Source organism: Sphingomonas cynarae (assembly GCF_039537815.1).
GTDB lineage: Bacteria > Pseudomonadota > Alphaproteobacteria > Sphingomonadales > Sphingomonadaceae > Sphingomonas > Sphingomonas cynarae.
In genome coordinates, this window is the sequence record NZ_BAABBF010000003.1 from 282,750 (window position 1) to 339,643 (window position 56,894).

At 65.5% G+C, this 56,894-nt stretch carries 52 protein-coding genes and 1 pseudogene (2 of these 53 cut by a window edge); 22 read left to right on the forward strand and 31 right to left on the reverse strand.

Annotated elements, in window-relative coordinates:
- Positions 1-1,431, forward strand: partial view of a phytoene desaturase gene (locus tag ABD719_RS07975; RefSeq protein WP_344692823.1) — the 3' portion only. It extends 45 nt beyond the left edge of the window; the window shows 1,431 of its 1,476 coding nt (coding positions 46-1,476); its start codon lies beyond the left edge, outside the window; the stop codon is at positions 1,429-1,431.
- A gap of 11 nt (positions 1,432-1,442) precedes the next feature.
- Positions 1,443-2,012 carry a septal ring lytic transglycosylase RlpA family protein gene (locus ABD719_RS07980; protein ID WP_425567131.1) on the forward strand — a complete coding sequence of 190 codons (570 nt, stop codon included), beginning with the start codon at positions 1,443-1,445 and terminating at the stop codon, positions 2,010-2,012.
- On the opposite strand, the gene ABD719_RS07985 is transcribed toward ABD719_RS07980, so the two are convergent.
- The 5 genes from ABD719_RS07985 to ABD719_RS08005 form a co-directional block, all read right to left on the reverse strand.
- The gene (locus ABD719_RS07985; RefSeq protein ID WP_344692824.1) at positions 2,001-2,231 is read right to left on the reverse strand and encodes an antitoxin Xre/MbcA/ParS toxin-binding domain-containing protein; all 231 of its coding nucleotides are present in this window, start codon (positions 2,229-2,231) and stop codon (positions 2,001-2,003) included. The two genes, ABD719_RS07980 and ABD719_RS07985, sit on opposite strands and share 12 nt — an antisense overlap.
- Before the next feature lie 295 nt (positions 2,232-2,526).
- Positions 2,527-4,374, reverse strand: coding sequence for a methyl-accepting chemotaxis protein (locus ABD719_RS07990; protein ID WP_344692825.1), 1,848 nt, complete (start codon positions 4,372-4,374; stop codon positions 2,527-2,529).
- A 44-nt stretch (positions 4,375-4,418) separates the two neighbouring features.
- Positions 4,419-4,841 (reverse strand): flagellar protein FlgN, encoded by a 423-nt coding sequence (locus ABD719_RS07995; RefSeq protein ID WP_344692826.1) that lies wholly within the window; start codon positions 4,839-4,841, stop codon positions 4,419-4,421.
- Positions 4,831-5,154: a rod-binding protein gene (locus ABD719_RS08000; protein ID WP_344692827.1), complete on the reverse strand. Its 324-nt coding sequence runs from the start codon at positions 5,152-5,154 to the stop codon at positions 4,831-4,833. The genes ABD719_RS07995 and ABD719_RS08000 overlap by 11 nt, the downstream gene beginning before the upstream one ends.
- Complete coding sequence (locus ABD719_RS08005; RefSeq protein ID WP_344693086.1) at positions 5,151-6,227, reverse strand: flagellar basal body P-ring protein FlgI; 1,077 nt, start codon at positions 6,225-6,227, stop codon at positions 5,151-5,153. The genes ABD719_RS08000 and ABD719_RS08005 overlap by 4 nt, the downstream gene beginning before the upstream one ends.
- Before the next feature lie 137 nt (positions 6,228-6,364).
- Between ABD719_RS08005 and ABD719_RS08010 the strand changes: the two genes are divergently transcribed.
- Positions 6,365-6,730, forward strand: a complete 366-nt coding sequence (locus tag ABD719_RS08010; protein WP_344692828.1) for a flagellar assembly protein FliX — start codon at positions 6,365-6,367, stop codon at positions 6,728-6,730.
- Between the two features lie 16 nt (positions 6,731-6,746).
- On the opposite strand, the gene ABD719_RS08015 is transcribed toward ABD719_RS08010, so the two are convergent.
- The 6 genes from ABD719_RS08015 to flgC all read right to left on the reverse strand — a co-directional run bounded on the left by ABD719_RS08015 (position 6,747) and on the right by flgC (position 12,145).
- Complete coding sequence (locus ABD719_RS08015) at positions 6,747-9,116, reverse strand: glycoside hydrolase family 31 protein (protein ID WP_344692829.1); 2,370 nt, start codon at positions 9,114-9,116, stop codon at positions 6,747-6,749.
- A gap of 152 nt (positions 9,117-9,268) precedes the next feature.
- Positions 9,269-10,339, reverse strand: coding sequence for a flagellar biosynthesis protein FlhB (flhB, locus tag ABD719_RS08020; RefSeq protein ID WP_344692830.1), 1,071 nt, complete (start codon positions 10,337-10,339; stop codon positions 9,269-9,271).
- Positions 10,340-10,342: 3 nt separating this feature from the next.
- Complete coding sequence (locus tag ABD719_RS08025) at positions 10,343-11,113, reverse strand: flagellar biosynthetic protein FliR (protein WP_192124137.1); 771 nt, start codon at positions 11,111-11,113, stop codon at positions 10,343-10,345.
- Positions 11,114-11,126: 13 nt separating this feature from the next.
- Positions 11,127-11,390: a flagellar biosynthesis protein FliQ gene (fliQ, locus tag ABD719_RS08030; RefSeq protein WP_192124139.1), complete on the reverse strand. Its 264-nt coding sequence runs from the start codon at positions 11,388-11,390 to the stop codon at positions 11,127-11,129.
- On the reverse strand, positions 11,390-11,725 hold the full coding sequence (gene fliE / locus ABD719_RS08035; protein WP_344692831.1) for a flagellar hook-basal body complex protein FliE: 336 nt from the start codon (positions 11,723-11,725) through the stop codon (positions 11,390-11,392). Before fliE ends, fliQ begins: the two co-directional genes overlap by 1 nt.
- A gap of 12 nt (positions 11,726-11,737) precedes the next feature.
- The gene (flgC, locus tag ABD719_RS08040) at positions 11,738-12,145 is read right to left on the reverse strand and encodes a flagellar basal body rod protein FlgC (RefSeq protein WP_344692832.1); all 408 of its coding nucleotides are present in this window, start codon (positions 12,143-12,145) and stop codon (positions 11,738-11,740) included.
- 116 nt (positions 12,146-12,261) lie between these two features.
- Here flgC and ABD719_RS08045 point away from each other — a divergent pair, with 116 nt between their 5' ends.
- From ABD719_RS08045 to rplL, 5 genes are all read left to right on the forward strand, one after another.
- Positions 12,262-12,507, forward strand: coding sequence for a FliM/FliN family flagellar motor switch protein (locus tag ABD719_RS08045; RefSeq protein ID WP_192124149.1), 246 nt, complete (start codon positions 12,262-12,264; stop codon positions 12,505-12,507).
- Entirely contained in the window at positions 12,507-12,851 is a 345-nt protein-coding gene (locus ABD719_RS08050) for a flagellar biosynthetic protein FliO (protein WP_344692833.1), read from the forward strand. Before ABD719_RS08045 ends, ABD719_RS08050 begins: the two co-directional genes overlap by 1 nt.
- Positions 12,844-13,617 (forward strand): flagellar type III secretion system pore protein FliP, encoded by a 774-nt coding sequence (fliP, locus tag ABD719_RS08055; protein ID WP_344692834.1) that lies wholly within the window; start codon positions 12,844-12,846, stop codon positions 13,615-13,617. Before ABD719_RS08050 ends, fliP begins: the two co-directional genes overlap by 8 nt.
- Before the next feature lie 270 nt (positions 13,618-13,887).
- Positions 13,888-14,403, forward strand: a complete 516-nt coding sequence (gene rplJ, locus ABD719_RS08060; protein ID WP_192124157.1) for a 50S ribosomal protein L10 — start codon at positions 13,888-13,890, stop codon at positions 14,401-14,403.
- Positions 14,404-14,466: 63 nt separating this feature from the next.
- Positions 14,467-14,841, forward strand: coding sequence for a 50S ribosomal protein L7/L12 (rplL, locus tag ABD719_RS08065; RefSeq protein ID WP_192124159.1), 375 nt, complete (start codon positions 14,467-14,469; stop codon positions 14,839-14,841).
- Positions 14,842-15,164: 323 nt separating this feature from the next.
- Here the strand turns inward: rplL and ABD719_RS08070 are convergent, their stop codons facing one another.
- Positions 15,165-16,094 carry a glycosyltransferase family 2 protein gene (locus ABD719_RS08070; RefSeq protein WP_344692835.1) on the reverse strand — a complete coding sequence of 310 codons (930 nt, stop codon included), beginning with the start codon at positions 16,092-16,094 and terminating at the stop codon, positions 15,165-15,167.
- Positions 16,095-16,279: 185 nt separating this feature from the next.
- Here ABD719_RS08070 and rfbC (ABD719_RS08075) point away from each other — a divergent pair, with 185 nt between their 5' ends.
- The 7 genes from rfbC (ABD719_RS08075) to rfbA all read left to right on the forward strand — a co-directional run bounded on the left by rfbC (ABD719_RS08075) (position 16,280) and on the right by rfbA (position 29,252).
- Positions 16,280-16,846: a dTDP-4-dehydrorhamnose 3,5-epimerase gene (gene rfbC, locus ABD719_RS08075; RefSeq protein WP_344692836.1), complete on the forward strand. Its 567-nt coding sequence runs from the start codon at positions 16,280-16,282 to the stop codon at positions 16,844-16,846.
- 264 nt (positions 16,847-17,110) lie between these two features.
- A complete protein-coding gene (gene rpoB / locus ABD719_RS08080) occupies positions 17,111-21,292 on the forward strand; it encodes a DNA-directed RNA polymerase subunit beta (RefSeq protein ID WP_344692837.1) in 4,182 nt (1,393 codons plus the stop codon).
- 76 nt (positions 21,293-21,368) lie between these two features.
- The gene (gene rpoC / locus ABD719_RS08085) at positions 21,369-25,655 is read left to right on the forward strand and encodes a DNA-directed RNA polymerase subunit beta' (protein WP_344692838.1); all 4,287 of its coding nucleotides are present in this window, start codon (positions 21,369-21,371) and stop codon (positions 25,653-25,655) included.
- A gap of 189 nt (positions 25,656-25,844) precedes the next feature.
- Positions 25,845-26,411 (forward strand): dTDP-4-dehydrorhamnose 3,5-epimerase, encoded by a 567-nt coding sequence (rfbC, locus tag ABD719_RS08090; RefSeq protein WP_344692839.1) that lies wholly within the window; start codon positions 25,845-25,847, stop codon positions 26,409-26,411.
- 9 nt (positions 26,412-26,420) lie between these two features.
- On the forward strand, positions 26,421-27,476 hold the full coding sequence (gene rfbB / locus ABD719_RS08095; protein WP_344692840.1) for a dTDP-glucose 4,6-dehydratase: 1,056 nt from the start codon (positions 26,421-26,423) through the stop codon (positions 27,474-27,476).
- On the forward strand, positions 27,445-28,389 hold the full coding sequence (gene rfbD / locus ABD719_RS08100; RefSeq protein WP_344692841.1) for a dTDP-4-dehydrorhamnose reductase: 945 nt from the start codon (positions 27,445-27,447) through the stop codon (positions 28,387-28,389). The genes rfbB and rfbD overlap by 32 nt, the downstream gene beginning before the upstream one ends.
- Positions 28,386-29,252 carry a glucose-1-phosphate thymidylyltransferase RfbA gene (gene rfbA / locus ABD719_RS08105; RefSeq protein WP_344692842.1) on the forward strand — a complete coding sequence of 289 codons (867 nt, stop codon included), beginning with the start codon at positions 28,386-28,388 and terminating at the stop codon, positions 29,250-29,252. Before rfbD ends, rfbA begins: the two co-directional genes overlap by 4 nt.
- Positions 29,253-29,329: 77 nt before the next feature.
- Here the strand turns inward: rfbA and ABD719_RS08110 are convergent, their stop codons facing one another.
- From ABD719_RS08110 to ABD719_RS08135, 5 genes and pseudogenes are all read right to left on the reverse strand, one after another.
- Positions 29,330-30,022 carry a hypothetical protein gene (locus ABD719_RS08110; protein WP_344692843.1) on the reverse strand — a complete coding sequence of 231 codons (693 nt, stop codon included), beginning with the start codon at positions 30,020-30,022 and terminating at the stop codon, positions 29,330-29,332.
- Positions 30,023-30,135: 113 nt separating this feature from the next.
- Positions 30,136-30,813 (reverse strand): Npun_F0296 family exosortase-dependent surface protein, encoded by a 678-nt coding sequence (locus tag ABD719_RS08115; protein ID WP_344692844.1) that lies wholly within the window; start codon positions 30,811-30,813, stop codon positions 30,136-30,138.
- Between the two features lie 270 nt (positions 30,814-31,083).
- Positions 31,084-32,567, reverse strand: a pseudogene (locus ABD719_RS18680) (undecaprenyl-phosphate glucose phosphotransferase).
- A 56-nt stretch (positions 32,568-32,623) separates the two neighbouring features.
- Positions 32,624-33,805 (reverse strand): glycosyltransferase family 2 protein, encoded by a 1,182-nt coding sequence (locus ABD719_RS08130; RefSeq protein ID WP_344692846.1) that lies wholly within the window; start codon positions 33,803-33,805, stop codon positions 32,624-32,626.
- Positions 33,802-34,995: a glycosyltransferase family 4 protein gene (locus ABD719_RS08135; protein WP_344692847.1), complete on the reverse strand. Its 1,194-nt coding sequence runs from the start codon at positions 34,993-34,995 to the stop codon at positions 33,802-33,804. Before ABD719_RS08135 ends, ABD719_RS08130 begins: the two co-directional genes overlap by 4 nt.
- Positions 34,996-35,176: 181 nt before the next feature.
- On the opposite strand from ABD719_RS08135, the gene ABD719_RS08140 reads away from it, so the two are divergent.
- The gene (locus ABD719_RS08140) at positions 35,177-35,686 is read left to right on the forward strand and encodes a serine O-acetyltransferase (RefSeq protein WP_344692848.1); all 510 of its coding nucleotides are present in this window, start codon (positions 35,177-35,179) and stop codon (positions 35,684-35,686) included.
- On the opposite strand, the gene ABD719_RS08145 is transcribed toward ABD719_RS08140, so the two are convergent.
- Genes ABD719_RS08145 through ABD719_RS08160 form a run of 4 tightly spaced genes read right to left on the reverse strand, consistent with a single transcriptional unit; the run spans position 35,687 to position 39,484 of the window.
- Positions 35,687-36,856 (reverse strand): glycosyltransferase, encoded by a 1,170-nt coding sequence (locus tag ABD719_RS08145; protein ID WP_344692849.1) that lies wholly within the window; start codon positions 36,854-36,856, stop codon positions 35,687-35,689.
- Positions 36,853-37,392, reverse strand: coding sequence for a serine O-acetyltransferase (locus tag ABD719_RS08150; protein ID WP_344692850.1), 540 nt, complete (start codon positions 37,390-37,392; stop codon positions 36,853-36,855). Before ABD719_RS08150 ends, ABD719_RS08145 begins: the two co-directional genes overlap by 4 nt.
- Positions 37,389-38,390, reverse strand: coding sequence for a glycosyltransferase family 2 protein (locus tag ABD719_RS08155; protein WP_344692851.1), 1,002 nt, complete (start codon positions 38,388-38,390; stop codon positions 37,389-37,391). Before ABD719_RS08155 ends, ABD719_RS08150 begins: the two co-directional genes overlap by 4 nt.
- The gene (locus ABD719_RS08160) at positions 38,387-39,484 is read right to left on the reverse strand and encodes a glycosyltransferase family 2 protein (RefSeq protein WP_344692852.1); all 1,098 of its coding nucleotides are present in this window, start codon (positions 39,482-39,484) and stop codon (positions 38,387-38,389) included. Before ABD719_RS08160 ends, ABD719_RS08155 begins: the two co-directional genes overlap by 4 nt.
- A gap of 216 nt (positions 39,485-39,700) precedes the next feature.
- Here ABD719_RS08160 and ABD719_RS08165 point away from each other — a divergent pair, with 216 nt between their 5' ends.
- On the forward strand, positions 39,701-40,786 hold the full coding sequence (locus ABD719_RS08165) for an acyltransferase family protein (protein ID WP_344692853.1): 1,086 nt from the start codon (positions 39,701-39,703) through the stop codon (positions 40,784-40,786).
- 67 nt (positions 40,787-40,853) lie between these two features.
- Here the strand turns inward: ABD719_RS08165 and ABD719_RS08170 are convergent, their stop codons facing one another.
- A complete protein-coding gene (locus tag ABD719_RS08170) occupies positions 40,854-42,197 on the reverse strand; it encodes a hypothetical protein (RefSeq protein WP_344692854.1) in 1,344 nt (447 codons plus the stop codon).
- A gap of 121 nt (positions 42,198-42,318) precedes the next feature.
- On the opposite strand from ABD719_RS08170, the gene ABD719_RS08175 reads away from it, so the two are divergent.
- On the forward strand, positions 42,319-42,564 hold the full coding sequence (locus tag ABD719_RS08175; protein ID WP_344692855.1) for a hypothetical protein: 246 nt from the start codon (positions 42,319-42,321) through the stop codon (positions 42,562-42,564).
- Between the two features lie 422 nt (positions 42,565-42,986).
- Here the strand turns inward: ABD719_RS08175 and ABD719_RS08180 are convergent, their stop codons facing one another.
- Entirely contained in the window at positions 42,987-44,330 is a 1,344-nt protein-coding gene (locus ABD719_RS08180; protein WP_344692854.1) for a hypothetical protein, read from the reverse strand.
- A 223-nt stretch (positions 44,331-44,553) separates the two neighbouring features.
- Here ABD719_RS08180 and ABD719_RS08185 point away from each other — a divergent pair, with 223 nt between their 5' ends.
- A complete protein-coding gene (locus tag ABD719_RS08185; RefSeq protein WP_344692856.1) occupies positions 44,554-44,826 on the forward strand; it encodes a hypothetical protein in 273 nt (90 codons plus the stop codon).
- 164 nt (positions 44,827-44,990) lie between these two features.
- The gene (locus tag ABD719_RS08190) at positions 44,991-45,545 is read left to right on the forward strand and encodes a hypothetical protein (protein WP_344692857.1); all 555 of its coding nucleotides are present in this window, start codon (positions 44,991-44,993) and stop codon (positions 45,543-45,545) included.
- A 117-nt stretch (positions 45,546-45,662) separates the two neighbouring features.
- On the opposite strand, the gene ABD719_RS08195 is transcribed toward ABD719_RS08190, so the two are convergent.
- Genes ABD719_RS08195 through ABD719_RS08225 form a run of 7 tightly spaced genes read right to left on the reverse strand, consistent with a single transcriptional unit; the run spans position 45,663 to position 53,512 of the window.
- Entirely contained in the window at positions 45,663-47,012 is a 1,350-nt protein-coding gene (locus ABD719_RS08195) for an oligosaccharide flippase family protein (RefSeq protein ID WP_344692858.1), read from the reverse strand.
- A 54-nt stretch (positions 47,013-47,066) separates the two neighbouring features.
- The gene (locus tag ABD719_RS08200) at positions 47,067-48,329 is read right to left on the reverse strand and encodes a glycosyltransferase family 4 protein (RefSeq protein ID WP_344692859.1); all 1,263 of its coding nucleotides are present in this window, start codon (positions 48,327-48,329) and stop codon (positions 47,067-47,069) included.
- Complete coding sequence (locus ABD719_RS08205; RefSeq protein ID WP_344692860.1) at positions 48,329-49,294, reverse strand: hypothetical protein; 966 nt, start codon at positions 49,292-49,294, stop codon at positions 48,329-48,331. The genes ABD719_RS08200 and ABD719_RS08205 overlap by 1 nt, the downstream gene beginning before the upstream one ends.
- A gap of 19 nt (positions 49,295-49,313) precedes the next feature.
- The gene (locus tag ABD719_RS08210; RefSeq protein ID WP_344692861.1) at positions 49,314-50,087 is read right to left on the reverse strand and encodes a CpsD/CapB family tyrosine-protein kinase; all 774 of its coding nucleotides are present in this window, start codon (positions 50,085-50,087) and stop codon (positions 49,314-49,316) included.
- Positions 50,088-50,106: 19 nt separating this feature from the next.
- A complete protein-coding gene (locus ABD719_RS08215) occupies positions 50,107-51,567 on the reverse strand; it encodes a GumC family protein (protein ID WP_344692862.1) in 1,461 nt (486 codons plus the stop codon).
- Positions 51,567-52,901 (reverse strand): hypothetical protein, encoded by a 1,335-nt coding sequence (locus ABD719_RS08220; RefSeq protein WP_344692863.1) that lies wholly within the window; start codon positions 52,899-52,901, stop codon positions 51,567-51,569. Before ABD719_RS08220 ends, ABD719_RS08215 begins: the two co-directional genes overlap by 1 nt.
- Complete coding sequence (locus tag ABD719_RS08225; RefSeq protein ID WP_344692864.1) at positions 52,901-53,512, reverse strand: polysaccharide biosynthesis/export family protein; 612 nt, start codon at positions 53,510-53,512, stop codon at positions 52,901-52,903. Before ABD719_RS08225 ends, ABD719_RS08220 begins: the two co-directional genes overlap by 1 nt.
- Before the next feature lie 187 nt (positions 53,513-53,699).
- Here ABD719_RS08225 and ABD719_RS08230 point away from each other — a divergent pair, with 187 nt between their 5' ends.
- Both ABD719_RS08230 and ABD719_RS08235 read left to right on the forward strand, forming a co-directional pair.
- Positions 53,700-55,319 carry a tetratricopeptide repeat protein gene (locus tag ABD719_RS08230; protein WP_344692865.1) on the forward strand — a complete coding sequence of 540 codons (1,620 nt, stop codon included), beginning with the start codon at positions 53,700-53,702 and terminating at the stop codon, positions 55,317-55,319.
- The gene (locus ABD719_RS08235; RefSeq protein ID WP_344692866.1) at positions 55,319-56,101 is read left to right on the forward strand and encodes a WecB/TagA/CpsF family glycosyltransferase; all 783 of its coding nucleotides are present in this window, start codon (positions 55,319-55,321) and stop codon (positions 56,099-56,101) included. The genes ABD719_RS08230 and ABD719_RS08235 overlap by 1 nt, the downstream gene beginning before the upstream one ends.
- Before the next feature lie 22 nt (positions 56,102-56,123).
- Here the strand turns inward: ABD719_RS08235 and ABD719_RS08240 are convergent, their stop codons facing one another.
- Positions 56,124-56,894: the 3' portion of an EpsD family peptidyl-prolyl cis-trans isomerase gene (locus ABD719_RS08240; protein WP_344692867.1), read on the reverse strand. Its footprint extends 75 nt past the window's final position; only the last 771 of its 846 coding nucleotides appear in the window; the start codon falls outside the window, past its right edge — the gene reads right to left on this strand; the stop codon is at positions 56,124-56,126.

Below are 56,894 nucleotides of genomic sequence, written 5' to 3' on the forward strand. Positions count from 1 at the left end.
CTGGCGATCCGGCTGCAATCGGCGGGGATCGACACCACCATCGTCGAGGCGCGGGACAAGCCCGGCGGCCGTGCCTATTACTGGGAACGTGACGGCTTCACCTTCGATGCCGGCCCCACCGTCATCACCGACCCCGCCTGTCTGGAGGAACTCTGGGCGCTGACGGGGCGTGAGATGCGCGACGACATCGTGCTCGATCCGGTCCTGCCCTTCTACCGGTTGAACTGGGCGGACGGGACCAATTTCGACTATACCAACGACGATCAGCTGCTGCGGTCGGAGATCGAGAAGCTGCATCCGGGCGATTGGGAGGGATATCAGAAGTTCCTCGCCTATTCCGCCGGGGTCTTCCACGAGGGATATGAAAAACTCGGCCATGTCGCGTTCCTCGACTTCGCGTCGATGATCAAGGCGGCGCCCGCGCTGGCGAAATATCAGGCGTGGCGCTCGGTCTATTCGATCGTGTCGAGCTTCGTGAAGTCGGAGAAGCTGCGCGAGGCGCTGTCGTTCCATACGCTGCTGGTCGGCGGCAACCCGATGACGACCAGCGCGATCTATGCGCTGATCCACAAGCTGGAACGCGATGGCGGCGTCTGGTTCGCGCGCGGCGGCACCAACCGGCTGATCGCGGGCATGGTCACGCATTTCGAGCGGATCGGCGGCACCCTGCGGCTGGGCGATCCCGTCGCGCAGATCGAGACGCTGGGCGACCGCGCCACCGGTGTGGTGACCGAAAGCGGCTGGCGCAGCGATGCGGATGCGATCGCGGCGAACAGCGACATCATGCACACCTATCGCGACCTGCTGTCCACCTCGCGCTCCGCGCGGCGGACCACGACGCGGCTGGCGAAGAAGAGCTATTCGCCTTCGCTGTTCGTCGTACATTTCGGGATCAAGGGAACGTGGCCGGGCATCCCGCACCACATGATCCTGTTCGGCCCACGCTATAAGGGGCTGCTGGCCGACATCTACGATCATGGCGTGCTGTCGGAGGATTTCTCGCTCTACCTCCACCACCCGACCGTCACCGATCCATCGCTGGCGCCGGAGGGGCATTCGACCTTCTATGCGCTCGCCCCCGTGCCACACATGGGCAAGTTCCCGGTCGACTGGACGGAGATCGCGCCGATCCTGGAAAAGCGCATCCTCGACGAGGTCGGCCGCCGGCTGATCCCCGACATCCACGACCGGATCGTGACGAAATTCAGCTATGCGCCCAACGATTTCGCACAGGACCTGAATGCGCATCTCGGCAGCGCGTTCAGCCTCGAACCGGTACTGACGCAGAGCGCGTATTTCCGCGTTCACAACCGCGACGATGCCATCCCCAACCTGTATTTCGTCGGGGCGGGTACGCATCCGGGCGCAGGCATTCCCGGGGTCGTCGGCAGTGCCAAGGCGACCGCGCGGTTGATGCTGGACGCACGCTGACGGGGCGGCGAATGCGGGCGATAACGACAGGTATCGCGGCGGCGCTGCTCCTCATGGGGTGTGGCACGACGCGGTACCGGCCCGTCAGCGACCTGCCGGTCAGGATCGGGCCTCCCTATACGGTACGCGGCGTCACCTATGCCCCCGCCGCGCAACCCGGTTACGACATGGTCGGTCAGGCCGGCTGGTACGGCAACGAATCGGGTAACCGTACCGCCAATGGCGAACGGTTTCGGCCCAAAGGAATCAGCGCCGCCCACCCGACGCTGCCGCTGCCCACCTATGTCGAGGTGACCGCGCTCGATACCGGCCGGACGATCCTGTTGCGGGTCAATGATCGTGGCCCGTTCGCACGCGGCCGCATCATCGACCTGTCACGCGGCGCGGCACAGTTGCTTGGGGTACGGGTGCAGGGACATGCCGCAGTCCGTGTCCGTCAGGTCGATCCGCCGGAGCGCGACCGCGAACGTCTGCGACGGGGAAAGTCCGCCGCAGACCGCCCCGATACCGCCCCGGCCACGCTGGCGGCCTTGCGGGCGCGGCTGGCGGCGGCATCGCGACAGGCGGTATCAGACCGGTAGCGTCGCCAGTACGTCGCGCACGGTCCGCAAACCGTCGTCGCTGGCGATCGCGATGTCGAGCGGCCGTCCACCGAGATCGTCGCGATGGGTATTCAGGAATGTCATCACCGCGTCGCGATCCTGAAAGACCGACCATGCCGCTCCGGCAATCACCCCCTGACGGGCGGCTTCCTCGCGCGGCATCGCCGGCTTGAAACGGCTGAACCGTTTGCCGGCCATCGGCTTGCCGGTGGCAGGTGCCGCCGGGTCCGGCGCGACCGAGTCAGGCGCATCGAGGTCAATCGGCGCTGGCGATGTGGAAGATGATGAAGACGTACCGAATTCCCCGGTCCGTAAGCGAGAGCGCATATCGTCCCCCAGCCGCCGGCGCCTACGATCAAGTTGCCGTCGATCCATGACATATAGGCCAAATCGGTCCGAATGTAACCCGGCACGACCCATCCGCAATCAGGGATCGCCGATGGGCCGTGTCGTCACGCTGACAGGGGTAGCGCCATCCGGTCGGCGCGGACGATCAGAACTCCTTCCAGTCGTCCCCGCCCCCGGCCATTGCCGGAACCGGCGCGGCCGGCAGGGCGCGGACTGGTGATGTATAGCCCGTTGTCCGTATCGGCGGCGCCGAGCGCCGCACAGGGGCAGCACGGCCGACCTTGAACCGGCCGGCCTGATCGGCAAGCTGCCCGACCTCGCCCGCCAGATTGCGCGCGGCGGCGGAGGTTTCCTCGACCATCGCGGCGTTCTGCTGGGTCGACTGGTCCATCGTCCCGATCGCCGCCGATATCTGGGTGATCGCCGCCGACTGCGCCTGGTTGTCCGCCGCCATCGTCGCCAGCAGTTCGTGGACCTGCGCCACGTCGCCCGAGATGTTGGCGAGCGCGCCGTCGACCTTCGTCACCGCCTCGACCGCGGTGACGATGTCGGTCTGCGTCACCGTCAACTGGTCGCGTGCCCGCTTGGCTTCCTCCTCGGCACGCATCGCGAGGGCGGAGACGAGATCGGCCACCACCGCGAAACCACGTCCGGCATCGCCTGCCCGGCCCGCCTCGACTGCGGCGTTCATTGCCAGCACGCGGGTCTGGAACGCGATCTTGTCGAGCCCCTCGATCACCGAGTCGATGCCCTTGGCGCTGTCCGACACCCGGCCCATCGCCTGCACCGCCTCGTCGGCTACCGCACGGCCGCCACCGACCGTGGCGATCGCCTGATCGGCGCGTTCCACCGTCCGGGTCGCTGCCACCGCCGACGCGCGCAAGCGGCCGTCCATCTGCGTCACCGACGCAGCAGTCTCCTCCAGCGAGGCGGCGTTGCTTTCAGTACGCCGTGCGAGGTCTTCGGACGCCTGCGCGATCTCGCCCGAGCCGGTACGGATCGCGGTCGCGCTCTCCGACACCGACCCGATCAGGTCGCGCAGCTTGGCCAGCGCCTCGTTGAAGTTCGATTTCAGCGCGGCATAGGCCGGGGGGAAGTCTGCTTCGATCGATACGGTCAGGTCACCCTTCGACAGGTCCGACAACTGGGTCGATACCGTGTCGACGACCATTTTCTGCTCGGCATCGGTGCGGGCCTTCGCCTGATCCGCCGCAGCCTTGGCCAGGCCATTTTCGCGGAACACCTCCACCGCCTGCGCCATCGCGCCGATCTCGTCACCGCGCCGCGTACCGGACACCTCGACCGTATAGTCGCCCCGCGCCATCATCTTCATGGTGTCGGTCAGCGCGCCGATGGGCCGGCCGATCGCCCGCGTCAGCAGGACGCAGAGCGCGATGACGGCGAACAGCAGCAGTATCCCGCCGACCATCATCGCCCGGTTGCTGGCGGCGAAGGCGGCATCCTGCGTCAGCCTGGAGGCGGCAAGCACCTCGATCTGCTTGGCGCGAAGATCACGCAACGGCTGCAGGACCGGGGCAAGCACCTGAATCTTTCTATTGGTGCGGATGATCGCCATGGCCTGCTCGTTGCGGCCTTCGCGCGCCATCGCCATCAGCCGCGTCGCCCATAGCGGCTGCCAGGCGATCAGCTTTTCGCGCGTCGCCTTCACCAGCGCGCGGTCGGCCGGATCGACGATCACTGCGTTCAGCTTGGTCAGTGCCTCGGTCATCTGACCCTGGGTTTCGGTATAGACTCCCGCATAATAGTCGTCGCTGCTGATGACGTAACCACGCACCTGTGCGTTCATCCGCTGTGCCGCCATCTCGAAAGCGACCGTCTGCGAATAGATTTCCTGTGCGCGCGCCGATGCATCGGTTTCGCGCCGGACGGTGGACGCCGTACTCCACACCGCTGCCAGCATCGCCGCCACGATGGCGATGTTGATCGCGAAAGCGGCGACCAGTTTTCGGGATATGGACAGGGATGTAAGCATCAGGATTCCACTTGATTGGCAATAATCGGCCCGATCGGGCGCGATCAATACTGGCTGTTGACGGAGATCGGCGCGGCCTGTTCGCTCATCCGCAGGGTGCCGCGCACGCCGTAGACGGTGCTACGCGCGCCGGTCAGCCGCTGCGCCTCGGCAGCGATCGCACCCATCAGGTCGTCGCACAGCCGCAACCGGCGATCGAGCAGGTTGGCGTTGATCGTCAGGCGTCGCATCAGCAGATCGATCAGCTCGCGCACCTTGTCCTGATCCTCGGGGGCGAGGGTCGCCAACCAGTCGGGCTGCTCACGGGCAAGGCGGGCGCTCTCCGCCTCCACCTGCCCCGCCAGCCGCGCCTTGGCGGCAACGATGCCGGGCAGATCGGGATGGTTGACGGGCATCGTCAGCCGGTCATTTTCTTCGTCCACAAGCTTGGCGAGCGAGCCGATCGCGTCGACCAGATCAATCCACATGGCTTGCGCCTCCCTGCAACCGAACGATTTCCTGCATGACGATCGGGGCAAGGCCGATGCCGCCCCCTTTCGCGATCGTGGTGCCGAGCTGTTCGGCCAGCACGCCGCGAAACATTTCCTCGCCGTGCCCACCGCCGAAGGTGTCGGACACCTCGGCGGTATCCATCATCATCTTGGTGATCTGACCGACGAACACCGCTTCGAACGCCTGCGCGGTTTCGGCGGCGGTCTTGCCCCTGGGGCGCGGTGGGGCGGCCGGGGCGGCGGCGGCGGTAGCCGTCGCCGGGGTGGGTGGGGCGGCAATGTCCATCATTGTACCTCGATCGCGGCCTGAAGCGCGCCTGCGCTCTTCACGGCCTGGAGAATGGTGATCAGGTCGCGCGGCGACACGCCCAGCGTGTTCAGGCCGCTGACCAGCGATTTCAGCGAAGCGCCACCGCCGACGATCGCCAGCGACGCGCCGGCCCCGTCGTCCACCGCGACGCGGGTGCGCGGCAGCACCACCGTCTGCCCGTCGGACAGCGGCGCGGGCTGCGAGGCGACCGGGTTTTCCGACACGCTGATCGTCAGCCCCCCCTGCGCGATCGCGACCGGGCTGATCCGCACGTCCGCGCTCATCACCACGGTGCCGGAAGCTTCGTTGATGACGATGCGGGCGGGCTGGTCCACCTCGACGCTCAGATTCTCGATCTCGCCCATCAGGTCGACCACGTCGCCGCGGAACGCGCCCTTGGGCGCGATCTCGACCGTGCCGGGGTCCAGCACCGCCGCCGACCCGGCGAAGCGGGTGTTGATCGCCGCGGCGATGCTGCGCGCGGTGGCGAAATCGGGGTTCTTCAGCGCCAGCTTCAGGCTGGTCGACGAGCGGAGGGCGAACGGCACCTCGCGTTCGATGATTGCGCCGCCGGCGATCCGCGCGGAGGTGGACACGCCGCGCGTCACGCTGGCTCCCGCCCCGCGCGCGGCGAAGCCGGCGATCGCCACCGGCCCCTGCGCCACCGCGTAGATCTCGCCATCCAGCGCCCGCAGCGACGACACGAGCAACGTGCCGCCCTGCAGGCTGGTCGAATCGCCCAGTGCCGATACCTGCACATCGATCGACGAGCCGCGCCGCGCGAACGCCGGCATCGTCGCGGTGACCGACACGGCGGCGACGTTCGCCGGCTTCATCTTGGCATCGCGGACGTTGACGCCCATCCGCTCCAGCATCGCCTGCAACGATTCCTCGGTGAAGGGCGAATTGTTGGTGCGGTCCCCCGTACCGGGCAGCCCGACGACCAGACCATAGCCAACCAGTTGATTGGGGCGGACGTTCTCGACATCGACGATGTCCTTGACGCGGGTCGACGCCGCGCCCGGCGTCGCGGCGAGCAGCGCGGCGGCCATGGCGGCGATACATGCCCTGAGGGGAAGCCTTTGCATGATCAGTCTTATAGGATAGGCTTGATGCCTACCGGCGACAGGAGGGCGAAATACGGATCGACAATGTCGCGGCCGTCCTGCGGCAGGCGCTCATCACCGCCATGACGGCCAGGCCCACGGGTGGCTTTCGGGCGGAGGCGGAGCCCGTGCACGCCACGCCGCCCCCCGCGGTCGTACCGATCGCGCCGCCCACCACCTCGGTCGCGATGCTGGTCGCGATGGCGGCGAACGACCCGGTGGTGGAACAGCGCCGCAAGCTGGCCGCGGAGGCCGATCGCGGCCTGTCGTTGCTGGAACGCCTGCAGCGCGATCTGGCCACGGGCGAACCGACGCCCGAACGGCTGGAGGAAATGGCCGCCTGGGTCGAAGGCTTTACCCCGCCCGACGACCCCGCCCTCGGCCCGGTCGCCCGCGAGATCGAGCTACGCGTCCGCGTGGAACTGGCGAAGCACGACCTGCGGGCGTGACCGCGCCCCTATCCTTTCATCCACCATCCAGCGGAACCGAGATCGCCCGACCGTCATAACGGATCGCCTTGCCGGTGCCTTCGGCCAGCCCGATGCCGTTGCCGACGGTGACCTGAACGATGTGGAAGAGACGCGACGTCGGCATCCCCGGATAGCGCCCCTGCCGCGAGCCGATCGTCAGCAGGCCCGTCCTGTCGTTCAGCGTCAGTTCGATCGTGGCGCGCTCGCCCCGACGCCAGCCCTGCCCGTCACCGGCGTCGTCGTAGAGGCTGAAGCGACCATCGGCACCGCGATAGACGCGCAGCTCGATCGGCAGGTCGACCGACTGCCGGGCATATTGCACCTGCTGACCCAGCGGCAGGATCGTCCCCGCCGTGATATGCAGCGGAATCTGCCCGATCGGGGCGGCGACCGCCTGACGGGTGCCGCCTGCGCGGCGCTCCCCGGTCCAGAAATCATACCATTCCGTCCCTTCGGGCAGATACACCTGCCGGGCCGTCGCGCCCTGCTCGACCACCGGGCTGACCATGATCGACCGGCCGAACATGTACTGGTCACGCAGGTCGCGGGCGCGTTCGTCGCGCGGGAAGACCATGCCCGCCGGATACATGAACGATGCGCCGCGATCGGTGACCTGCCATGACTGCGCATAGAGGAACGGCAGCAACCGGTAGCGCAGCGCCACCGCGTCGAGCAGCGGACCTCGTGCCGCGGCCGGAAAGCTGTAGATTTCCTTGCCCTGCCCGGTGCCGTGGATACGGAACATCGGATTGAACACCGCAAACTGCAGCCAGCGGGTGAACAGTTCATGATAGCTGGCGTCTCCGGGACTGCCGCCGAAGAACCCGCCGATGTCGGCCGACCAATAGGGGATGCCGCTCATGGAAAAGTTGACGCCCGCCGGAATCTGCGCGCGAAACACGTCCCATCGCCCGGCGACGTCGCCTGACCAGATGATCGCGGCGTTGCGCTGTTGCCCGGCCCAGGCGGAGCGGGTCAGGATGATCGGGCGCTTGGCGGCATAGTCCGCCGTCATCCCGTCATGGACGGCCGTGGTATGAAGCAGCGGATACGCGTTGTAGACGATCACGCCCGGCCCCGCCGCCGTCGTCACGTCGCGCATTTCACCCCAGCGGCCGCCCAGTTCCGCCTCGCTGCCATCGAGCCAGTAGCCGTCGAAACCCAACCGGCCGAGCCGTTCGGAGACGTACCGCCAATATGAGGCCCGCGCCGGTGCGGAAAAGGCATCGTACCAACGCCCCTCACCGGCCGGATAGACGTTCGGATAGACCTTGGGGTACAGCCCGCCCGCCGCTTCAAGCGCCGTCGTCGTGTCCAGCCCCAGGTCGAACCGCGGCCAGATCGACACGATGCTGTGCAGATTCTGCCGATGCAGCGTGTCGAGCATCCCCTTGGGATCGGGAAAGCGTATCGGGTCCATCCGGTGGCTGCCCCACTCACCGGGCTTCCAATATTGCCAGTCCTGCACGACCGCATCGAGCGGGATGTTCATCGCGCGATAGCGTGCCGCCACGCCGAGCAATTCGCCTTGCGAGGCGTATCGTTCCTTCGACTGCCACAGACCCCAGGTCCAGTGCGCCATCAGCGGGGCCTGCCCCGTCAATCCGCGATAGGCGCCGATCACGTCGTCGACGTCGGGGCCGCCGAACAGAAAATAATCGATGCCGGTGCCCGCCTGCGACCGGAACACGATGCGGTCCGTCGCCTGCGGTATCGCGACGGCGACATCGGTCACCGCCGGGTTGTTCCAGAACAGTCCATATCCCGCGCTCGACACCAGTACCGGCACACCGACATCGGTGTTGGCCTGTTGCAGACGGACGGTGGTGCCGCGATAGTCGAGCGACCCCGCCTGATGCTGGCCCAAACCATAGATCGCATGTCCGCCGCCGATCTCGAACCGCTGCTGCACCGCGCCGTCGGGATCGGCTACGTCGCCGAAGCGGCGGGTACCCGGATCACCCTCCCCGATCAGCGGCTTGCCGTCTGCCCCAATCAGCGCGACCCGGCCATCCGCCCTGGCCACGGCCATGCGCATCGCCCGCGTCGCGATGACGAAACGATCGGCCTCCTGGGTCATCGTCCATGCCACCCGTGCCGGCGCGCCGATCACGGCGGGGCCACCACCGTTATCGGCCATGTCCTTTCTCGATACCCTGATCCTGATCGCGCGGTCGCCCCAGATCGTGACCCGCATCATGGCTCCGGGCAGGCGGAACCGTAGGCCGCTGGCATCTTTCGCCTGCACAACGACGCCACCCGATCGAGTCTGCATTGCCTTGGTTTCCCAAGGAGCTTGTACCGCCGCCGTGGACGGGACCGGCATAAGCCCCACCGCTGCAAGACCGATCCAGACTCGGTTCATTCCTCTTCCCCCGTCGCGCAGATTGTTAACGTCTGCCTGGGCGGCACGATATCTCGGACGGTCAGGTGAATGATAGGGTTAGATGTTCCGGACGATCGATTGTCCGGTGATGCCGTTTCCGCGTCGTGCGCGGCCGGGGCTTCGGGTCCGGACTACCTCGCCGCTCGCCGCTTGCCGGCAAGCTTCATCACATAGCTGATGACCTCCGCCACCGCAGCATAATGATCCGGCGGGATCGGGCGGTCGATCTCGACCATCGGGTAGAGCGCACGGGCGAGCGGACGGTTCTCGACGACGGGCACGCCGGATTCGATCGCCAGATCGCGGATGCGCAGCGCGACCGCGTCCAGCCCCTTGGCCACCACCACCGGCGCACCCATGCGGCCATGGTCGTATTTCAATGCGATGGCATAATGGGTCGGGTTGACGATCACGACGCTAGCGTCGGGCACCTTGCTCATCATCCGCTGGCGCGCGCGCTGCATCCCGATCTGGCGGATCTTCGCCTTCACCTTGGGATTGCCATCGCTTTCCTTGTGCTCGTCCTTCACCTCCTGCAACGTCATGCGCATCTTCGCCAGCCAGCTGCGCCGCTGGTAGATCATGTCCGCGCCCGCGATCGCCGCCACCGCGATCGCCACCGATTTGACGAGCATGACGACCAGATGCGCCGCCGCCGCCCCGACATCGCTGGGGGCCGCGCCCACCAGCGTATCGAGCGCGGTGGCGTGCGGCCACAGCACCCATACCGCCACCGCGGCGACGATCGAGAACTTGCCCACCGTCTTGGTCAGTTCGATCAGCGCCTTCACGCTGAACAGCCGCTTCATCCCCGATACCGGCGACAGCTTGCTCCATTTCGGCGCCACCCGCGACCACGAGATCAGCATCGGCCCCTGGATCGCGCCGCCGAGCAGCGCGCAGGCGATCAATACCCCGAACAGCGGTGCGAAGATCGTCGCGAGTTGCTGGACGATCCCGGTGATGAGTTGCTGCGCGCCATCGTCGCCGAACCGGAAATCCTCCGCCCGGCCCCACAGCCGCACCAGCATCGCGCCCAGCCGGGCGAAGGCATGGACCCCCACCCCGCCCAGCACCACCAGCATCCCCGCGAAGACGGTGACGTGCTTGACCTCGGCCGAACTCGGGACGTCGCCCTTCTTGCGCGCGTCCTCGATCCGTTTGGCGGTAGGATCGTGGGTCTTCTGGTCCTTGTCCGACATGGTTCAGCCCCAGACCGACTGGATCCAGCTCGCCATCGATCCGGCGAACGCGGTCATCATCGCGCCGGACAGGGTGGCGAACAGCGCCAGCCCGAAGACGAGGTTGAGCGGCTGGGCGACGAAGAACACCTGGATCGCGGGCGCCAGCCGCGCCGACAGGCCGAGCGCGGTGTTGAAGACGATGCCGTAGACGATCATCGGCGCGGCAAGGCTTACCGCGAGCGCCAGCGAACGGCCGGCGGTCGCAAGGATCAGCTGCGTGAAATCACCGATCGCGGGCAGCCCCCCGACCGGAAAAGTGGTGTAGGACCGCACGATCGCGGCGATCCACAAATGATGGACCAGCAGCGCCATGCACATCACCGAGGCCGCGACGCTGAGGAACTTGGACAGGGCCGCCGCCTGCCCGCCCTGCTGCGCATCGGCGAGGAGGGCGGAGGTCATGCCGATCTGGAGGGAGATGATCGACCCCGCGGTCGCCATCGCCAGGAAGAAGATGCGCACCAGCATGCCCAGGCCCAGCCCGGTCAGCAGTTCGATCATCAGGATGCCGGGCAACGCCTGCACGTCGCGCGCCGCGGGCATCACCGCGGGGGACAGCAGTCCCCACAGCCCGATCGTCATCCCGAACGCGATCATCATGCGGATGCGCCCCGGAATCGCATCCTCGGAGAACACCGGCAGCACCATCAGCACCGCCCCCACCCGCGCGAACAGCAGCAGGAACGCGGTCGCCTCCACCGGCAGGGCATCGAGGACGGAAACGGGTGGCATGCCAGTTTCGACCTCAGCCGTTCACGATATGGTCGGAGACGACGCGGGTGAAATCGGACAGCGCATGACCGATCATCGGCAGGGTCAGCAGCATCACCACCCCCATCGCCACCAGTTTCGGCAGAAAGGTCAGCGTCTGTTCCTGCACCTGCGTCAGCGCCTGGAACAGGCTGATCGCCATGCCGACGACCAGGGCGGTCAGCAGCAGCGGCCCGCACACCGTCAGCACCACGACCAGCGTCGCGCGCGCGATTTCGATCGTCGATTCCGGCGACATCAGATCTGCATCCGCATGATGTCGGAATAGGCGGCCACCATCCGGTCGCGCACCGCGACCACCGTGTCCAGCGCGGTTTCGGCCGCCCCCATCGCGGTGACGACGTCGATCAGGTCGCCCTTGCCCGCTACCTGCTTGGCGCTCGCCGCCTCGGCGGCGCGCATCGAGGTGGCGGCATTGCCGACCATCGATTCGACCATGTTGCCGAACCCGCCCGCCGCGCCGGCGCCGCCGGTGCCTCCCGATGCCGGCTTGCCGACCTCGATTACACCGGTCTTGCCGACACCCAGTGCGCGGCCATAGGCGGCGGCGGCGTCCAATGCTCCGATAGACATGATGATGGCTCCTTATTTCAGCAGGTCGATGGTGCGCATCGTCAGCGACTTGGCCGCCTCGATCGCGTTGAGATTGGCTTCGTAGGATCGCTGCGCCGCCTTCATGTCGGCGGCCTCGACCATGGTATTGACGTTGGGCTTCAGCACATATCCCTGCGCGTCTGCCGCCGGGCTGCCCGGCTGATAGGTGCGCTGGAACGCGGTCTTGTCGCCGTCGATCGACTGCACCTTGACCGTCTCCGCCCCCGATGCGCGATCGAGATCGGCACGGAAGCTGGCGACGCGACGGCGATAGGGTTGCCCCCCCGCGGTCGGTGCGGTGGAATCGGCATTGGCAAGGTTTTCCGCGATGATCCGCATCCGCAGCGACTGCGCCCGCAGACCCGATGCCGACACCTTCACCGCCGTGGACAGGTCCATGTGAAATCTCCCGGACGCCCCGATCGGCGCCACCCTCCATTGATAGGCAAGTTTTTCCGCCCACGGTCGGGACCCGGCAATTCTTTCCTATGATGGAGGCACACCAAGGAGCTTCCATGTCCGTTCTCGACGACATCACCATCGACCTGTCGGTCGTCCTGGGATCGACCCATGTTCCCATCCGCCAGATCCTGCGGATGGGGCGCGGCGCGATGATCCCGCTCGACTGCGGCCACGACGATCCGTCGCTGGTCTATGTGAACGGCAAGCTCGTCGCCAAGGGCAAGGTACTGGTCAACGAGGACCAGATGTCGGTCGAGGTGACCGAGGTGGTGCGCGGCCCGATGCAGGGGGGGCGTTGATGGAACTCGTATCGCTGATGCGGACGATGGGATCGCTCGCCATGGTGCTGGGTCTGCTGGGCGCCGCCCTGTGGATCGTGCGCCGTTACGACATCCAGCTGCCCGGCCGTGCTGCGCTGATCCCCGGCCGCTCGACCAAGCGGGTCGAACTGATCGAACGCATCCAGCTCGACCAGAAGCGGTCGGTCGTGCTGATCCGCCGCGACGACCGCGAGCATCTGTTCGTCCTTCACCCCGACCGCGCCACCGTGCTGGAAAGCCGCATCCTGCGCTTCGAAGAGCAGGTCGCGATGAAGGAACTGGTGCTGTGCCCCTCGCTCGACGGGGAATGGTATAATGGTTGATGTCGCCCGGCCTGCGCGGCGGCTGAAGCGGGCGCGCCGCCCCGCCCTGATCGGCGCCCTGACCATCGCCCTGATCTGCGTGCCCACCGCCGCCTTCGCGCAGAGCGCCTCCGTCTCGTTCGGCGAGGGCACGCTGTCCGCCCGCGCGATCCAGCTCATCATGATGCTGACGGTCCTGAGCCTGGCGCCCGGCATCCTGATGACGGTCACCTCGTTCACGCGCATCGTCGTCGCGCTGTCGCTGCTGCGTACCGGGCTCGGCGCGCAGGGGGTGCCGCCCAACCCCGTCATCATCAGCCTGGCGCTGTTCCTGTCGCTGTTCGTGATGTCGCCGACCTTCGAGAAGGCGTGGAAGGACGGCGTGCAGCCCTATACCGCGGGCAAGATCGTCGAGGCGCAGGCGTTCGAACGCACCGCCGAGCCGTTCCGCCAGTTCATGCTCAGCCAGGTGCGCGACGACGATCTCGGCCTGTTCAACCGGCTGGCCAACAAGCCGCCCGCGCCCCGCGCCGATACCGGTCTCGCCACGCTGATGCCCGCGTTCATGATCTCGGAACTGCGCCGCTCGTTCGAGATCGGTTTCCTGCTGCTGCTACCCTTCCTCGTCATCGACCTGGCGGTGGCGGCGGTGTTGATGGCGATGGGCATGATGATGCTGCCGCCGCCGACGATCTCGCTGCCGTGCAAGATCATCTTCTTCGTGCTGGTCGACGGCTGGGCGCTGGTGGCGGGGTCGCTGGTCCGAAGTTTCGGCACGGGCGCCTGACCCCGCTTCACTAAAAAGTTGATTCCTGCGGGGCATCCTGTATTGGCACCCCCGCATCCGCCGGGCCCTGGCCCGTCACGGATTCCGTCCGAGACAGCAGGTGCCGTGGATTTGCCACGGCTTAATCTCCTGCCGAGACGGGGTAGAGATTTGCCTGCCGTATTCCATGCGGCCGGTCCCCCTTCCCCATCGCTGGACACACCGGAGGGCCTCCGCCCCCCGGCATAACCGGATGCGTCGCTCGCGGCGCGTCCAAACGTGGAGAATGGCATGGATCGTGCTCAAAAGGCCGCGGCCGTCGCCGAACTGAACCGTACCTTCAACGAGGTGGGCGTGGTGGTTGTCACCCGCAATCTCGGCATGACCGTCGCACAGTCGACGGTCCTGCGTAACAGGATGCGGGACGCCGGCGCGACCTACAAGGTCTCGAAGAACAAGCTTGCCAGGATCGCGCTCGACGGGACCGACTATGGATCGATCAGCGACATGCTGACCGGCCCGGTCGCTCTCGCCTCCTCGACCGACCCGGTCGCCGCAGCGAAGATTGCGGTCGAATTCGCGAAGACGAACGACAAGTTCGAAATCGTGGGCGGCGCGATGGGCTCGACGCCCCTCGACGTCGCGGGTGTGCAGGCGCTCGCAACGCTGCCGTCGCTGGACGAACTGCGTGCCAAGATCGTCGGCCTCATCGTGGCACCCGCCACGAAGATCGCCACGATCACGCAGGCTCCGGCAGCGCAGATCGCGCGCGTGCTGTCCGCCTATGCGGAGAAGGAGGCAGCGTAAGCTGCCCGAGCATTCCTGGTTTTACGACACTTTGGGCGATGATCGCCCGCATGGAGAATACACATGGCCGACCTGAACGCGCTCGTTGAGAGCCTGAGCGAACTGACCGTCCTGGAAGCAGCCGAGCTGTCGAAGCTGCTTGAAGAAAAGTGGGGCGTTTCCGCTGCTGCAGCGGTTGCGGCACCGGCCGCTGGCGGCGGCGCCGCTGCTCCGGCTGCTGAAGAGCAGACCGAGTTCGACGTGATCCTGACCGGCGACGGTGGCAAGAAGATCAACGTCATCAAGGAAGTCCGTGCGATCACCGCGCTCGGCCTGACCGAAGCCAAGGCGCTGGTCGAAGGCGCACCGAAGGCCGTCAAGGAAGGCGTGTCGAAGGACGAGGCCGCCAAGATCAAGGCGCAGCTGGAAGCAGCCGGCGCGACCGTCGAGGTCAAGTAAGCCACAACGGAGAGACCGGCCGGCAAAACCGTCCCGTCTCTCCGCAAGGCCGGCACGGTTTCACCGTGTTCGACGTCTTGGGATTTACGCCCAGGACGGGCTCGCGACTAAAAAGGGCGGCTTCCTCCAAGGAGTCGCCCTTTTCGTTATGTGAAGATCGCCTCGAACAAAGCCATGCCGCAATCCCGCTGCTGACGAGATGGCCCTGCGCGGTCGGGACTTGGCCAAAGTGGTACCCGCTTCTGCCGTAACGGACTGATATGAAGCATCGGCTCCAAGCACTGCCGCATCCGTCATTGCCCGGCTCTTCCCGACGCAGCCGATCAGTCGACAGCGTGGAATGCCCGCCGCATACGCCGAACGCGCTCCTTGATCCGCCAACTCCGTGATGCCCACGCCGCCTCGACCCACATGGCGTCGCGTAACGCCCGCGTGACGATGTCCGATCGGCCGTCAGCCGTAGCGATCTGCTCTGCCAGCGCGGCCATTTCATCCGCGCGCGCTTCCAGCGTCAGATGCTGCCGCACCCGTGATTCCAGTTTCGCGGCCTGGATGGAGAAGCGTGTCGCAACCCGAATATCTGGCAAAGCCAAGAACTTGCGCCACATATACTGGTCCGAATAAACACCAGTCGGCGCTGGGCTCCAGCCTATTGGAAGCCGGTCGTACGTCATACGCCGATATCCGGCGCAAGACGGACCAAAGAAGTTTCCCCGCTTCGTCATGATCGCCTTGCGCATCTTTGCCGATGCCAGGTTTCCGTGCAGCAGCATCGGCCGTCCATCGAGTGTGATCTCGCATTGCGGCAGATTGCCGAAATCGGCCTCGGCCAGCAGCAGACGAAGCTCGGCCAGATGGCGGGGAAACCATAGATCGTCATCGGCGATCTGCGCGACGTAGATTCCCCTTGCCTCGCCCAATACGACATGCCGGTGCGCTTCGCCGTTGCGTTCGCCCTTGGGGAACGGCCGGACCCTTATCCGCGGGTCCTCCGCCGCCAGCGCTCTGGCTGCCGCCAGCGTTTCCGGCGGTGCGCCATCCAGAATGATGAACAACTCCCAGTCCGCAACCGTCTGGTTTTGAACGGATCGCACCGCATGGGGTAACAGCGCTGGCGGCCGGATAATCGGCAACATGATGGTGAATAAAGGCATCGGCTTTTCCGCTTGGGTGGTAATTTGGACGACGTCATCACCGTTATACAGGTTGTCCGCTCCGGCTTCGCCATCAGATGCAATAATTGGTGGTGGCATCGACCTGCCATCATTTACCGGCAGCCGCCCCGGAACATGGTCGATTACGGCTGGATCACCGCATCGGCCCGGGTTACGCATTGATCGGACAGTCGCCTTGATCCGCTATGCAGTCGGTCGATCACGGCACCGACGTAACTGATCATCATCGATCTGGTTACCCGTCTATTGCTCGGAAACGCCCTATGCAATTCGAACGCCTCGCCATTGCAGACATCATCCTCGTCAAGCCGACACGGCATCCAGACCGCCGGGGATATTTTTCGGAATCCTTCCGACTGGACAAGTTTCAGCAGATAGTCGGCAAGGCCGTCACCTTTGTTCAGGAAAACCATCTCTACTCACCAGCTCCGAACACCATCCGGGGTTTCCATTATCAGGCGGCCCCCCGCCCCCAAGGTAAGCTGTTGAAGGTGATGCGGGGATCGATCCTTGATTTTGCGCTCGATATCCGCCGCGGGTCGAGCACCTATGGGCAATATGCACAGGCCATGCTTTCCGTGGAGAATGGTCATCAGCTATGGATGCCGGCCGGCTTCGCCCACGCCTATATGACGCTCGAGCCGGAAACCCATGTCCTGAACAAGCTGACCGATATCTACCATCCTGAAACGGAGGGAATTATCGCCTGGGACGATCCCGATGTGGCGGCACCATGGCCCGACATGGGCGTCACGCCGATCACATCGGACAATGACATGCATGGAACCGCTTTGCGCGACTTCGTATCGCCCTTCGTGATGGCGAACTAGTCGCCCCCCCGGACCGGGCATAACATTGGCCAGATCGCCCTGTCATTCACATGGGGCGTTTGACACCATTCTCCACCGCGCCTATATCGCCGTCTTCACCACAGCTTCCGGGAAATGACATGCCGTCGCGCAGCGTGTCGATCGAATGGGAAACTGCCGGTTTCAGGACGCCGATCAGCCGACGCAGGGTTTGCGATCGGCTTTTTCGCGTCCGGTTTTTGCGCCCGTAATTCTGGCTGACCCAATCTGGTAGGGGCACTATTCATGGCGACCAAGGCGATCGACGGCGGCACGGCCCGGCGCGACAACAGGGGCGGCACCGCCAAGCGGCGCATCCGCAAGGTGTTCGGCAACATCCACGAAGTCGTGCAGATGCCGAACCTGATCGAGGTGCAGCGCGAAAGCTACGAGCAGTTCCTGCGCTCCGACAAGTCCACCGGTCACGTTTCCGGGCTGGAGAAGACGCTGCGGTCGGTATTCCCGATCCAGGACTTCGCCGGCACCGCCTATCTCGACTTCGACGATTACGTTCTCGAACCGCCGAAGTTCGACGTCGAGGAATGCCGCCAGCGGGGCATCACCTATGCCGCGCCGATGCGCGTCACGCTGCGCCTGACCGCGTTCGAGGTCGATCCGGATACCGAAGCCAAGTCGGTGATCGATATCAAGGAGCAGGACGTCTACATGGGCGACATGCCCCTGATGACGGAGAACGGCACCTTCTTCATCAACGGCACCGAGCGCGTGATCGTGTCGCAGATGCACCGGTCGCCGGGCGTGCTGTTCGACCACGATCGCGGCAAGACCCACGCGTCGGGCAAGTATCTGTTCGCCGCGCGCGTCATCCCGTATCGCGGTTCGTGGCTCGACTTCGAGTTCGATGCCAAGGACATCGTCAACGTCCGCATCGACCGGAAGCGCAAGCTGCCGGTGACGGCGCTGCTGTACGCGCTGGGCATGACCAGCGAGGACATCCTCAACGAATTCTACAACCGCGTCACCTATGTGCGCGGTCAGGGCGGCTGGATCATCCCGTTCGCGGCCGAGAACTGGCGCGGCGTGAAGCCGCTGTTCGACATCGTCGACGCCTCGTCGGGCGAGGTGGTGTTCGCCGCGCAGCAGAAGATCAGCCCCCGCGCCGCCAACAAGGCGGCCAAGGACGGCCTGACCGAACTGCTGATCCCGACCGAGGAAATCTACGGCCGCTATTCCGCCTATGACCTCATCAACGAGGCGACGGGCGAAATCTATGTCGAGGCGGGCGACGAGATCGGTGCCGACAACCTGGAGGCGCTGGACAAGGCCGGGATCGAGCGGATCGAACTGCTCGACATCGACCATGTCTCGACCGGCCCGTGGATCCGCAACACGCTGAAGGCCGACAAGGCCGAGGAGCGCGAGCAGGCGCTGTCCGACATCTATCGCGTGATGCGCCCCGGCGAGCCGCCGACGCTGGAGACGGCGGAGTCGCTGTTCAGCGGCCTGTTCTTCGATCCCGACCGCTACGACCTGTCGGCGGTGGGCCGCGTCAAGCTGAACATGCGCCTCGACCTCGATGCCGAGGACACCGTCACGACGCTGCGGACCGAGGATATCCTCGCCGTCGTCAAGACGCTGGTCGGCCTGAAGGACGGCAAGGGCGAGATCGACGACATCGACAATCTCGGCAACCGCCGCGTCCGGTCGGTGGGTGAGCTGCTGGAGAACCAGTACCGCGTCGGCCTGCTCCGCATGGAGCGCGCCGTGAAGGAGCGGATGTCGTCGGTGGACGTGTCCACCGTGATGCCGAACGACCTCATCAACGCCAAGCCGGCGGTGGCCGCGGTACGTGAATTCTTCGGCTCGTCGCAGCTGTCGCAGTTCATGGATCAGACCAACCCGCTGTCCGAAGTGACGCACAAGCGTCGCGTCTCGGCGCTCGGGCCGGGCGGTCTGACGCGCGAGCGCGCGGGCTTCGAAGTCCGCGACGTTCACCCGACGCATTATGGCCGCATCTGCCCGATCGAAACGCCGGAAGGCCCGAACATCGGCCTCATCAACTCGCTGGCGTCGTTCAGCCGGGTGAACAAGTACGGCTTCATCGAGACGCCGTACCGCAAGGTCGTCGACCACAAGGTGACCAACGACGTCGTCTACCTGTCGGCGATGGAGGAGGCCAAGCACACGATCGCGCAGGCATCCGCCGAACTGACCGACGACAACGGCTTCGCCGAGGAACTGGTTTCGTCGCGTCAGGCTGGCGAATTCCTGATGGCGCTGCCCGACAACGTCACGTTGATGGACGTCAGCCCGAAGCAGCTGGTGTCGGTCGCCGCGTCGCTGATTCCGTTCCTGGAAAACGATGACGCCAACCGCGCCCTGATGGGCTCGAACATGCAGCGTCAGGCGGTGCCGCTGGTCCGTGCCGAGGCGCCGTTCGTCGGCACCGGCATGGAAGAGACGGTGGCGCGCGATTCGGGCGCCGCGATCTCGGCGAAGCGTGCCGGCGTGGTCGACCAGGTCGACGCCGCCCGCATCGTGATCCGCGCCACCGGCGAGGTCGATTCGGCCAAGTCGGGCGTGGACATCTACACGCTGATGAAGTTCCAGCGCTCGAACCAGTCGACCTGCATCAACCAGCGTCCGCTGGTGAAGGTGGGCGACGTGGTGATGGCCGGCGACGTGATCGCCGACGGCCCGTCGACCGAGTTCGGCGAGCTGGCGCTGGGCCGTAACGCGCTCGTCGCGTTCATGCCCTGGAACGGCTACAACTACGAGGATTCGATCCTCATCTCCGAGCGGATCGTGAAGGACGACGTGTTCACGTCGATCCATATCGACGAGTTCGAGGTGATGGCCCGCGACACCAAGCTGGGGCCGGAGGACATCACCCGCGACATCCCGAACGTTGGCGAGGAAGCGCTGCGCAACCTCGACGAGGCGGGCATCGTGTACATCGGCGCAGAGGTGGAGCCGGGCGACATCCTGGTCGGCAAGATCACGCCGAAGGGCGAAAGCCCGATGACGCCGGAGGAGAAGCTGCTCCGCGCCATCTTCGGCGAGAAGGCGTCGGACGTGCGCGACACCTCGCTGCGCCTGCCGCCGGGTGTTGCCGGCACGATCGTCGACGTCCGCGTCTTCAATCGCCACGGCATCGACAAGGACGAGCGCGCGATGGCGATCGAGCGCGAGGAGATCGAGCGCCTGAAGAAGGATTCGGACGACGAGCGCACGATCCTGAACCGGGCGACGTGGAGCCGCCTGCGCGAGATGCTGCTCGATCAGGTCGCGACCGCGGTGCCCAAGGGCCTGAAGAAGGGCTCGACCATCGACATGGACCTGCTCGACAGCGTCGAGCGCCATGACTGGTGGAAGTTCGCGGTGCAGGACGACAAGGTCCAGGGCGACCTGGAAGCCGTCAAGCAGCAGTATGACGAGGCCGCCAAGCGGATCACGGACAAGTTCCACGATCGCCGCGAGAAGCTGGAGCGGGGCGACGAGCTGCCGCCGGGCGTGCTGAAGATGGTCAAGGTGTTTGTGGCGGTAAAGCGCAAGCTGCAGCCGGGCGACAAGATGGCCGGCCGTCACGGCAACAAGGGCGTCATCAGCCGCATCCTGCCGCAGGAGGACATGCCGTTCCTTGCGGACGGGACGCCGGTCGATCTGGTGCTCAACCCGCTCGGCGTGCCGTCGCGGATGAACGTCGGCCAGATCTTCGAGACGCATCTCGGCTGGGCGGCCCGCAACCTGGGCATGCAGGTCGCGGCACAGCTGGAGGACTGGCGCGAGGCCAATCCCGACGCCAAGCCGGGCGTGATGCCCGATGCGGTCCGCAACCGCCTGATCGAGGTGTATGGCGAGCATTATGCCGACGACATCGCCGCGCGCGAGCCGGAGGAAGTCGCCGAACTGGTGCATAACATCCGCACCGGCATCCCGATGGGCACGCCCGTGTTCGATGGCGCGGTCGAGGCCGACGTCACCGATATGCTGGCGCTGGCGGGTCTCGACTCGTCCGGGCAGTCGGAACTGTTCGACGGACGTACCGGCGACATGTTCGACCGCAAGGTCACGGTGGGCATCATCTACATGCTGAAGCTCCACCACCTTGTCGACGACAAGATCCACGCCCGGTCGATCGGCCCCTACTCGCTCGTCACCCAGCAGCCGCTGGGCGGCAAGGCGCAGTTCGGCGGTCAGCGGTTCGGCGAGATGGAGGTCTGGGCACTTCAGGCTTACGGTGCGGCGTATACCCTGCAGGAAATGCTGACGGTGAAGTCGGACGACGTGGTCGGCCGCACCAAGGTCTACGAGGCGATCGTCAAGGGTGATGACACGTTCGAGGCCGGCATTCCGGAGAGCTTCAATGTGCTCGTCAAGGAAATGCGCTCGCTGGGCCTGAACGTCGACCTGAAGACCAGCGAACCCGGCGTCGATTCCGACGGCATCGCCATCGCGGCGGAGTGACGGATCGAGGGAGCCCGGCCCCCGCGGCCGGGCTCCACCGCCGCCTGACAAGTTTCGCCCCTAGAGGGAAGAGAACATGAACGAACTGACCAACTTCGCGAACCCGATCGCCAAGCCCGAAACCTTCGACCAGATCCAGATCGGCATCGCTTCGCCCGACAAGATCCGGTCATGGTCGTTCGGCGAGATCAAAAAGCCCGAAACCATCAACTATCGCACGTTCAAGCCCGAGCGTGACGGCCTGTTTTGCGCGCGCATCTTCGGTCCGATCAAGGATTACGAGTGCCTGTGCGGCAAGTACAAGCGCATGAAGTACAAGGGCATCGTCTGCGAGAAGTGCGGTGTCGAAGTCACGGTGTCGAAGGTTCGCCGTGAGCGGATGGGCCATATCGAACTGGCCGCGCCGGTCGCGCACATCTGGTTCCTGAAGTCGCTGCCGTCGCGCATCGGCCTGCTGCTCGACATGCAGTTGAAGCAGCTGGAGCGGGTGCTGTATTTCGAGGCGTATATCGTCATCGAACCCGGCCTGACCCCGCTGGAGAAGTTCTCGCTCCTGACCGAGGACGAGCTGCTCGACGCGCAGGATCAGTATGGCGAGGACGCGTTCTCGGCCGGGATCGGCGCCGAGGCGGTCCGCATCATGCTGGAGTCGCTCGACCTTGAAGGCGAGCGCAAGGAGCTGCTCGAAGAGCTGGCGACGACCAAGTCGGAGCTGAAGCCCAAGAAGATCATCAAGCGCCTGAAGGTCGTCGAATCGTTCATCGATTCGGGCAACCGTCCGGAGTGGATGATCCTTGAGGTCGTGCCGGTCATTCCGCCCGAACTGCGCCCGCTGGTGCCGCTGGACGGCGGCCGCTTCGCGACGTCGGATCTGAACGACCTGTATCGCCGCGTGATCAACCGCAACAACCGCCTGAAGCGGCTGATGGAACTACGCGCGCCGGACATCATCGTCCGCAACGAAAAGCGCATGTTGCAGGAAGCCGTCGACGCGCTGTTCGACAACGGCCGTCGCGGTCGCACGATCACGGGCGCCAACAAGCGTCCGCTGAAGTCGCTGTCAGACATGCTGAAGGGCAAGCAGGGCCGCTTCCGCCAGAACCTTCTCGGCAAGCGCGTCGATTATTCGGGCCGTTCGGTCATCGTGACCGGGCCGGAGCTGAAGCTGCACCAGTGCGGCCTGCCGAAGAAGATGGCGCTCGAACTGTTCAAGCCGTTCATTTACGCGCGCCTCGACGCCAAGGGCTTGAGCATGACGCTCAAGCAGGCGAAGAAGTGGGTCGAGAAGGAGCGCAAGGAAGTCTGGGACATCCTGGACGAGGTGATCCGCGAGCATCCGGTGATGCTGAACCGCGCACCGACGCTCCACCGTCTCGGCATCCAGGCCTTCGAGCCGGTGCTGATCGAGGGCAAGGCGATCCAGCTTCACCCGCTGGTCTGCTCCGCGTTCAACGCCGACTTCGACGGCGACCAGATGGCCGTGCACGTCCCGCTGAGCCTTGAGGCCCAGCTGGAAGCGCGCGTCCTGATGATGTCGACCAACAACATCCTGTCGCCGGCGAACGGCAAGCCGATCATCGTGCCGTCGCAGGACATGGTGCTGGGCCTGTATTACCTGTCGATGATGAAGGAAGGCGAGCCGGGCGAAGGCATGCTGCTCGGCGACATGGCCGAGGTGCATCAGGCGCTCAACGCCCAGGCGGTGACGCTGCACACCAAGATCATCAGCCGCGTTCCGCAGACCGATGAACAGGGCAAGCAGTATCTGAAGCGGTACGAAACGACGCCGGGCCGTATGCTGCTGGGCGAAACCCTGCCGCACAGCCACAAGGTGCCGTTCGAAACCGTCAACCGCCTGCTCACCAAGAAGGACGTGGGCGACGTGATCGACGAGGTCTATCGTCACACCGGGCAGAAGGAGACCGTGCTGTTCGCCGATGCGATCATGGCACTGGGCTTCCGTCACGCATTCCGCGCCGGCATCTCGTTCGGCAAGGACGACATGATCATCGCGCCGGACAAGGACAAGTTGGTCGACGAGACGCGGGATCAGGTGAAGGACTTCGAGCAGCAGTATCAGGACGGCCTGATCACGCAGCAGGAGAAGTACAACAAGGTGATCGACGCCTGGAGCCGTTGCGGCGATCAGGTCGCGAACTCGATGATGAACGAGATCAAGGCCGTCCGTCACTATGAAGACGGTCCCAACAAGGGCCGCGAGAAGGACATCAACTCGATCTACATGATGGCGCACTCCGGCGCGCGTGGTTCGCAGGCGCAGATTAAGCAGCTCGCCGGTATGCGCGGGCTGATGGCCAAGCCGTCGGGCGAGATCATCGAGACGCCGATCATCTCGAACTTCAAGGAGGGCCTGACCGTCCTCGAATACTTCAACTCCACCCACGGCGCGCGCAAGGGCCTCGCGGATACGGCATTGAAGACCGCGAACTCGGGCTACCTCACCCGCCGCCTCGTCGACGTGTCGCAGGATTGCGTCATCATCGAGGAGGATTGCGGCACCGAGCGCGCGCTGGAGATGAAGGCGATCGTGCAGGGCGGCTCGACCATCGCCTCGCTCGGCGAGCGCATCCTCGGCCGCACCACGGCCGAGGACGTGGTCGACCCGAAGACCGGCAAGGTCGTCATCCCGACGGGCACGTTGCTCGACGAGGCGATGATCGTGACGATCGAGGGGATCGGCATCCAGGGGATGAAGATCCGGTCGCCGCTGGTCTGCGAGAGCAAGATCGGCGTCTGCGGCAAGTGCTACGGGCGTGATCTCGCCCGCGGTACGCCGGTCAACATCGGCGAGGCGGTCGGCGTCATCGCGGCACAGTCGATCGGTGAACCGGGCACCCAGCTGACGATGCGGACCTTCCACATCGGTGGTGCGGCGCAGCTGAACGAGCAGTCCAACCTGGAGGCGCCGGTCGACGGCACCGCCCAGTACAAGGACCTGCGCGTCATCATCGACCAGCGTGGTCGTCGCGTGGTGCTCAGCCGTTCGGGCGAGATCGTCATCAGCGACATGGACGGTCGCGAACTGTCGACGCATCGCATCCCGTACGGCGCCTATGTGCTGTTCGACGACGGCCATGTGCTGTCGAAGGGCGATCGCATGGCGGAATGGGACCCGTTCACCATGCCGGTCATCACCGAGAATTCGGGCGTGGTGAAGTATCAGGACCTGATCGAAGGCAAGACGCTGACCGAGCAGACCGACGAAGCGACGGGCATCGCCCAGCGCGTCGTCATCGAGTATCGTACCTCGACCAAGTCGAAGGAGGATCTGCGTCCCCGCCTGACCCTGACGGGATCGGACGAGGGCGAGGCCGCCCGCTACATGCTGGCAGCCGGCGCGACCCTGTCGGTCGACGACAACGCGCAGGTCCATGCCGGCGACGTGCTGGCGCGTGTCAGCCGTGAATCGGCCAAGACCCGCGACATCACCGGTGGTCTGCCGCGCGTCGCCGAGCTGTTCGAGGCGCGCAAGCCGAAGGAGAACGCGATCATCGCCAAGGTTTCCGGCCGGGTCGTGTTCGGCAAGGACTACAAGGCGAAGCGCAAGATCGGCATCCAGCCCGAGGATGGCGGCGACGTCGTCGAGTATCTGGTGCCGAAGTCGAAGGTGATCGACGTTCAGGAAGGCGATTACGTCAAGCGTGGCGACAACCTGATCGGCGGCTCGCCCGATCCGCACGACATTCTCGAAGTGCTCGGCATCGAGCCGCTGGCGGAATATCTCGTGTCGGAAATCCAGGAGGTCTATCGTCTCCAGGGCGTGAAGATCAACGACAAGCACATCGAGACGATCGTCCGCCAGATGCTGCAGAAGGTCGAGATCATCGAATCGGGCGACACCACGCTGCTGGTCGGCGAACAGGTGGACCGCGAGGAGATGGACGCGATCAACGACAAGCTGGAGGCGGGTCAGGCACGCGCCGCCGGCAAGCCGATCCTGCTGGGTATCACCAAGGCGTCGCTGCAGACCCGCAGCTTCATCTCGGCCGCCTCGTTCCAGGAAACTACCCGCGTCCTCACGGAAGCGGCAGTCCAGGGCAAGCAGGACACGCTGATGGGCCTGAAGGAGAACGTGATCGTCGGCCGCCTGATCCCGGCGGGCACGGGTGCGGGCATGAACCGCCTCCGCGTCGCCGCGAACAGCCGCGATGCCGCTCTCCGCGTTCAGCAGCGCGCCCTGTCGGCCGCGATCGTCGCACCCGCCAGCGCGGCCGAACTTCGCGCGGCGGAAACGAAGCGGTCGCGTCGGGACGACACCGGCACCGGCAGCGATCCGCTCGCCGAGGTGGTGGCGTCGGGCGACGGCAGCGATGCCGCCGCGGGCGAATATCTGAACGACTGATCATCTGGCAACGGGTGACGATCGAGCCGCCGTCCGGGCAACCGGGCGGCGGTTTTTTCATGTTTCAGGCGCCATAATATTGGTTTCGATGACGAATCGTCCCGAAACCGACCGGTTCGTCGCTGCACTGCAACATATGCGATGCATCCCCGACTTGTTTATGAGCCCGGTTTAGGGAATGAAGCGACCATGCAATCGGCACTCCCTACCCTCATCGAACCACGCCGTTTCGGCGACGCCCGTGGCTGGTTCACCGAAGTCTATAACGAGGCGACCTTCGCCGAGCGGGGGATCACCTGCCGCTTCGTGCAGGACAATCACTCGTTGTCGGCACCGGTCCACACGCTGCGTGGGCTTCATTTCCAGCGCGAACCGCATGGCCAGGACAAGCTGGTCCGCTGCATTCGTGGCCGGATTTATGACGTCGCGGTCGATATCCGCAAGGGATCGCCGACCTATGGTCAGTATGTCGGGGCGGAACTGACCGCCGAAAACGGACATCAGCTGTTCGTGCCGGTTGGCTTCGCGCACGGTTTCCTGACGCTGGAGCCGGATTGCGAGGTCACCTACAAGGTGTCGTCGCTCTACGCGCCCGATTGCGATGGCGGCGTCCGCTGGGACAGTTGCGGCATCGATTGGCCGATGCCCGCCGGCACCACCCCGGAACTGTCGGCCAAGGACGTGGTCCTGCCGACCCTCGCCGATTTCGACAGCCCCTTCCCCTATGACGGTCGCCCGCTGGCGCCCCTGGCCTGAGGTAACATCATGCGCATCCTGCTCACCGGCGGTGCCGGCTTCATCGGCTCGGCCCTCGTCCGCCAGTTGATCGAACACAGCGAACACGAGGTTCTGAACTTCGACAAGCTTACCTATGCCGGCACGCTGACGACGGTCGAAAAGGTATCGAATTCCAACCGCTATCGCTTCGTGCAGGGCGACATCTGCGATGGTGCCGCGGTGCGTGCCGCGATCGAGGAATTCAAGCCCGAGATCATCACGCACCTGGCCGCCGAGAGCCATGTCGACCGTTCGATCGACGGGCCTGACGCGTTCATCCAGACCAACATCGTCGGCACCTTCCAGATGCTGACCGAAGCGCGCCGTTACTGGCAGACGCTGGAAGGCGCGGCCAAGGACGCGTTCCGTTTCCACCACATCTCCACCGACGAGGTGTTCGGTTCGCTCGGCGAAACCGGCTTCTTCACCGAAGAAACGCCCTACGATCCGCGCTCGCCCTATTCGGCGTCGAAGGCGAGCAGCGACCATCTCGTCTCTGCCTGGGGTCATACGTTCGGCCTGCCGGTGCTCATCACCAACTGCTCGAACAATTACGGGCCGTATCACTTCCCGGAGAAGCTGGTCCCGCTGATGATCGTCAAGGCGCTCGCCGGCGAAACCCTGCCCGTCTACGGCAAGGGCGATCAGGTCCGCGACTGGCTGTTCGTCGAGGATCACGCCCGCGCGCTCCAGACGGTGTTCGAAAAGGGTGCGGTCGGCCGTACCTACAATATCGGCGGCAATAACGAGAAGCAGAACGTGGAGGTGGTGAACACCGTCTGCGCGATCCTCGACCGCCTGCGTCCGCGCGCCGACGGCCAGTCCTATGCGACGCAGATCGGCTATGTCGCCGACCGTCCCGGCCACGACAAGCGCTACGCGATCGACGCGACCCGCATCCGCGAGGAACTGGGCTGGGAGCCGGCCGAGACCTTCGACAGCGGCATCGAGAAGACCGTCGCCTGGTATCTGGCGAACGAGAGCTGGTGGCGCCCGATCGTGGAAAAGAGCGGTGCCGACCAGCGCCGCGGCCTGGCGGCCTGAGCGCGATCGCATGAAGCAGGTACTCGTCACCGGCGGCTCCGGTCAGGTCGGCACCGAACTTGCCCGCCACCGGTGGCCGGAAGGCTGGGAAGCGGTAGCGCTGACCCGCGCCGATCTCGACCTCGGCGATCCCGTTGCGATCGCCGCCAAGGTGGCGGAGCGGCCATGGGCGGCGATCGTCTCGGCGGGTGCCTATACGGCGGTCGACAAGGCGGAAAGCGATGTGGTGACGGCGTGGGCGGTCAATGCGCTCGCCCCCGCCGCGCTGGCTGCCGCGGCGCATGGTGCGGGTATCCCGATCGTCCATGTCTCGACCGATTACGTCTTTCCCGGCGACCGGGACGGCGAATGGGAGGTCGACGATGCCGTCGCGCCGCTGGGCGTCTATGGCGCGTCCAAGCTGGGTGGCGAGTTGGCAGTGCGTACCGCCTGCCCGCGCCACGCGATCGTCCGCACCGCCTGGGTGGTGAGCGCGCACGGCAACAATTTCGTGAAGACGATGTTGCGCGTCGGCGCCGACCGGCCGAGCCTGCGCGTCGTTGCCGACCAGCGCGGCAGCCCGACCAGCGCCGCCGATCTCGCCGCCGCGCTGGCGACGCTGACGGTGCGGCTGGCCGATGATCCGGCGGCGGCGAGCGGCACCTATCATTTCTCGAACGCCGGCCCGACCGACTGGCATGGCTTCGCGGAGGAAATCTTCCGCCAGTCCGCCGCGCGTGGCGGCCCGTCGCCGACGGTCGAGCCGATCACCACTGCTGACTATCCGACGCCTGCGACCAGGCCTGCCAACTCGCTGCTCAGCCACCGCGCGATCGAGCGTGACCACGGCATCCAGCCGCGTGGCTGGCAGACCGCACTGGGCGACATCCTCGACGAATTATTGGGCACACCCCATCAGGAGAAGACAGCGTGAAGGGCATCATCCTTGCCGGCGGCTCCGGCACGCGGCTCCATCCGGCGACGCTGGCGATCAACAAGCAGTTGCTGCCGATCTATGACAAGCCGATGATCTATTATCCGCTGTCGGTGCTGATGCTGGCGGGTATTCGCGACATCCTCATCATCTCCAGCCCCGAATATATCGACAATTATCGCCGGATGTTCGGCGACGGATCGAACTGGGGCCTGACCATTCAATATGCCGAACAGCCCAAACCCGAAGGGCTGGCGCAGGCATTCACGATCGGCGCGGACTTCATCGGTGACGATAACGTCGCGCTGGTGCTGGGCGACAACATCTTCTTCGGCGCGCACCTGACCGACCTGCTGGCGAGCGCCGTGGCGCGGACCGAAGGCGCGACCGTGTTCAGCTACCGCGTCGACGATCCAGAGCGTTACGGCGTGGTCGAACTGGCCGAAGGCGGCAAGGCGATCAGCCTGGAGGAAAAGCCCGAAAAGCCGAAGTCCAACCATGCGGTGACCGGGCTGTACTTCTACGACAATCGCGTCGTGCAATATGCCCGCGACCTGAAGCCATCGCCACGCGGCGAGCTGGAGATCACCGATCTCAACCGGATCTACATGGAAGCCGGCGATCTCTATGTCGAGCAGATGGGCCGCGGTTATGCCTGGCTCGACACCGGTACGCATGATTCGCTGCTGGAAGCGTCGGAGTTCGTCCGCACCATCCAGCATCGACAGGGTATCCAGGTCGCCTGCCTGGAAGAAATCGCCTACGAACAGAAGTTCATCACCGCCGATCAGGCCCGCGCCGCGGGCGAGCGCCTGAAAAAGACGGCCTATGGCCGCGCGATCCTGACGGCGGTCGACGGCTGATCAGTCGATGGGCTGCCGGTCTGCGTACCGGCGGCCCATCCGGCATCGCTACCAGCGGATTGCCGGCATCGCGATCATCAGGGTGTCGTGGCCCGATCGTCGGTCGCAGCCATGCATTCGCGTTGCGTCCTGACGTCGCTGTCGCCGTCCCGCCGGGTCAGGATCGACAAGGTCCGGCAGCCCCGGTCCATCGGCCCCGCCACCACGAAGCCGCGTTCCGCCCCGTCCACGCTCGTCCATTGCTGCATCGTACCGGTCCTGAGCGCCGCGGCGATCGCGGGCTGTCTCGCCTCCAGCCGCAGCGGAGCCTCGGCAGTGGCAGGCAATATCTCGTCCTCGATCGGTACGGCCATTGCCACCGTCGGTGCCGGTGCGATGGGCTTGGCCGCCATCGGCTGACGCGCGACTGTCCGCGCGGCGCTCGCTTGCGAACGGCGATCGATCCGGAAAGGAATCTTGTCCGGCACGGCGATGCTGACCAGATAATGCCCCGTCGCCGCCCGCGAGGCGTTCATCGCCAGCCCCAGCGTCGCCATGCCGGCAACAGAGCCCAGCACGACCGCGACGGCCCCCGTCAGCGACCACCGCCGCACCGGTGCCGTGCCGATCACCGCCGGGCGCGGGCGCGAACGCGATACCGCATAATGATCGACCCGCGTGAACGACAGCCGGTGCGATCCCGCCATCAGCGTCCATGATCGCTCGTGCCGCTGCATCTCGGGATCTTGCCGATACGGCACTGGCAGCCAAGCGGGGATATCGTCGTCCATCACCCGTCGATCCTACGTCGAACGCCGGATGTGACCAGCAAAATGATCGGCCCGGAACACGAAAAAGGGCATCGTGGCGGTCGGCCACGATGCCCTTTTTCCATTGTTCGCGTTCAGGCGAAGACGATGCGGGTACGCCGACGCCGTGCGCGCATCGACGTGGCGACCATGCCGAACCCGGCCAGCATCATCATCCAGGTCGCCGGTTCGGGCACCGCGAACACCAGATTGTCGACTTCCAGCGAGTTGGCACCCGTGCTGAACCGGATCGCTCCGATCAGGCCGTCATTGCCATCGGTGGTATAGGTAACGCGGCGGTTCATGATCGGCGATGTGCCGTCGCCGTTGGACGGGAACGGCGTGGTGAAATCGTCGCCGGAGAAGGACGCGATGATGGCGCCGCTCGTGTTCAGGATTTCAACGCCGTTATAATCGTCGATCGAGCCGATATAGAAGCTGACCGAGTTATAGCCACCGTTCGTGGAAGTGATCGTGGCGTTGCCATTTGCCTTGACCGCCAGATATTGCGATCCGTCGCTGAACGCCGGTTGCTGATATTGCAACTCCAGCGATCCGGCCACCAGTTCCGAACTGCCCGTCAGCGGATAATCGGCCGAGAATCCCGCCGGAATTGCCGAACTGTTGAAGTCGAATACGGTGGAATCGCCCCCCGTGGTCGGCGCCGCGAACGTCGCCGCGCTGCCGAACTGCGAGACCAACGTCGCCGCATTCGCCGGCAAGGCCGCCGTGACGGCCAGTGCCGCTACGACCAGTTTTACGCTATGTACCATGTCTTCCTCTCCCGTTCCGTACTCGCACACGGCCGCCGCTTTTTTACCTGGACCGGCTTGTCGTATGGAAAGCCACCGATGTGGCCACAGCAAAGGTAAAACAGGCATTAACGCTAAAGTAAACAAGTCCGGGGGGACGTCGCCCCGGTATCACAGTGTTTTTACAAGACATTTGTTGGTGACCGACAATTCCGTCCCAATCTGGAACAGTGGCGCGGCCACTACATATCAATTGTCATGCCGGCCGATCACTTCGGCCACGGGGGCAGATCAATAGGCAGATCGCGGGAACAACACGGCCGCGACAGTGCGGGCCATGATGTACAGATCGAATCCGACCGACCAGTGATCGATATAGAACAGGTCGAATTCGACCCGTTTCAGCAATTTTTCGTCCGTGTCCGTCTCGCCGCGCCATCCATTGACCTGCGCCCAACCGGTCATGCCCGGCTTCACCCGGTGGCGGGCGGCATATTTCTGGGTGGCCTCGCTGAACAATACGCCCGCCACCTTGGTGGAGGGGGCGTGCGGCCGCGGTCCGACCAGCGACATGTTGCCGACGACGACGTTGATGAGCTGCGGCACCTCGTCGATGCTGGTTGCGCGAATGATGCGGCCGACACGGGTGACGCGCGGATCGCCCTTCTGCGCCTGCCGGACCTCGTCATATTGCAGCATGTCGGTGCGCATCGACCGGAACTTCCAGATCCGGAACCGGCGATGGTTGAAACCCTCGCGCTCCTGCTTGAAGAAGACCGGGCCGGGGCTGTCGAGCTTGATGGCCAGCGCGACCAGCGCCAGGAACGGCGCAGCGAAGAACAGGATGATCGATCCGATCAGCAGGTCCTCTGCGCGCTTCACGACCTGATCGACGCCGTTGATCGGGCGTTCGAACACCGTCATCAACGGCAGGTCGCCCAGCATCACCATCGACTGGCCCGCCATCGTGAACGACGACAGATCGGGTGCCAGCCGGATCAGCACTGGCAGCATCGCCAGCCGGCCGACCACGTTCTGCAGTTCCTCATCGGTCGAGAACGGCATGGCGACGATCACCTGATCCACCCGCCCCGCCCGGATATCCGCCAGCAACTGCGCCACCCCGCCGCGGAACGGCGCGCAACCGCCTTCGTCGGCCACGACATGATCGTCGTAGCACCCGACCAGATCGATCGTCAGCAGGGTGTTGGGGCGATATAGCTCGCCAGCCGCCGTCCCTGCAGGTTCGATCCCAGGATCGCCACCCGCTCGTTGAAGACGCCGCGCCGCTTCAGCATCCGCAACGCCACCGTCTCGGCGCCACGGATCAACGTGAGCGTTACCGCGACCGACACGAACCAGAACACCGTCCATCCGCGCGAGAAGGATTCGGACGCCTTGAGGAAGAAGGCCAGCGTCAGCATCGCGACGCACGACCCGATCCAGGCGGTCACCACCCGCGTCCAGCCCTGGCGCAGCGAGAAGCGCGTATCGATGTCGTAACAGCCGGTCAGTTCGGCGACGAGCGCATAGACGATCGCGCTCAGCCACGCGACGCGGACATATTCGTCCAGCGGTCGCAGGTCGAATTCGGCATAGGTCAGCCAGATGCCGAGCAGGCCGACGACGACGACGGCCAGCCCCTCCAGCAGACGCGCGGCGAGGCTGGACATCTCCAGCATCGCCGGCGTGCGGCTGGCCCGGCGGTCCTCGCCATCTGGGCCGGTTCCTTTACCGGCATCGAGAAGGGGCGTTGCGATCGGTTCGGTTCCCATGATTCAGCGGCTCGCTTCGTCTATCGATAACCGGTCATGATTGACAATTCCCGACATTATTCGCGATCCGTCCTGATCCAGCGCCGCTCGCGGCGGAACACCGCCGCCAGCGACAGGCCAAGCTTCCACAGCACATAGCGTGGCACGTCGCGCCATCCCTGCAACATCGCCCCCTGCCCATGCGCGATCAGGGCGACGACGACCAGCAGCATCGCCGCCGCCGTCAATGTACCGAGCAGCGAGAGCGCGACGATGCCGCTGCCCGTAACCAGCGCAACGCCCGCCAGCAGCAGGATCGCGACGATATCCAGCGCCAGCAGCGGCACCAGCGGTGGGGTGAGCAGATGCATACCCAGCCAGATCATCCCCGGCCGGCCGCGCCCGATGCCCCGCCCGATCAACGTGCCGGCATGATCACCCGCGACTTGGAAGAAACCGGATTCCCAGCGGCGTCGCTGTACCGCGGTCCCGCGATCGTTGCTCGCGCTGCCCAGCACCACCGCACTAGGATCGAACAGCGGCGGCCTGCCATCCAGTGCGGCACGCACCCCCAGCATCAGGTCCTCCGCCACATGCCCCGTCGCCAGCGGCAGCGCCGAGAATATATCCCATGGAAACGCCATGCCCGATCCGGTCAGCAGCGCGGGTGCGCCCAGCCGCGCCGCGCCCAGCTGGCGTACCGCGTTCTTGACGTAGAAGGCGGCGGCGGAGAAGCGCGCGGTGCTGGCATCGGTGTCGGCCAGCGCGATCGTATAGGAACCCTGCACCGGCACGCCGGCGGCGATCGCCCGTGTCGCGACGCTCGCCAGCGCCCCCGGTGCCGGCACCGTATCGGCATCGACGACGATCACGCAGGCCGGCGGATCGGCGGCCAGCGCGGCCCGGCCGTGGTCGAGGGCGAAGCCCTTGCCGCGATTGACCGGATCGTGCCGTTCGATCACTCGTACACCCGTCGCGCGCGCGACCGCAGCCGTATCATCGGTGCAATTATCGGCGACGACGAGGATCGCCATGCCCTCCGGTGCGCCCGCGCGCATCGCGTGCAGCACCGCGGCGATGCCGCGCTCCTCGTCATGCGCGGGCACCAGCACGACCGCCGATCGCGGATCGAACCCGGCGTCAGACGACGGATGCGTCCGCCGCGGCATCGCGCCCAGCCCCGCCTCTACCACGAACACGGTGGTGGCGATCAGCAGCGGCACGACGAGCAGCAGGCAGACGAGGTCGGCGATCGTCATGCGGTCTCCATATGCTTCAGCAGCGCCGCGGCGTTGGCATGCGCGTCGTGATGGGCGGCGACACGCCCCCGCCCCACCGCGCCCATCCGCGCCCGGACACCGGCGTCGGTGGCCAGCGCCCGGGCCATCGCATCGGCCAGTGGTGCCGCGGCCCCCGCCGGAACGACCCAGCCGCATTGCTCATCGACGAGTTCGGGAATGCCCGCCACCGCCGTGGTGACGACGGGCGTCCCCACCGCCAGCGATTCCATGATGACGACGGGCAGTCCCTCGGCAAAGCTCGGCAGGACCATCGCGGCGGAGGCCCGCAGTTGCGCCGCGACATCGGCACCGCCACGGCTGCCGAGCAGCGCGACCTGCCCCCCCAGCCCCAACCGTTCGATCCCCCGCTCCAGCTCGTTCCGCAGCGGCCCGTCGCCGACCAGCGCCACGCGTGGCCGGATGCCCCGCTGCCCCAGCAGCGCCAGCGCCTCCAGCAGGATCGGCAGGCCCTTTTGCGGGGCCAGCCGCGCGATGCAGCAGAAGTCGAAATCAGGCTCGGCCACCCCCGCCGCCTCGTCGATCGTGGCGAGATCGACGCCGCAGCGCACCACCACGATCCGCGGCCACAACGCGACATCGACCCAGCGGCACAGCTGGCTGCGGCCATAATCGCTGATCGCCACGACGAACCTGGCATCCGCGATCTTGCCCGCCAGATCGAGTTCGCGCGGCGCATCGAACTCGTCGGGGCCATGGACGGTGAAGCTGTACGGGATATCCGACAGCAGATGCGCCATCCGGGCCACCGCCGCCGGGTTGGTGCCGAAATGGGCGTGAAGATGGCGAACATCGGCGCGCTTCATCGCCGCGGCCAGCCAGCATGCCTCCGCCAGATAGGCGGCCCGCGCGACGAGGCCGCGCAGCGTCGGCGGCGTCATCGTGCCGCCGGCGCGCCATGCCCGCCACGCCCGCCCCGGCCGGCCGATCGCGCCGCGCGCCGCGGTCATGAGCAGCGGCAGCGCCCGCCCCAGCACCACGGCGGTTCGCTCCCGCTCGGCCCGGTCGGCGGGATCGGGCAGGTCTTCGGGCGCGGCGCGGATCGAGAAACGATGGACATGATGGCCCGCCGCCTCGATCCCGTCGATCTCGCGACGGACGAAAGTATGGCTGACGGTGGGATAGCGATTGACGAGATACGCGATATTCATGGCAAGCCGGATCGCCCCCGTTCCGCTCTGCGCCGAACAGCCAACGCGAGGAAAGGACAAAGACGATCACACGCCGCAGGTCAACGTCTTCTCGCTACGCCGCGCTTGCAAAGCTGGCCACGACATGGATTGAAGCGACGGACCGCCCGACGCCGGGCATCAGGGGAATGGCGGCACGCCGATGGACAGCATGATCGATCTCCCATCCGGCGCGGCCGTGCCGGACTGGTCGCGCGAAGCGAAGCGGCGGATGCAATGGTATCCCTCACGCTCGTTGCTGGCGGCGATCCGGTCTTATCAAACCGCGCGCGGTCCGTTCGCCGGCCTGAAGCGGCGGCTGGCGATGGAGCGGCATCGTTTCTGGTCGATCGTGACCGGTGCTGATATTCCGATCGACGCGCGGATCGGCGGCGGCCTGTTGCTGCCGCATCCCAACGGCATCGTGATCTCCCCTGCCGCGACGATCGGCGTCAACTGCCTGCTGTTCCAGCAGGTGACGATCGGCGCGACCGAAGCGGGGACGCCCACCCTGGGCGATCACATCGATGTCGGCGCGGGCGCCAAGATCGTCGGGCCGGTCACGATCGGCGATCGTGCCCGGATCGGGGCCAATGCGGTCGTCACGCGCGATGTGCCGGCGGGCGCGACGGTCGGCGGCATCCCCGCGCGCATCATCGGCGCCCGCGACTGATTACCGCCTGGCGATCGCCTTGAGGTGATCGATCCGGACGGCGAAGGTCCGCTCGAAGCTGTGGTCGCGGCCGATCGCCGCCGCCGCGTCCGCCATCGCGGCCAGCCGGCCCCGATCGCCCGCCAGTACGGTGATCGCGCGGGCGGCGGCGGCGGGATCGTCCATCGGCACCGCGATGCCGACGTCACCCAGTGCCAGCACCCCGGCAAAGGCCGCATTGTCGTATCCGACGATCGGCACACCGCAACTCAGCGTCTCCAGATAGGTGCAGGAGGGATCGTCCTGCCGATGGCAGCACAGGAACAGGTCGACCCGTTCCTTCATCAGCGGCACCAGCACTGCGTCGAACGGCACCTTGCCGTGCAGGACGACCTGGTCGCCCAGCCCCTCCGCGTCGATCGCCTGCTGCATGCCCGGGCGCAGCACGCCGTCGCCATAGATATCGAGCGTAAAGGGCGTGCCCGCACGGCGCAGTTCGGCCGCGACGCGAACCAGATGATCGGCCCCCTTCATCGTCTCCAGCCGCCCCGAGAATACGATTCGCAGCGGCTGTCCCATCCGCATTGACTGCTGCTTGGCGGTCAGCGCGGCCGCCCCGATCTGCTGGTCATCGGTCAGCCGGCTGTCGAAATAGCGCAGGATGGACGGGCTCGACCGGCGATAGGCATCGTATCCCGGCTGGCCATTCGCCTGAAGCCCGGCCGATCCGGCGAAGGCACGACGGCGGCGGCGCTCGGTCAGGATCGTCCAGACCGCGTTCTTCAGCGCCGCCAGCGAACGGCCCTGTTCGATCGCGATGATCCGCAGCCGCGTCTTCAGCGTGTATTCGATGATGAACACCACCGGTGCGTCGGTCAGGCCGGGCACCGGCAGGTCGCGGTGATTGTCCCCCGCCGCCAGCACCACCGCCGCGTCGCAGGTCAGCGCGCCGATCCCGGTCGCATCGGGATCGATGAACGCGACCTCGAACGGCAGATCGGCGGCGGCATAGTCCCGCCCGAACGCGATCTGCGCCGGATCGCCCGCCCGGATCGCACAGCGGACCGGCCCACCCCACAGTCTGGCATAGAGCGCCAGTCCCTCGACCATCTTGATATCGAGGAAAAAGCCGTCGCCCCGCGCCGCCGCCGGCACGCTGGGCATCACCACCAATACGTCGCGCATGGTCATTGGCCCGCCTCCGTCGCGTTTCGCCGCAGGCGGATCGTCGCCGGCACGCCGATCGCCAGCGCCCCGGCTGGGACGTCGGCCAGCACGACCGCGTTGGCCCCGATCGCCGCCCCCGCGCCGATCGTCACCCGCCCCAGGATCACCGCGCCGGCACCCAGCTGGACATCGGCCATCAGGACCGGCGCCTCGTCCGGGCGATCGACCGTGCGCACCCCCAGCGTGCAGTTCTGCCGGATGATGCAGCGATCGCCGATCCGGGTCGCGCCATGGATCACGATGCCGCCCTGATGTTCGATCACCACGCCCTGCCCCACCTCGGCGGTATAGGGCAGTTCGATCCCATAGACGTTGCGGCAATAGCGGAACGCCCAGCGATAGATCATCGACAGAGGCGCGCGCAGCAGCGGCGACTGCACCGTCATCCGCCACACCCCGAACCGGTACGCCGCCAGGGCCCGCAAGCCGGGCCGGGTCCAGTCCGAACCGTTGGCGCGCCAGTCCGCCCGCCATTGCCGCCGGAGTTCGCCGATGCTCATGCCTGTCGTGCTTCCGGACCCTTGTATTCGATCAGCGCACCGCGCCGCCCGCTCAGTCGGCGCCAGTGGAACCGGGCGGCGCCCTTGGCCTGCGCGAACTTGCCGACCACCAGATGTACCGCCAGCGACCGGGCGAAAGCGGGGCTCACCCCCGGCTCGCGCGCCTTGCGCCGGGCGATGCGGACGATCTGCACCGGATAGAGCAGCAGGATCAGCAGCCCCGCCCACCAGCCGATCAGCCACGCCGCCACCACGATCAGCAGCGGCAGCGCCACACCCCAGGCGATCGTGCTGCGCACCTCGCGGCGCCAGTGCGGATCGCCAGCGCTGCCATGGCGCCACGCCAGTTCGGCAAAGGCGTGGCCGCTCCGCTCGGTCCGCCGCCACCATTGCCCGAAACGGGTCATCGCCGCGTCATGACGCGTCATCTCCGCGTCGATCCGCCTGATCCGCCAGCCCCGCTCCCGCAGCCGCTGGCACAGGTCGGGCTCCTCGCCGGCAATATAGTCGGGATTATAGCCACCGACCTGATCCAGCGCCGCCCGCCGGAACAGCGCGTCGCCGCCACACGACATCGCCTCCCCCACCGGCACGTCCCATTCGTCGTCGCACATGCGGTTATAGGCGCTGGTCTCCGGAAACCGTTCGCGCCGGCGGCCGAACACCACCGCCAGCCCGGGGTCGGCGCGTAGCGTCGCGGCCGCCCGGTCGAGCCAGCCGGCATCCAGCTCGCAATCGCCATCCACCATCTGCACGAAGGTCACGTCGCGGTCCGCCAACGCGGCCAGCCCGGCGTTGCGCGCCAGCGCGGCCGTGAACCGGGTCGCGGGCGGCAAGGTGACGACGGTCACCCCCCGTCCCTCGGCAAAGGCGACGCTGTCATCGGTCGACCCTGAATCAACATAGACGCGCGGCGCCTCCGGGGGCAGCGAGCGCAGGCAGGCCTTCAGCCGTTCTCCCTCGTTGCGGCCGATGGCGATGATGGCGACGTCGTTCACGAATGATCCTTCCACGCAGGCGGTCGATCGACCGGTTCATCCCAGCGACCGATCGCCGCCTCCCGGTCGAACCCGACGACACCCAGTCCGTTGCGGATCAGGTCGCGCCATTCGCCCGGCGCGTGCGCGCTGTCACGGCCGAGCCCCGCAATCTCCCGCAACCGCCAGATGCCGAATCCCGCCAGCCATGCCAGCCCGGACAGTCGCGCCCATCCCGGCCCATAGGCGCGGGCGAAGAAGCGCCGGCGCGAACGGAACCAGTAATCCGGCAGCTTGCGCTGCGCGCTCGCACCGTCGACCACGCCGGTGGCGGCCCCCCCGATATGCCGCACCCGGCTGGCAGGGACGAACAGCGCACGCCAGCCGGCGGCATGAAGGCGGTGCATCAGTTCCACCTCCTCGAAATACAGGAAGAACCCCTCGTCGAACAATCCACAGGCGCGCAGGGCCTCCGCCCGCAACAGCGCGCTGGCCCCGGTCACCCAGTCGGCCTCGACGATGTCGTCGCCCTGCGCCTCGACATTGATCGGCGCGACCCGGAGCAGGCGATCGAGCAATGGCGTCCCCGCCCCGCGCAGGAATTCGCGCGCGATGGTGGGGAAACGGAAGGCCGAGCCCAGCCGCCGCCCGTCATGGTCGATCAGCAAGCTGCCCGCCGATCCTGCATCGGGCCGGGCATCCAGTGCCGCGACCAGCCGGGCCAGCGCGCCGGGTTCCACCTCGGCATCCGGATTGAGCAGATGGATATAGGCGGGCGGCGCCGCGTCGGCCAAGGCCCGGCGGATCGCCTGATTATTGGCCCAGCCGAATCCGCCGTTGAGCGGGAGCGGCAGGAACGACACCCAGTCGACGAGCGCCGGTTCGGCCACCGCCGCCGCCAGCCGCGCGGCCGATCCGTCGCCCGAACCGCCATCGACCAGGATCACCCGCAATCCCGGCACCGCCTCCCGTTCCCCCGCCAGCGCGGCCAGACAGGCAAGCGACAGGTCGGGCGTGCGGTAATTGACGATCACCACGGTGACCCGCGAGGCGGTCGTCCGGGTCGCCGTTCCGTCAGGGGACTTGATCGTCGATGGTCCGGTCGGCTCTAGCACATCTTACCCCCATCGCCAGCGGACCCGTGACAGGGGGGATGCGGCGACCTTCCCGTGGCGGCCTGCTGCCACGTCATCAAACCCAAGTGAAGCAGATTTACGTATCTGCCGCACGGGCGTGACGTTGGAACGGCGTGACGTTGGAACCGTGCCCCTCGGCCAGCCTCTCCGCTAATACACATTGAAGCGCATGAGCCTCCACGGTAACTGATTGCCATGCAAGCAGCCGCCAAACGAGAAAATCTCACCATCGTGCAAGCACTTCGTGGGATAGCTGCCCTTTGGGTAGTCTTGTTTCACGCTAATGAAGGCGGCCATATACCGTCTCTGCGACAGGCACTGCCCGATCCGATCGGGTCATTTATATTCGATGCAGGCCATTTCGGCGTGGCCATATTCTTCGCGCTGAGCGGCTTTGTCATATCTTATGGCCTCGACAGGTCTAGCGCGACATTGGGATTTTTCGGCACCTTCATCCTTCGGAGATCGATCCGGCTTGATCCACCCTATTGGGCATCGATGATATTAGCCGTCGCGTTGATTGCCATATCGGGGTTGGTTAAGCACGAGAATTTTACCCTACCCGACACAAGTTCGGTGCTATCTCACCTGTTCTATTTGCAGGTCATTCTGGACAAGCCCGAGATAAACAGCGTTTATTGGACGCTGACATATGAAGTGCAGTTTTACCTGTTTTTCGTTGGCGCGATCGTGGCTAGGTTTTATCTGAGGCATATCTTCAATACACCGCTATATATCGCCATTGATATCGCCCTTTTCCTATGCGCGATATCATCGGCTTTGGGATTTTTTAAAAATGTCCATCCCGGGCTATTTTTTCCCTTGTGGTCCAGCTTTTATATCGGTGTACTAGCTCATACCGCCACCTTGTCGAAGCGGAAGATATTGGCTTTTATTGCCTTATTCGTCGCCATGTTGTTTAACGGCGAATTTTCTATCGTAAGTGCATTCACCGCGACATTTTTGCTGATTGCCATGACGTCGGGCTGGGCGAAGAGCGGAATGAACTGGCGATGGCTACAGTTCCTTGGCGGGATATCCTACAGCCTTTATCTCGTACACAATCCGGTAACCGGTGCCGTAAGCTTCGTGCTGAACAAAATACCGCTGCATGGGACGATTATCGATCTGCTCAAGCTGGTCATGATCGTCATATCTTCCGTTATCGCCGCTTATATATTCTGGTTCGTCATCGAGAAAAAAACGCATGATGTTGCCAGATCGATCACCGCGACCGGTTCGCCTACATCATGGCTCAAACGCAAAATGCGCCGTGAATGACATCACGGCGCATTTTACTATAGCTGGCAGGAATTAATCCCTTGCCGCACCCGAACTACGGCCTGCGTTATTTCCGACCCATGGCGATGGCGGCGCGTCGTTTGGGGGTTTCGCTGAGGGGCTGTCCGGAATATTCGCGCAGGCCCCAGGCGCCGAAGCTGCTGATGGGGCTGGTGCTCGAATACAGCATCAGCGTGTCGTTGAACCGCGTCTTCCAGTCGGTGATGTAGTTCGTGTAGATGTCGTACATCAGGTTCGACCGGTTGAGCGCACTGATGCGGGTCAGGCCACCCGTCTCCAGCACATGCTGCCCTGCCTCATAGGCGATGTATCGCTTGCCATACTTCTTCGCCCAGGCGGCATTGGCCTCACCCTCGTTGGCCAGCGTCTTCTTCGCCTCGCCGGCCAGATCGGACAGCAACAGGCCGGTGTCGGTCTGCTTGGCGCGCGCACCCTCGAAGAAGGAGTGACCGAAATACGGCGCGGTCGCCAGCGCATCGATGTTGTCCGCCAGCCCCGGGGCGGTCATCACCATCTCCGCGGTCCACGGGTTGCCGTGCTGCGTCGCGGCCACCCGGACCAGCTGACCCGGACGGTCGGCGAACACCTTCGCCCAGATCCGCATCACCTCGCCGGTGCGCTGCGCATAACGGCGCAGGTTGGCGATGAAGCCGTTGTCCGACAGCTTGCGGGCCAGCCCCTCCGCCTCTGCCTGACGGGCGACCGGGAAGGTATAGTTCCAGACCTCGTTCGACAGCTCGACATAGACGCGGCGGTTCGCCGGAATGCCGTCGTGCATCAACTGCGCCATGCGGGTGATATAATCGTCGTCCGCATTCCAGGGCACGTTCACCCAAGGCTCGGCCGACAGCTTGTTCGACAGCGCCACGATATGCTCCAGCGCAGGCCCCTGTGGGCGCGACTGGTAGATTGAGCCCGGCAGGGTCCGGTCAGCCCACTTCGCCGACTGCGGGTTCGTGTTCGCCGCCGACCAGTCCATAAATCGTAGCGTCCCGTAGGGCTTGAGCGAATCGATGAACTCCTGGCTGAACACGTCGCTGCGCGCCATGCCCTTCTCGCGGCAATCCAGATTGCGGACCGGATCACTGGCGCTCATGTTGCGCAGGCTCAGCCATACCCGCGCATCGCTCAGCTTGTTCGGCGAGAACCGGAACTCGGAACTGTGGTCGCCCGGACCATCACCGCCACCACCCCGGTTGCCCTGGATCGAAACCGTACCCGTCCCCTCCCAGGTGCAACGGATGATCGCACCTGCACCGGTCAGAACCTCCGCCGTCGGCGTCAGGATACGCACCACCTCGCGGCCTGCCGGCATCGCCGAGGGACGCATGTTGCCGTTGGCGTCCTGCTCGGAATCCGACACCTCGCCCCAGCCCTTGGCCGGATCCATCCAGTTCGATCCCGTCAGCAAATTCGCAAACGATCGCTCACCACTCCAATATGCCACGGTGCCCAAGTTGACACCAAGCTGAAAGCCGGGTTTGGCCGGCAGCGTGGGAGCAGGCGTTGGATTGGCCACCGGCTTCGGCGCCGCGGTGGGCGAATTCGATACCATAGGCTTGACCACCATGATGGACGAGGTCTTCACGTCGCTTGCGCCGGTCGATACGACGGCGCCAGCACCGATCAACGCTGCAACGGAAACACCGACCTTCAAAGCAGTCGATGAAATAGCAGAAGGCAGAACGCTGCCGGTTACTGCACTGGCCATGATGCTAAAGCTCCCGTGGAGTACAGTTTCTGTACGATCCAGTTAAATATTTTGCCATCAGACATCGTGTGGAGCGTTCGCTGCCGCCAACGCACGACCTAATGTCTATTGTCTCGACCTCGACAGCGTTGTCGATCGCCGATCCAATAAAACTGTACGTAGATGATTTGTCGGAAGAACCGGTTTACCGGTTGGGTTATTATCGATTAACCTAACCTGAAAGATTCTAGTGATCGGAACACCGGTTATATGGAAACCTTTATCGCCGCTTGATCGTTCAAGGCAAGGCTCCGCCTTGGCTGCACTGAACGTCATGGCGCGGCATTCGCGCATTTGGCCGCAGATGCAGCATAATAATGCTGTCACGCACCGTAAGGGTCGCCAAACGGCCAGCGGCGGCAGAGGACCGTATCGATCTCCCGCCGCCGCATCTGTCGTGATTGATGGTGACCGATTGGTATCGATCGATTATTTCCGACCCATGGCGATGGCGGCGCGTCGTTTGGGGGTTTCGCTGAGGGGCTGTCCGGAATATTCGCGCAGGCCCCAGGCGCCGAAGCTGCTGATGGGGCTGGTGCTCGAATACAGCATCAGCGTGTCGTTGAACCGCGTCTTCCAGTCGGTGATGTAGTTCGTGTAGATGTCGTACATCAGGTTCGACCGGTTGAGCGCACTGATGCGGGTCAGGCCACCCGTCTCCAGCACATGCTGCCCTGCCTCATAGGCGATGTATCGCTTGCCATACTTCTTCGCCCAGGCGGCATTGGCCTCACCCTCGTTGGCCAGCGTCTTCTTCGCCTCGCCGGCCAGATCGGACAGCAACAGGCCGGTGTCGGTCTGCTTGGCGCGCGCACCCTCGAAGAAGGAGTGACCGAAATACGGCGCGGTCGCCAGCGCATCGATGTTGTCCGCCAGCCCCGGGGCGGTCATCACCATCTCCGCGGTCCACGGGTTGCCGTGCTGCGTCGCGGCCACCCGGACCAGCTGACCCGGACGGTCGGCGAACACCTTCGCCCAGATCCGCATCACCTCGCCGGTGCGCTGCGCATAACGGCGCAGGTTGGCGATGAAGCCGTTGTCCGACAGCTTGCGGGCCAGCCCCTCCGCCTCTGCCTGACGGGCGACCGGGAAGGTATAGTTCCAGACCTCGTTCGACAGCTCGACATAGACGCGGCGGTTCGCCGGAATGCCGTCGTGCATCAACTGCGCCATGCGGGTGATATAATCGTCGTCCGCATTCCAGGGCACGTTCACCCAAGGCTCGGCCGACAGCTTGTTCGACAGCGCCACGATATGCTCCAGCGCAGGCCCCTGTGGGCGCGACTGGTAGATTGAGCCCGGCAGGGTCCGGTCAGCCCACTTCGCCGACTGCGGGTTCGTGTTCGCCGCCGACCAGTCCATAAATCGTAGCGTCCCGTAGGGCTTGAGCGAATCGATGAACTCCTGGCTGAACACGTCGCTGCGCGCCATGCCCTTCTCGCGGCAATCCAGATTGCGGACCGGATCACTGGCGCTCATGTTGCGCAGGCTCAGCCATACCCGCGCATCGCTCAGCTTGTTCGGCGAGAACCGGAACTCGGAACTGTGGTCGCCCGGACCATCACCGCCACCACCCCGGTTGCCCTGGATCGAAACCGTACCCGTCCCCTCCCAGGTGCAACGGATGATCGCACCTGCACCGGTCAGAACCTCCGCCGTCGGCGTCAGGATACGCACCACCTCGCGGCCTGCCGGCATCGCCGAGGGACGCATGTTGCCGTTGGCGTCCTGCTCGGAATCCGACACCTCGCCCCAGCCCTTGGCCGGATCCATCCAGTTCGATCCCGTCAGCAAATTCGCAAACGATCGCTCACCACTCCAATACGTCACCACCGCCAGGTTCACGCCTAGTTGAAAACCGGGCTCAGGCGACATGGAAACAGTTGGAGTTGGAGTTGGAGTTGGAGTCGGGGTCGGGGTCGGGGTCGGGGTCGGGGTCGGGGTCGGGGTCGGGGTCGGGGTCGGGGTCGGGGTCGGGGTCGGGGTCGGGTCCGGCGTGGTGACGGGTGTGCCGGTAGGCACCACTGTCACGTCGGATGTGATCGCAGGCTCACCACCCGATCCGCCGCAAGCACTCAATGAAAAAGCTGCCGACAGCATCGCGGCAGCAGTAACGATTTTCCGACCCGAACAACCTCCCGATCGAGTCAGTCTTGCGAATTCGTGCCGTGACAATGGCCACACTCCCGAGCATTTGTTCATCGGGAGGTACAAAAAAGTGATTATTATCCAATTAATTGGCGGTTTATACCCTCGAAAGGAAGATTGACAATCCTTCCCCCCTGGAGCCGTGATTCGGCATATTCTGCCCGATCACTTCTTTCATGAGACGTCGGTCAGGTTCGCAGTCGAGGACATCAACCGTGTCCGTTGGGAATCCGCCGGAGCCCGGCGGGTCACATCGATCTGCGCACTATGCCCAACGAGGGTATCTTGCAAAATTCGATCATGGATGCGGATTGTGCGTTGATAGTATCGCTGGTTGACCGACACGAATCGGCGGGCGGGCCATTCATGAACCCGCCGCTGTCGGGCGCGATGCTGGCATTATGCTTCGTCACAGCCTTTGCCACGCGCGACCTGTTCAGGACCGCGATGGGCCACCGGGTCATATGGCGGTGCTGGGTGGGGAGAATGTTCGTCATGCAGACCCGGGCGGCTTCGCTGGACGAGGTGTTCGGTACCGTCGGGGTGGTCGTATCACGCCGAGGTATCAGGGAAGTTATTAGCTCTCTTTCCGTCCTGACGATTGAGGGCGGCGGTATCTATGCCACCGCTCTAATCAGTCCACGCGTGGCAGGGTTGGTAAGCTTTTCGTCGGATGTGCAGGGAAGCAGTCAGTATCGCGACCGGCATACCGATCTGGATGTGGAGATCGTCAAGCCGTATCCGGTAATCGGCCAAGCGCCTGCGGCCGTGCAGATTCAGATGTCCAGCGGGGAGGCCGTCACCCATGTTGTCCCCCGACCGCCGCCGCGACGAGGATGAAGCTCTCACCACAGCTCCTGCCTGAAACTGACAAAGGTAGAAGCCATAGATTGATTTTGCCGTCATTGCTTCGCCACGCGGGCAATGACGGAAGGCTCAGGCTGATGTCATCGCAGTCTATCGGATATTGAACAGCGCCATGATCGCCTGTTCGCCGCTATAACCGATGGCGATGCCGGTGAGACCCACGAGGATGAACAGCAGTTCGCGGGAAACGTTCAGGAACCCGTGCCGCCGCAGCGCGATCCACGCGATCACCTGTGCGGCGAACTCGACGGTCCCGACCGCCCAGACGATGCCGACCGGCCCCAGCTGCGACCATGCGATCCAGCCCACGATCGCCAGATAGCCCAGCCGGGCGAGATTGGTCACGAAGGTGAAGCGGGTATTGCCGATCGCGATCATCACCTCGTTGGCCGCGTAATTGCCTGCCGCAAAAAACGTCGAGATCGACAGGATCTGCAGATACATCGCCGCACCCGCATAACGCGGATCGTACAACAGGGTGATGACGAGATGCGCGCACCCGATGAACCCGCCGGCGGCAAACATGTAGAACAGCGTCTGCGGCATCCGCACGCTGTAGAACTTCGTCCGCAGCGCTTCCGGCGACTCGCGGAATATCTCGGCATACAGCGGATAAAGAACGCGGCCGGCATAGGCAGTGACGAGTCCGATCGGCGCCACCGCCAGTCCGGCAGCGATGATATAGATGCCCATCATGTCGAGCGGAAACGCCCGCGCCAGCACCAGCTTGTCGCCCTGCGTTATCAACAGCGTCAGCATCGTCGACCCGGTGATGAACCGCGAGAACTGCCACAGTTCCGCCGCCCGCGCCTTCGAGAAGCGGAACCGCTGGCTCGAATCCGGATAGAGCCAGTAGCTGACCCCGACCGACAACAGCTGCCCCAGCAATGTCGACAGGATGATCGCCCAGAAGGAACGGAAGATCAGCGCACAGATGATCGAGATCACCAGTCCCACGATCTGGCTGCCGACATCGATCGAGCTCATCATCTTGACCCGCCGGGCACGCAGCGCGTTGAACGGCGCCATCGATCCCAACCCGTCGATCAGCGATGTCAGCCCCGCAACCGCGATCGGCCATTGCAGCTCCGGTTTCTCCATGAACTGCGCGATCGGCCCGGCCAGGATCGCGACCAGGATCGACAGGGCGATGCCGCGCACCAGCTTCAACGTCCATACTTCGTCGCGGAAATCGCGGTCGATGCCCTTTTCGTGACGCACGATGAAGGCGATGATGCCGACATCGGAAATCAGCGCGAAGGTGACCATCACCGAGGTGATGATCCCGACGATCGCGAACGCCTCCGCATTCAGCAGCCGGGTCAGGATGACTGAACTGACGATCCGCAGCACGTTCTGGAGCAGCATCACGCCGACCACGACCGACGTGTCGCTCGTCACCCCGCGTCGCACGGCACGAAAGGCCGCCGCCGGGGACATCAGCGGGTTCGGGAGTATTCTGATCGGCATCGATGCTCGCTCGAAAGACGGAGGTCAGGAAGTAGTCGGGGGGCTCCGGCGAGCGCGGCGATACACGTCCTGCCAGCGGCCGAGAAGATCACGCCAGCGAAAACCGAGCGCCATCGCCTTGGCCCGTGCCCGACCGGCCAGTTGGTCGGCGAACGCTCCGTCCTGGCCCAGCCGATCCATTGCCGCCGCCAGCGCAGCGACCACCGCCTCGTCACCGTCGGGCGGGATCATGATCGCCTCGTCGACGGTCAGCAGTTCCTGCGGCCCGGCCCAGTCGACGCAGATCACCGGCAGGCCCAGTACCATCGCTTCCTGAAAGGCGATGCCGTTGGCCTCGGCCAGTGACGGCATCACGAGCGCGCGATAGCCCGACAGCCGGTCGTGCAGCGCCGGCCCGGTCGGCATCCAGCCGATGAAGCGTACCCGCTCGCCCAGCCCCAGTCGTTCGGCCAACGCGGTCAGTTCGCCGCGTGACGGCCCGTCGCCGATGATGTCCAGCGTCGCACCGGCATCGCCGCGCGCCAGCGCCCGTATCGCGAGGTCGCAGCCCTTGTACGGAACCAGCCGACCGAGATGGACGAACGACCGGTTGACCCCGGCATGGCTTACCCGCGGCCGGTCGACCAGTGCATCGGGAATACCGCAATCGAGCGTGCGGATCAGCCGATCCTCGTCGCAACCGCCCAGCAGCAGCGCCGCCGCGGTCCGGTCGCCGCCCGACACCAGCAACAACGCATCCCGCTTGCCGCGAAACAGCCGGCCGAGCAGCCATTGCAGCGGCCGCAGAATGGCCGCGCCGATCGCCTTGCCCGCCGATTCGCGATCGCGAAATGCGGGGGGATGGGTGACGTTGCCGTTCAGCGGACCGATCACCACCGCCCGCCCCGGCATCCGGAAATAGGGGAGCACCGGCGAGATCGGCGAGGTGAAATGGACGATGTCGGGCAAGAAGTCGTTCGCGACCCGCACCGCCAGCCGGTGCAGCTGCCATGCGTTGAGCAGGGCCAGCATCGGCTTGGCGCGCAACCGGTGGAGCCATACCTGGGTCGGCCCGTCCTCGACATAATCGATCGCCAGATCGGGCTGGTCGGCCAGCATCTCGTCGCGGACGCGGGCATGCGTCACCTGCCGGACATCATGCCCCAGCGCCTTCAACTCGCGATGGATTTGCAGCGCCTTGATCCCCTCGCCGCCCATCCGCCGCGAGATGTTGGGGGCGACCAGCAGGACACGACGGATGCCGTCGAGCGTCGCCGCGCCCGCGTCTTCCTGCTCGGCGGGCGGCATCAACCGCCGCCCATCACCGAATACAGCCCCAGCTTGCGGGCGATCTGACGAACGCGGATTTTCCGTTCGAACTTGGCGCGGGGATAATCGACGAACGGCCGCACCGGCGTCGGCTCCAGCCGCGGGGTGCCGTTCGCGAACAGCCCTTCGCGCTCGGCATCGACCAGCCAGTCCTTGGCGATGCCGCCGGCATGGAACGCCTTCATCTCGCCGAACGCCAGTTGCCGCAGCATGTCCGGCCCGGTCTTTCCCAACCGCCGCGCGATTCGGCCAGCGACGGTGTTGCCGAAACAGTGCCAGGCGGCGGGATCGAAATAGCCGCCCCCCATCTTCTCGGCCAGCGCAGCCCAGACGATCGATTCGACATGCATCGACCGGACATGCGCATCGGTATCGAGCGTCGCCAGCAGTTCTTCCAGCACCCGGTAGGGCAACGGCGCACGGAACTGACAGACACCGATGTCGGTATGATCCGCCATCGGGATATTCTGGTCATAGGCATCGCGAACCAGTGGTTCGGGCAGCAGGCAGTTCGGCCGTTGCCACATCAGCAGCAGGCCGCTGGCCGGGGTAGGCTCGAACGAGAAGCGGTTGGGGAAATAGACGTCGGGATCGAGGATGATAACTTCCTCGCCATCCGCGGCGTACAGCACCGGATCGGTGATCTTGCGCCAGCAGGGATGGCCACCACGGAAATGACGGATCGCCGGATAATCCGCGAACTGCGTGGCGGCGCGTTCGTCGGCATCCGCCTGATCGAACACCGACAGCCGGTGCGGCGTGCCGACGACCAGTGGCGCCATGGCGGCACGCAGCGCATCTGCATCCGCCGGCGCGTCGGTCAGCAGCGCCAGATCGAGCGGTTCCGAGGCATTGCGGAACAGGCTGGCCATGCACGCCTGCGCATAGCGGAGCGACCGCGCGCCGAGGACGCAATAGACCTTGCGCGGTGTCGTACCGTTCACCTTCGCCTCCTGTCCGGTGTCAGTTGTAATAGTCGGAATAGCCGCTGCCCTTGCCGTAGCCATAGCCGTAATCGTCGCCGGTGAAGCCCTGGACGTAATTGTTCAGGACCGTGCCGAAACAGCGGACCGACTTCATCAGCCGCATCGAATCACGTACCTGCTTGGCGGTGGTGACACCGTCTTCGACGACCATGATGTACCCGTCGATCATCTCGCCGAGGATCATCGCATCGTCGTTGGCGAACACCGGTGGCATATCGCACAGGACGATGCCCGGCTCTGGCCGGCTCCGCGCCGCGGCGATCAGTTCCTGACAGCGGGACCCGGCGAGCAGTTCCGACGACAGCACGTTACGCACCGCGGTGGGATAGATCGTCAGTTGCTGACCCTCGATCCCCCAGGCCAGATCGGCCAGCTGGTCGTCCCGCCCGGAGAGATATTCGGTCAGCCCGCGTTCGACCGGGATGTTGTAGCGCTCCGCCACCGACCCGCGCCGCAGGTCGAGATCGAGGATGACGGTGCGCTGTTCGGGCAACCGTGCCATCGAGGCGGCCAGGTTGCAGGCGACGAAGGTCTTGCCGACCCGCGGGGTGGCGGACGTGATGCCGATCACGCGCACCCCTTCCCCCATCAGCCGGACGATCTGGGTCCGGAGCAGGTTGAACGAGCGCGATCGCTCGTCGCGACTGCGAAACCCGACAATGGCCTCGCCAAGATCGGCGGCGGGCAGGATATGCCGCGGCTCGGTACTGATCGTGACCGGGCCGGGGATATAAGGCGACTGGATATTCATCGACTGGGCGTTCCCGTGCTCAGGCTGGAGTGGCGGCGGCGGGCGCCCGCTTGCGGAAACGGGGCAGCCGGTCGCGCCAGCTCTTCTTCCGCAACAATTTCGGCACGATCACCAGCGGCGGTTCGCCGATCACGTTCTGAAGCGCGCCGACACCGCGAATGGGTCGGGCGATCAGTTCCAGCAGGAACGCGATCACCACCCCCAAGCCGGCACCCGCGATCAGGCCGCCCAGCACCAGCACCGGCCGGTTGGGCGAGGTCGGCTTGTCCGGCACCACCGGCGGATCGATCACCGTCAGCCGTTCGCCCCGGCGCTGCTCACTGATCTGCGCCGAACCGCGTGCGTTCATCAGATCGGTCTGCGCCGCCTGATAATTGCTGCGCAGCCCGTCCGCGCGCGCCTGCAGCTGCGAAATCTGCTCCAGCACCGCCGGGGCGCGGGCCTGTGCCTGCGCCAGCGCCGCGGTGCGCGACTGTTCGGTGCCCATCGCCGATCGCAGATTGGCGATAGAGGCATTGTTGGCGGCGATCTGGTTGCGGATCGCCCCGCCGACATCGGCACGGCTGACGTTCTGCGCGCCCAACCGCTTGGCCTCGGCGAGCCGCTGCTCGGCGGCACGGACGTCGGGGTGATTGTCCGAATAGATCGCGCGCGCCGATGCCAGCTGGGTTTCGGCGGCGGCGACGACGGGATCGCGGTCCACCGCGCCGCTCTGCTGGCGCAACTGGGCGGTCAGCTGGGCATTCTCGCGCTGGAGCTGGGCGATCTGCGTTTCATACCCGCCGCCACCCGACTGGATCATCATCGAACTGCCGGTCGACAGCGCCATGCCGTTGGCCAGCTTGATGCTTTCGACCTGCCGCTCGATGGCGCTGACCTGCCCGGCCAGATCGTTGGCACGCTGTTGCAGGAACTCGACCGTCCCCGTCGCCTGTTCCGCCGTCTGCGATGCGTCCAGCTTCACCAGTCGTTCGACGAAATCCTGCGCGACGATCTGCGCCTTGACCGCCTCGGGATAGCGGAACGACAGCGAGAAGGCGATCGTGTTCGACCCCGAGCCACCGATATCGGCCGATACCGGGGTGATGCTGGTGGCCCCGCGCATCGTGTCGAGCACCTCGGACAATTTCCCCCGCCGCCGCTCCTCGGGATACAGATTATTGCCCTCCACCAGCTCGATCAGGTCGGGCCGGCTGAGAATCTGCTGGCGCACGCTGGCGATGCGGCGATCGATCAGGTTGGTCGACGATGATGCCATCTGGCCACCGACATTGGCGGGAATCTGCGGGCTTTCGACCAGCAGCGTCGCCGATGACTGATAGCTCGCCGGCATCAGCGAGGCCGCGGCGATGCCGATGACGGTGCCGGCCACCGTCGGGGCGATGATCCACCAGCGTCGCTGCCACAGAATGGCAGGCAGGTACGGGATGATCCCGCCCCCCTGCTCGTTGTCCATGTCCTGCGCGTAACCTTCGTTCATTATCGTCTACCTGCTGACCACGACAGTCCCAGTCGTGCCCCTATGTCCGATCCGTCCGTGAACGAGCTGTTGACCCGGCGATAACTGACCTGCCCGACGAGCGACAGCCGCTGGCCGATCTGGCGTTGCAGGCTGACGTCGCCCGAATACAGGTCCTGGTTGCCGGCATCGGACAACCCGCCCGTCACATCGCGTATCACGCCGCCATCGACATGATTGATGCTGCCGCCGATCCCCAGCGACAGTTTTTCGGACAATCGCTGACTGTAGCTGAGGCCGGCGCTCGTCAGGACGCTGACCCCGCCCAGGCCAGTAGCGCTGGGCACCCGCGCCGCGTTGATGCAGCCCTGCCCCCGCTCGGTGATGCGGCACAGCGATCCCTCGACCGACAACGAGACGTTGGTGCCCGACGATCCGTCACGCACGATGCCGGCACCCGCCGCCGCGGTCATCGACCAGCGTGACGACAGGCTGCGCGAATAGGTGAAACGCGGCGTATAGACCTGTGACGACAGGCCGCGGGCATAGTCGACCTTGCTGATCGACAACTGGAACCCGCCGCTCGAAATTTCGGACAGCGAACGCGAATAGCCGAGATTGGCACCGTAGCTGTTGTAATTGGCCAGCTGCGCCGCACCGTCCGGATAGGTGGAACGCACTCCGTTCAGCCCGAAAGACAGGCTGGAACGGGCATCGACCAGATAGCTGCCGCTGAACTGCGCCTGCAACGTGTTGCGGCGCTGCCGCAGACCGATCAGGCCGACATCGCCGCTGATGCCGCCGGCTCCCGGCTGCGGGATGACAGGGTTGACCACGATCGGCGCCGTGCCGATCGCCACCGGATCGACGGCGCCTCCGGTCGTGCCCGTACCCGTCGTGCCCGTCCCGGTCCCGAGCGAGGGCACCGCCAGGGCCGACGGCACGAAGAAACCGCCGCCCGCCCCCAGTATCTGGCTGTCGTACATCGCGGTGACGCTCAGCGACGTACGCGGGCTCAGCCGCGTGCTGGCGCTGCCGTTGATGCCATAGCCGTCGTTGCTGCCCAGTCCGCCGGACAGATAGTCCGACCGGTTGTAGTTGGCACCGATCACCCCGTCGCTCACCCCGTCGACGAACCGGACCTGCGGCCTGATGTCCAGCTGTGTCGATGCCGCGCCACCCGATGATTCGGTCAGCAGCGGGTTGGTGGAATAGGCTCCGCCCGCCGTGACCGTGATAGACGGAAGCGTGGTCTGCGCAGCGACGGACGCCGGCATGACCGCGGCGATTGTACCCAGCAACAGGGCGGGCAGCGACACGGAGGCGGGTCGCGGATCGAAGCGGCCCCGCATCATCACGGCACCACGACGGTGTCGCCGCTCTGCAGTTCCGGCAGGCCGGACAGATCGCGCGCGCTGGGATTTCCCTTGATGAGGTCGGTCAGCCGGACCCGCATCGGCTCCAGGCCACTACCCTGCTTGCGCAGGATCAGGACGTCGTTCGTATTGGCGAAATCGGTCGGCCCGCCTGCACTGAAGATCGCCTCCAGCACGTTGAGGTAGCGGCCGGGGGTGAACGATCCCGGACTGCGGACCTTGCCGATCACCGACACCTGGAAACCCGACGGGGTCCGGATCGACACGGTCACCTGCGGCACCTGATCGCGGAACTGGCTGGCCAGCCCCTTGGAGATCGCGGCCTCCAGATCGGCGGGCAGCTTGCCGACCGCGTTGACCCGGCCGACCAGCGGGAACGAGAAGGTCCCGTCGGGCAGGACGCGGACGCTGCGCTGCAGGCGCTCTTCGCCCCAGACATAGATTTCCAGTTCGTCGCCGGGATTTACGCGATAGGGGGGAAGGGTTGCCGACCGGCTTGCCCCGGGCTGCTGCGCCAGGGCGGGCAGGCCAACGGCGACCGATGCCGCCGCACCGGCCACTGCCAGCGCCCGCATCACGACCATCTTCATCAACAAATCCCCATGTCTTGATCTCGACCCGTGCCGCCTTAGCCCGACGGGGTTGAGAAAGCCATAAGGCACGCGTCATCGCCGCCCCGTCGTTCCGGTGGCGATCCGCCGCCGCCCGGTGCTACAGGTCGCCCGCACCAACGATCGGGAAACGACATTGAAACGCCAACGCCGGCATGATGCGCCAATGCCGACACCCCCCGCCCCTCCGCGTCACGCACCGTACCGCACCGCCTTGTCATCCGCCGCCCTGATCGGCGCGATGCTGCTGGGCGCGGGCTGCACCTCGCGTGCCGAACGCGCCGCGGAGGCGATGGCGGCGGGTCAGCAACTGGCCGCCGCCGGCCAGTACGGCCCGGCCCAAGGGCAATTCGACATCGCCATCGCCGCACGCGACGATCTGCCCGAACTATGGCTGCTGCGCGCCCGCAACCAGATCGCACTCAACGATTATGCCGGCGCCTATGGCTCGTTCCGCAACGTACTGGATCAGGATCGCACCAACCGCGAGGCACTGGACGCGGTATCCCAGCTCTCGCTCGCCACCGGCCGGCTCGACGATGCGCGCGATTATTCGTCGCAGATACTGGCGCTTGATCCCAATAATGTCGGTGGCCTCATCATCGCCGCCACCGCCGCCTTCCGTCAGGGCCTGTACGATCAGGCGGAAGGGCAGTTGAAGCGCGCGCTCGAACTGGCGCCCGACACCGAATCGGCGCTGGTCCTGCAAAGCCAGTTCGCCATGCGCCGGGGACGCTTTGATCAGGCGGAATCGGTGTTGCAGCCGATCTTTCTCAAAACGGGCGGCAGCCGCGACGTCCGACGCCAATTGATGACGGTGTATGAACATTCCGCCGACGCGAAGGGCATGCTGGCGGTGGCGGCACGAAACGTCGCGGCCGAGGGCGACGACATCGCCAACCGGCTGGCGCTCGCCCGCCAGATGCTGCTGACCGGCGACCGTGCGGGTGGCGCGGCCCAGCTGAACCGCATCCACACCACCCGTCCCGGCGATGCGCGGCGCGACGCGACGGTCGCGATGCTCGCCGATGCCGATATGCCGACCGCGACGCTGGCACCGGCGCTGGCAACGCTGTCCGATCCCGATCCCGACCTGACGCTCGCGCTGGCCGATTACGCCTTGGTGCGACAGGATCACGCGGTGGCCGAACGACTGCTGGCGCCGCTGATCGCCGGCCGTCCGGCGGGGGTCGGCACCGCCGATCTCTACGGCGCCCGGGCCCACGCGCTCGCCGGACTCGGCCGCTATGGCGATGCGGCCCGTTTCGCGGCGGCCGCCCTCCGGTTCGATCACGAGCAGACCGACGCGCTGATGGCCCGCGTGCTGATCCAGTTGGCATCGCGCAATGCCGCCGGCGCCCTGCGTGACGCGCGGATCGTGGCGGCGGAAAATCCTGATTTCGCGCCGGGCTATGCGTTGTTGCGACGTGCCCTGATCGCCGCCGGCGAACCGCTGCTGGCGGATCGCGCGCTGTTCGATGCGGTGAACGCCAACCGCAACGATCCGGTCGCGCTGCGCCAGTTGACGGCGATGCTGGTGGCTAACGGGCGGGAACGCGACGCGCTGGATTACGCCCGCTCCTTCTCCCTGCGCAACGTCGCCTCGGTCGCGGGCTGGACGATCCGGGGCGACCTGTGCCGGATCACCGGCGACAATGCCTGTGCGGGCCGGGCCCGCGCGATCGTGGCACGGCTTCACGGCCAGTCGATACCCCTGCCCCCCGTCCCGACGGACGAGCGCACCGACCAGAACGCCGCCGATGCGGCCGACGTAAAGGACAATTGATGACGTCGACCACCAGCGCCGCGCCGGCGACGCGCGCGTTCCTCGGGCTGGATTACGATCTGCTGCCGATCGACGACGTGCTGGCGCAACTGGGGGCACGCCCCGCCGATGCGCCGTTCGTCTATCTCGTCACCCCCAATGTCGATCATGTCGTCCGCCTGCACGACGACACGTCCGACGATCGCGAGACGATCTGGGCGGCCTATCGCGCCGCCCGATGGTGTACCTGCGACAGCCGCATCCTCGCGGCCCTCGCCCGCCCGCGCGGGATCGACCTGCCGATCGCGCCGGGCAGCGACCTGACGCCGCTGGTGCTCGACCGGCTGTGCCGCCCCGGCGACCGGATCGCGGTGATCGGCGGCCGCGAATCGACGGTGGTGGCGTTAACCCGTCTCTATCCGGGACTCGACATCGTCCAGCATCGCCCACCGATGGGGATGCGCCGCAATCCGGCGGCGATGGCGGCGGCGGTGCGGTTCGTGGTAGAGGCGCGGCCCCGCTTCACCTTCCTCGCGGTCGGATCGCCGCAGCAGGAACTGCTCGCCCATCTGATCGCGCGCGATGGCGGCGCGACCGGTATCGGCCTGTGCATCGGCGCGGCGATCGAGTTCGTCGTCGGGGAAAGCAAACGCGCACCGCGGCTGTTCCAGCGACTGCATATCGAATGGGCGTTCCGGCTGCTCGCCGATCCCCGCCGGTTGTGGAAACGCTATCTCGTCACCGGACCGCGCATCTTCCGCCTGGTCCGCGAGCATCATCCGGGCGACACCCCCGGCGCGTGATCCGCGCCGGGGATACCGGATATCAGGTGGTCGGGGCCGCCGCCTTGGGCGTGGCGCCGGCCTTCGGCGCGAAGCCGGGCTGATAGTCGATCTTGGCGCCGTCGCGCGCCTGCTTCAGCTGCTTCTGCGCGATGTCGCCCACCGCGGCACGGCGGATCGCCTCGGCGGCGATGCGGCGGGCCGGGTCGCCCGCGATCGGCTGGGTTTCCTTGCCGGTGATGACGCTCACCACACCGCGGCCACCCGTCGCGACGACGAAGGGTTCGCCCGCCGGCAGATCCGTGACTGTCTTCAGGAACTGCGCCGGCGTGCCGCCGCTGTCGAGCTTGGCGGGCTGGCGCTGGGTCGGGATCGACATGCTCGTCAGCCGCTTCACGACCGCATCCAGGGTGTGATCCGCCTCCAGCGCCTTCAGCCGGCTCGGGTCCGCCGGCAGCGGGAACACGACCTGGTCGAGCGAATAGATGGTCCGCTGCGCGAACATCTCGGGATGCTGGGCGATGAAGCTGTCGATATCGCTCGCGCTCGGCACCGGTACGTTCTTCGTCACCTGCTGGCCGAGCATGTTGATCATCAGCTCGTCGTTCACCCGGCGCTGCTGCTGTAGATACTCGGGATCCTTGTCGATCCCGCGTTCGCGCGCCTGCTGGACCAGCAGCTTGCGGTTGACCAGGCTCTGCAAGGCCGCCGTGCGGATCGCGTCCTTGTCAGCGCCCGCCGGAGCGTTCTTCAGCTCGCCGTTCAGTTCGGACAGCGATACCTCCTCGCCGTTCACCACGGCTACGACCTGCCC

What these genes read in the sequence shown, in the direction of transcription:
- ABD719_RS08005 (WP_344693086.1), bottom strand. Translation starts at nt 6,227, where the DNA reads ATGGCCGCCGCGCTGCTCGCCGCGACGCCGGGCGCGGCGTCGACCCGC.
- ABD719_RS08045 (WP_192124149.1), top strand. Translation starts at nt 12,262, where the DNA reads ATGTCCGTTCTCGACGACATCACCATCGACCTGTCGGTCGTCCTGGGA.
- fliE (WP_344692831.1), bottom strand. Translation starts at nt 11,725, where the DNA reads ATGTCTATCGGAGCATTGGACGCCGCCGCCGCCTATGGCCGCGCACTG.
- ABD719_RS08150 (WP_344692850.1), bottom strand. Translation starts at nt 37,392, where the DNA reads ATGAGCATCGGCGAACTCCGGCGGCAATGGCGGGCGGACTGGCGCGCC.
- ABD719_RS08115 (WP_344692844.1), bottom strand. Translation starts at nt 30,813, where the DNA reads ATGGTACATAGCGTAAAACTGGTCGTAGCGGCACTGGCCGTCACGGCG.
- rpoC (WP_344692838.1), top strand. Translation starts at nt 21,369, where the DNA reads ATGAACGAACTGACCAACTTCGCGAACCCGATCGCCAAGCCCGAAACC.
- ABD719_RS08130 (WP_344692846.1), bottom strand. Translation starts at nt 33,805, where the DNA reads ATGACGATCGCCGACCTCGTCTGCCTGCTGCTCGTCGTGCCGCTGCTG.
- ABD719_RS08235 (WP_344692866.1), top strand. Translation starts at nt 55,319, where the DNA reads ATGACGTCGACCACCAGCGCCGCGCCGGCGACGCGCGCGTTCCTCGGG.
- ABD719_RS08110 (WP_344692843.1), bottom strand. Translation starts at nt 30,022, where the DNA reads ATGGACGACGATATCCCCGCTTGGCTGCCAGTGCCGTATCGGCAAGAT.
- ABD719_RS08135 (WP_344692847.1), bottom strand. Translation starts at nt 34,995, where the DNA reads ATGAATATCGCGTATCTCGTCAATCGCTATCCCACCGTCAGCCATACT.
- ABD719_RS08200 (WP_344692859.1), bottom strand. Translation starts at nt 48,329, where the DNA reads ATGCCGCCCGCCGAGCAGGAAGACGCGGGCGCGGCGACGCTCGACGGC.
- ABD719_RS08050 (WP_344692833.1), top strand. Translation starts at nt 12,507, where the DNA reads ATGGAACTCGTATCGCTGATGCGGACGATGGGATCGCTCGCCATGGTG.
- rfbB (WP_344692840.1), top strand. Translation starts at nt 26,421, where the DNA reads ATGCGCATCCTGCTCACCGGCGGTGCCGGCTTCATCGGCTCGGCCCTC.
- ABD719_RS08170 (WP_344692854.1), bottom strand. Translation starts at nt 42,197, where the DNA reads ATGGATCCGGCCAAGGGCTGGGGCGAGGTGTCGGATTCCGAGCAGGAC.
- rfbC (WP_344692839.1), top strand. Translation starts at nt 25,845, where the DNA reads ATGCAATCGGCACTCCCTACCCTCATCGAACCACGCCGTTTCGGCGAC.
- ABD719_RS07995 (WP_344692826.1), bottom strand. Translation starts at nt 4,841, where the DNA reads ATGTGGATTGATCTGGTCGACGCGATCGGCTCGCTCGCCAAGCTTGTG.
- ABD719_RS08000 (WP_344692827.1), bottom strand. Translation starts at nt 5,154, where the DNA reads ATGATGGACATTGCCGCCCCACCCACCCCGGCGACGGCTACCGCCGCC.
- ABD719_RS08015 (WP_344692829.1), bottom strand. Translation starts at nt 9,116, where the DNA reads ATGAACCGAGTCTGGATCGGTCTTGCAGCGGTGGGGCTTATGCCGGTC.
- ABD719_RS08145 (WP_344692849.1), bottom strand. Translation starts at nt 36,856, where the DNA reads ATGACCATGCGCGACGTATTGGTGGTGATGCCCAGCGTGCCGGCGGCG.
- ABD719_RS08180 (WP_344692854.1), bottom strand. Translation starts at nt 44,330, where the DNA reads ATGGATCCGGCCAAGGGCTGGGGCGAGGTGTCGGATTCCGAGCAGGAC.
- ABD719_RS08025 (WP_192124137.1), bottom strand. Translation starts at nt 11,113, where the DNA reads ATGCCACCCGTTTCCGTCCTCGATGCCCTGCCGGTGGAGGCGACCGCG.
- rpoB (WP_344692837.1), top strand. Translation starts at nt 17,111, where the DNA reads ATGGCGACCAAGGCGATCGACGGCGGCACGGCCCGGCGCGACAACAGG.
- ABD719_RS07985 (WP_344692824.1), bottom strand. Translation starts at nt 2,231, where the DNA reads ATGGCCGGCAAACGGTTCAGCCGTTTCAAGCCGGCGATGCCGCGCGAG.
- ABD719_RS08070 (WP_344692835.1), bottom strand. Translation starts at nt 16,094, where the DNA reads ATGCCACCACCAATTATTGCATCTGATGGCGAAGCCGGAGCGGACAAC.
- ABD719_RS08210 (WP_344692861.1), bottom strand. Translation starts at nt 50,087, where the DNA reads ATGAATATCCAGTCGCCTTATATCCCCGGCCCGGTCACGATCAGTACC.
- ABD719_RS08165 (WP_344692853.1), top strand. Translation starts at nt 39,701, where the DNA reads ATGCAAGCAGCCGCCAAACGAGAAAATCTCACCATCGTGCAAGCACTT.
- ABD719_RS08195 (WP_344692858.1), bottom strand. Translation starts at nt 47,012, where the DNA reads ATGTCCCCGGCGGCGGCCTTTCGTGCCGTGCGACGCGGGGTGACGAGC.
- fliP (WP_344692834.1), top strand. Translation starts at nt 12,844, where the DNA reads ATGGTTGATGTCGCCCGGCCTGCGCGGCGGCTGAAGCGGGCGCGCCGC.
- ABD719_RS08140 (WP_344692848.1), top strand. Translation starts at nt 35,177, where the DNA reads ATGGACAGCATGATCGATCTCCCATCCGGCGCGGCCGTGCCGGACTGG.
- flhB (WP_344692830.1), bottom strand. Translation starts at nt 10,339, where the DNA reads ATGTCGGACAAGGACCAGAAGACCCACGATCCTACCGCCAAACGGATC.
- rplL (WP_192124159.1), top strand. Translation starts at nt 14,467, where the DNA reads ATGGCCGACCTGAACGCGCTCGTTGAGAGCCTGAGCGAACTGACCGTC.
- ABD719_RS08215 (WP_344692862.1), bottom strand. Translation starts at nt 51,567, where the DNA reads ATGAACGAAGGTTACGCGCAGGACATGGACAACGAGCAGGGGGGCGGG.
- ABD719_RS07990 (WP_344692825.1), bottom strand. Translation starts at nt 4,374, where the DNA reads ATGCTTACATCCCTGTCCATATCCCGAAAACTGGTCGCCGCTTTCGCG.
- ABD719_RS08010 (WP_344692828.1), top strand. Translation starts at nt 6,365, where the DNA reads ATGACGGCCAGGCCCACGGGTGGCTTTCGGGCGGAGGCGGAGCCCGTG.
- ABD719_RS08225 (WP_344692864.1), bottom strand. Translation starts at nt 53,512, where the DNA reads ATGAAGATGGTCGTGATGCGGGCGCTGGCAGTGGCCGGTGCGGCGGCA.
- ABD719_RS07980 (WP_425567131.1), top strand. Translation starts at nt 1,443, where the DNA reads ATGCGGGCGATAACGACAGGTATCGCGGCGGCGCTGCTCCTCATGGGG.
- flgC (WP_344692832.1), bottom strand. Translation starts at nt 12,145, where the DNA reads ATGGACCTGTCCACGGCGGTGAAGGTGTCGGCATCGGGTCTGCGGGCG.
- rfbC (WP_344692836.1), top strand. Translation starts at nt 16,280, where the DNA reads ATGCAATTCGAACGCCTCGCCATTGCAGACATCATCCTCGTCAAGCCG.
- ABD719_RS08220 (WP_344692863.1), bottom strand. Translation starts at nt 52,901, where the DNA reads ATGATGCGGGGCCGCTTCGATCCGCGACCCGCCTCCGTGTCGCTGCCC.
- ABD719_RS08230 (WP_344692865.1), top strand. Translation starts at nt 53,700, where the DNA reads ATGCCGACACCCCCCGCCCCTCCGCGTCACGCACCGTACCGCACCGCC.
- fliQ (WP_192124139.1), bottom strand. Translation starts at nt 11,390, where the DNA reads ATGTCGCCGGAATCGACGATCGAAATCGCGCGCGCGACGCTGGTCGTG.
- rplJ (WP_192124157.1), top strand. Translation starts at nt 13,888, where the DNA reads ATGGATCGTGCTCAAAAGGCCGCGGCCGTCGCCGAACTGAACCGTACC.